The sequence below is a fragment of the Streptomyces sp. x-80 genome (genome assembly GCF_046549095.1).
Classification (GTDB): Bacteria; Actinomycetota; Actinomycetes; order Streptomycetales; family Streptomycetaceae; genus Streptomyces; species Streptomyces celluloflavus.
Map to the genome: position 1 here is coordinate 168,353 of NZ_JAJPWM010000005.1, position 55,976 is coordinate 224,328.

The 55,976-nt window shown below is 72.3% G+C and carries 51 protein-coding genes and 2 pseudogenes (1 of these 53 cut by a window edge); 25 read left to right on the forward strand and 28 right to left on the reverse strand.

Annotation, left to right across the window (positions count from 1 at the left end; genetic code table 11):
- The first annotated feature begins 188 nt into the window (after positions 1-188).
- From ACLJWH_RS11405 to ACLJWH_RS11420, 4 genes are all read left to right on the forward strand, one after another.
- The gene (locus tag ACLJWH_RS11405) at positions 189-3,125 is read left to right on the forward strand and encodes a BTAD domain-containing putative transcriptional regulator (protein ID WP_411141527.1); all 2,937 of its coding nucleotides are present in this window, start codon (positions 189-191) and stop codon (positions 3,123-3,125) included.
- Between the two features lie 235 nt (positions 3,126-3,360).
- Complete coding sequence (locus ACLJWH_RS11410; protein WP_381681231.1) at positions 3,361-3,549, forward strand: hypothetical protein; 189 nt, start codon at positions 3,361-3,363, stop codon at positions 3,547-3,549.
- A 277-nt stretch (positions 3,550-3,826) separates the two neighbouring features.
- Positions 3,827-5,527, forward strand: a complete 1,701-nt coding sequence (locus ACLJWH_RS11415; RefSeq protein WP_411141528.1) for a class I adenylate-forming enzyme family protein — start codon at positions 3,827-3,829, stop codon at positions 5,525-5,527.
- A 293-nt stretch (positions 5,528-5,820) separates the two neighbouring features.
- Positions 5,821-6,414, forward strand: a complete 594-nt coding sequence (locus ACLJWH_RS11420) for a TIGR03086 family metal-binding protein (protein WP_411141529.1) — start codon at positions 5,821-5,823, stop codon at positions 6,412-6,414.
- 212 nt (positions 6,415-6,626) lie between these two features.
- On the opposite strand, the gene ACLJWH_RS11425 is transcribed toward ACLJWH_RS11420, so the two are convergent.
- Positions 6,627-6,848: a DUF397 domain-containing protein gene (locus ACLJWH_RS11425; protein WP_411141530.1), complete on the reverse strand. Its 222-nt coding sequence runs from the start codon at positions 6,846-6,848 to the stop codon at positions 6,627-6,629.
- Positions 6,826-7,665, reverse strand: a complete 840-nt coding sequence (locus ACLJWH_RS11430; RefSeq protein WP_411141531.1) for a DUF5753 domain-containing protein — start codon at positions 7,663-7,665, stop codon at positions 6,826-6,828. Before ACLJWH_RS11430 ends, ACLJWH_RS11425 begins: the two co-directional genes overlap by 23 nt.
- Before the next feature lie 166 nt (positions 7,666-7,831).
- Between ACLJWH_RS11430 and ACLJWH_RS11435 the strand changes: the two genes are divergently transcribed.
- The 5 genes from ACLJWH_RS11435 (at position 7,832) to ACLJWH_RS11455 (ending at position 11,757) form a co-directional block, all read left to right on the forward strand.
- A complete protein-coding gene (locus tag ACLJWH_RS11435) occupies positions 7,832-8,065 on the forward strand; it encodes a hypothetical protein (RefSeq protein ID WP_411141532.1) in 234 nt (77 codons plus the stop codon).
- Positions 8,062-8,235 (forward strand): hypothetical protein, encoded by a 174-nt coding sequence (locus ACLJWH_RS11440; RefSeq protein WP_411141533.1) that lies wholly within the window; start codon positions 8,062-8,064, stop codon positions 8,233-8,235. Before ACLJWH_RS11435 ends, ACLJWH_RS11440 begins: the two co-directional genes overlap by 4 nt.
- A 79-nt stretch (positions 8,236-8,314) precedes the next feature.
- Complete coding sequence (locus ACLJWH_RS11445; protein ID WP_411141534.1) at positions 8,315-9,205, forward strand: radical SAM protein; 891 nt, start codon at positions 8,315-8,317, stop codon at positions 9,203-9,205.
- Between the two features lie 8 nt (positions 9,206-9,213).
- A complete protein-coding gene (locus ACLJWH_RS11450; RefSeq protein WP_411141535.1) occupies positions 9,214-10,350 on the forward strand; it encodes a methyltransferase domain-containing protein in 1,137 nt (378 codons plus the stop codon).
- 402 nt (positions 10,351-10,752) lie between these two features.
- A complete protein-coding gene (locus ACLJWH_RS11455) occupies positions 10,753-11,757 on the forward strand; it encodes a TIGR03619 family F420-dependent LLM class oxidoreductase (protein ID WP_411141536.1) in 1,005 nt (334 codons plus the stop codon).
- Between the two features lie 94 nt (positions 11,758-11,851).
- On the opposite strand, the gene ACLJWH_RS11460 is transcribed toward ACLJWH_RS11455, so the two are convergent.
- Positions 11,852-13,489 (reverse strand): FadD3 family acyl-CoA ligase, encoded by a 1,638-nt coding sequence (locus tag ACLJWH_RS11460; protein ID WP_411141537.1) that lies wholly within the window; start codon positions 13,487-13,489, stop codon positions 11,852-11,854.
- Between the two features lie 91 nt (positions 13,490-13,580).
- Here ACLJWH_RS11460 and ACLJWH_RS11465 point away from each other — a divergent pair, with 91 nt between their 5' ends.
- From ACLJWH_RS11465 to ACLJWH_RS11480, 4 genes are all read left to right on the forward strand, one after another.
- Positions 13,581-14,732: a lipid-transfer protein gene (locus ACLJWH_RS11465; protein WP_411141538.1), complete on the forward strand. Its 1,152-nt coding sequence runs from the start codon at positions 13,581-13,583 to the stop codon at positions 14,730-14,732.
- A gap of 144 nt (positions 14,733-14,876) precedes the next feature.
- Positions 14,877-15,413: a Zn-ribbon domain-containing OB-fold protein gene (locus tag ACLJWH_RS11470; protein WP_411141803.1), complete on the forward strand. Its 537-nt coding sequence runs from the start codon at positions 14,877-14,879 to the stop codon at positions 15,411-15,413.
- On the forward strand, positions 15,410-16,192 hold the full coding sequence (locus ACLJWH_RS11475) for an enoyl-CoA hydratase/isomerase family protein (protein ID WP_411141539.1): 783 nt from the start codon (positions 15,410-15,412) through the stop codon (positions 16,190-16,192). Before ACLJWH_RS11470 ends, ACLJWH_RS11475 begins: the two co-directional genes overlap by 4 nt.
- A 182-nt stretch (positions 16,193-16,374) precedes the next feature.
- Complete coding sequence (locus ACLJWH_RS11480; protein WP_411141540.1) at positions 16,375-17,253, forward strand: hypothetical protein; 879 nt, start codon at positions 16,375-16,377, stop codon at positions 17,251-17,253.
- Positions 17,254-17,307: 54 nt separating this feature from the next.
- Here the strand turns inward: ACLJWH_RS11480 and ACLJWH_RS11485 are convergent, their stop codons facing one another.
- Together ACLJWH_RS11485 and ACLJWH_RS11490 are read right to left on the reverse strand one after the other, a co-directional pair.
- A complete protein-coding gene (locus ACLJWH_RS11485) occupies positions 17,308-19,935 on the reverse strand; it encodes a PQQ-binding-like beta-propeller repeat protein (protein WP_411141541.1) in 2,628 nt (875 codons plus the stop codon).
- A gap of 419 nt (positions 19,936-20,354) precedes the next feature.
- A complete protein-coding gene (locus tag ACLJWH_RS11490; protein WP_411141542.1) occupies positions 20,355-21,119 on the reverse strand; it encodes a VOC family protein in 765 nt (254 codons plus the stop codon).
- A 378-nt stretch (positions 21,120-21,497) separates the two neighbouring features.
- On the opposite strand from ACLJWH_RS11490, the gene ACLJWH_RS11495 reads away from it, so the two are divergent.
- Positions 21,498-22,145: a TetR family transcriptional regulator gene (locus ACLJWH_RS11495; RefSeq protein WP_381681249.1), complete on the forward strand. Its 648-nt coding sequence runs from the start codon at positions 21,498-21,500 to the stop codon at positions 22,143-22,145.
- 410 nt (positions 22,146-22,555) lie between these two features.
- Here ACLJWH_RS11495 and ACLJWH_RS11500 read toward each other — a convergent pair whose 3' ends face one another.
- Together ACLJWH_RS11500 and ACLJWH_RS11505 are read right to left on the reverse strand one after the other, a co-directional pair.
- Entirely contained in the window at positions 22,556-23,008 is a 453-nt protein-coding gene (locus ACLJWH_RS11500) for a nitroreductase family deazaflavin-dependent oxidoreductase (protein ID WP_411141543.1), read from the reverse strand.
- 26 nt (positions 23,009-23,034) lie between these two features.
- A complete protein-coding gene (locus ACLJWH_RS11505) occupies positions 23,035-24,336 on the reverse strand; it encodes an acyl-CoA dehydrogenase family protein (RefSeq protein ID WP_411141544.1) in 1,302 nt (433 codons plus the stop codon).
- Positions 24,337-24,630: 294 nt separating this feature from the next.
- Here ACLJWH_RS11505 and ACLJWH_RS11510 point away from each other — a divergent pair, with 294 nt between their 5' ends.
- Positions 24,631-25,821: a thiolase C-terminal domain-containing protein gene (locus ACLJWH_RS11510; RefSeq protein WP_411141545.1), complete on the forward strand. Its 1,191-nt coding sequence runs from the start codon at positions 24,631-24,633 to the stop codon at positions 25,819-25,821.
- Positions 25,822-25,883: 62 nt separating this feature from the next.
- On the opposite strand, the gene ACLJWH_RS11515 is transcribed toward ACLJWH_RS11510, so the two are convergent.
- Entirely contained in the window at positions 25,884-27,131 is a 1,248-nt protein-coding gene (locus tag ACLJWH_RS11515) for a macrolide family glycosyltransferase (RefSeq protein WP_411141546.1), read from the reverse strand.
- 726 nt (positions 27,132-27,857) lie between these two features.
- On the opposite strand from ACLJWH_RS11515, the gene ACLJWH_RS11520 reads away from it, so the two are divergent.
- Positions 27,858-28,607 carry a pyridoxal 5'-phosphate synthase gene (locus ACLJWH_RS11520; protein ID WP_411141547.1) on the forward strand — a complete coding sequence of 250 codons (750 nt, stop codon included), beginning with the start codon at positions 27,858-27,860 and terminating at the stop codon, positions 28,605-28,607.
- Positions 28,608-28,675: 68 nt separating this feature from the next.
- Here ACLJWH_RS11520 and ACLJWH_RS11525 read toward each other — a convergent pair.
- The 3 genes and pseudogenes from ACLJWH_RS11525 to ACLJWH_RS11535 all read right to left on the reverse strand — a co-directional run.
- Positions 28,676-28,834: pseudogene (locus ACLJWH_RS11525) on the reverse strand (GNAT family N-acetyltransferase); the annotation flags it as partial.
- Between the two features lie 361 nt (positions 28,835-29,195).
- Positions 29,196-29,543 (reverse strand): annotated as a pseudogene (locus ACLJWH_RS11530) (Zn-ribbon domain-containing OB-fold protein); the annotation flags it as partial.
- A gap of 41 nt (positions 29,544-29,584) precedes the next feature.
- The gene (locus ACLJWH_RS11535; protein ID WP_411141548.1) at positions 29,585-30,037 is read right to left on the reverse strand and encodes a DoxX family membrane protein; all 453 of its coding nucleotides are present in this window, start codon (positions 30,035-30,037) and stop codon (positions 29,585-29,587) included.
- Between the two features lie 339 nt (positions 30,038-30,376).
- Here ACLJWH_RS11535 and ACLJWH_RS11540 point away from each other — a divergent pair, with 339 nt between their 5' ends.
- From ACLJWH_RS11540 to ACLJWH_RS11550, 3 genes are all read left to right on the forward strand, one after another.
- Positions 30,377-32,635: an acetate--CoA ligase family protein gene (locus ACLJWH_RS11540; protein WP_411141549.1), complete on the forward strand. Its 2,259-nt coding sequence runs from the start codon at positions 30,377-30,379 to the stop codon at positions 32,633-32,635.
- Between the two features lie 202 nt (positions 32,636-32,837).
- A complete protein-coding gene (locus ACLJWH_RS11545) occupies positions 32,838-33,758 on the forward strand; it encodes an enoyl-CoA hydratase/isomerase family protein (RefSeq protein ID WP_411141550.1) in 921 nt (306 codons plus the stop codon).
- Between the two features lie 68 nt (positions 33,759-33,826).
- The gene (locus ACLJWH_RS11550; protein WP_411141551.1) at positions 33,827-34,459 is read left to right on the forward strand and encodes a flavin reductase family protein; all 633 of its coding nucleotides are present in this window, start codon (positions 33,827-33,829) and stop codon (positions 34,457-34,459) included.
- 142 nt (positions 34,460-34,601) lie between these two features.
- Here ACLJWH_RS11550 and ACLJWH_RS11555 read toward each other — a convergent pair whose 3' ends face one another.
- On the reverse strand, positions 34,602-35,315 hold the full coding sequence (locus tag ACLJWH_RS11555; RefSeq protein WP_411141804.1) for a response regulator: 714 nt from the start codon (positions 35,313-35,315) through the stop codon (positions 34,602-34,604).
- 56 nt (positions 35,316-35,371) lie between these two features.
- Positions 35,372-36,655 carry a histidine kinase gene (locus ACLJWH_RS11560; RefSeq protein ID WP_411141552.1) on the reverse strand — a complete coding sequence of 428 codons (1,284 nt, stop codon included), beginning with the start codon at positions 36,653-36,655 and terminating at the stop codon, positions 35,372-35,374.
- Between the two features lie 357 nt (positions 36,656-37,012).
- On the opposite strand from ACLJWH_RS11560, the gene ACLJWH_RS11565 reads away from it, so the two are divergent.
- Together ACLJWH_RS11565 and ACLJWH_RS11570 are read left to right on the forward strand one after the other, a co-directional pair.
- A complete protein-coding gene (locus tag ACLJWH_RS11565) occupies positions 37,013-37,300 on the forward strand; it encodes a DUF4190 domain-containing protein (protein ID WP_411141805.1) in 288 nt (95 codons plus the stop codon).
- Positions 37,301-37,472: 172 nt separating this feature from the next.
- Positions 37,473-39,017 (forward strand): alpha/beta hydrolase, encoded by a 1,545-nt coding sequence (locus tag ACLJWH_RS11570; RefSeq protein ID WP_411141553.1) that lies wholly within the window; start codon positions 37,473-37,475, stop codon positions 39,015-39,017.
- Between the two features lie 126 nt (positions 39,018-39,143).
- Here the strand turns inward: ACLJWH_RS11570 and ACLJWH_RS11575 are convergent, their stop codons facing one another.
- A complete protein-coding gene (locus ACLJWH_RS11575) occupies positions 39,144-39,416 on the reverse strand; it encodes a helix-turn-helix domain-containing protein (RefSeq protein WP_411141554.1) in 273 nt (90 codons plus the stop codon).
- Between the two features lie 46 nt (positions 39,417-39,462).
- On the opposite strand from ACLJWH_RS11575, the gene ACLJWH_RS11580 reads away from it, so the two are divergent.
- On the forward strand, positions 39,463-39,855 hold the full coding sequence (locus ACLJWH_RS11580; RefSeq protein ID WP_411141555.1) for a hypothetical protein: 393 nt from the start codon (positions 39,463-39,465) through the stop codon (positions 39,853-39,855).
- Positions 39,856-39,914: 59 nt separating this feature from the next.
- Here ACLJWH_RS11580 and ACLJWH_RS11585 read toward each other — a convergent pair whose 3' ends face one another.
- The 3 genes from ACLJWH_RS11585 to ACLJWH_RS11595 form a co-directional block, all read right to left on the reverse strand.
- Entirely contained in the window at positions 39,915-40,097 is a 183-nt protein-coding gene (locus ACLJWH_RS11585) for a hypothetical protein (RefSeq protein ID WP_411141556.1), read from the reverse strand.
- Positions 40,094-41,017 (reverse strand): alpha/beta fold hydrolase, encoded by a 924-nt coding sequence (locus ACLJWH_RS11590; RefSeq protein ID WP_411141557.1) that lies wholly within the window; start codon positions 41,015-41,017, stop codon positions 40,094-40,096. Before ACLJWH_RS11590 ends, ACLJWH_RS11585 begins: the two co-directional genes overlap by 4 nt.
- 136 nt (positions 41,018-41,153) lie before the next feature.
- Positions 41,154-41,669: a cupin domain-containing protein gene (locus ACLJWH_RS11595; protein ID WP_411141558.1), complete on the reverse strand. Its 516-nt coding sequence runs from the start codon at positions 41,667-41,669 to the stop codon at positions 41,154-41,156.
- 160 nt (positions 41,670-41,829) lie between these two features.
- On the opposite strand from ACLJWH_RS11595, the gene ACLJWH_RS11600 reads away from it, so the two are divergent.
- Positions 41,830-42,426: a TetR/AcrR family transcriptional regulator gene (locus ACLJWH_RS11600; RefSeq protein WP_411141559.1), complete on the forward strand. Its 597-nt coding sequence runs from the start codon at positions 41,830-41,832 to the stop codon at positions 42,424-42,426.
- 661 nt (positions 42,427-43,087) lie between these two features.
- Here the strand turns inward: ACLJWH_RS11600 and ACLJWH_RS11605 are convergent.
- From ACLJWH_RS11605 to ACLJWH_RS11615, 3 genes are read right to left on the reverse strand one after another with little or no spacing between them, the layout of a single operon-like run.
- Complete coding sequence (locus ACLJWH_RS11605; RefSeq protein ID WP_411141560.1) at positions 43,088-43,942, reverse strand: helix-turn-helix domain-containing protein; 855 nt, start codon at positions 43,940-43,942, stop codon at positions 43,088-43,090.
- A gap of 25 nt (positions 43,943-43,967) precedes the next feature.
- Entirely contained in the window at positions 43,968-44,489 is a 522-nt protein-coding gene (locus ACLJWH_RS11610) for a DUF6879 family protein (RefSeq protein WP_411141561.1), read from the reverse strand.
- Positions 44,470-44,721, reverse strand: coding sequence for a hypothetical protein (locus tag ACLJWH_RS11615; RefSeq protein WP_411141562.1), 252 nt, complete (start codon positions 44,719-44,721; stop codon positions 44,470-44,472). The genes ACLJWH_RS11610 and ACLJWH_RS11615 overlap by 20 nt, the downstream gene beginning before the upstream one ends.
- Positions 44,722-45,270: 549 nt before the next feature.
- Between ACLJWH_RS11615 and ACLJWH_RS11620 the strand changes: the two genes are divergently transcribed.
- Positions 45,271-45,678 carry a hypothetical protein gene (locus ACLJWH_RS11620; protein ID WP_411141563.1) on the forward strand — a complete coding sequence of 136 codons (408 nt, stop codon included), beginning with the start codon at positions 45,271-45,273 and terminating at the stop codon, positions 45,676-45,678.
- Positions 45,679-45,772: 94 nt separating this feature from the next.
- On the opposite strand, the gene ACLJWH_RS11625 is transcribed toward ACLJWH_RS11620, so the two are convergent.
- From ACLJWH_RS11625 to ACLJWH_RS11640, 4 genes are all read right to left on the reverse strand, one after another.
- Positions 45,773-47,161 carry an MFS transporter gene (locus tag ACLJWH_RS11625; RefSeq protein ID WP_411141806.1) on the reverse strand — a complete coding sequence of 463 codons (1,389 nt, stop codon included), beginning with the start codon at positions 47,159-47,161 and terminating at the stop codon, positions 45,773-45,775.
- Positions 47,162-47,278: 117 nt separating this feature from the next.
- Positions 47,279-48,349 carry a Zn-dependent alcohol dehydrogenase gene (locus ACLJWH_RS11630; protein ID WP_411141564.1) on the reverse strand — a complete coding sequence of 357 codons (1,071 nt, stop codon included), beginning with the start codon at positions 48,347-48,349 and terminating at the stop codon, positions 47,279-47,281.
- The gene (locus tag ACLJWH_RS11635; protein WP_411141565.1) at positions 48,346-49,536 is read right to left on the reverse strand and encodes an acyl-CoA dehydrogenase family protein; all 1,191 of its coding nucleotides are present in this window, start codon (positions 49,534-49,536) and stop codon (positions 48,346-48,348) included. Before ACLJWH_RS11635 ends, ACLJWH_RS11630 begins: the two co-directional genes overlap by 4 nt.
- A 350-nt stretch (positions 49,537-49,886) precedes the next feature.
- Positions 49,887-50,834, reverse strand: a complete 948-nt coding sequence (locus ACLJWH_RS11640) for an SDR family oxidoreductase (RefSeq protein WP_411141566.1) — start codon at positions 50,832-50,834, stop codon at positions 49,887-49,889.
- A 103-nt stretch (positions 50,835-50,937) separates the two neighbouring features.
- Between ACLJWH_RS11640 and ACLJWH_RS11645 the strand changes: the two genes are divergently transcribed.
- Positions 50,938-51,864: a cyclase family protein gene (locus tag ACLJWH_RS11645; RefSeq protein WP_411141567.1), complete on the forward strand. Its 927-nt coding sequence runs from the start codon at positions 50,938-50,940 to the stop codon at positions 51,862-51,864.
- 230 nt (positions 51,865-52,094) lie between these two features.
- Here ACLJWH_RS11645 and ACLJWH_RS11650 read toward each other — a convergent pair whose 3' ends face one another.
- From ACLJWH_RS11650 to ACLJWH_RS11665, 4 genes are all read right to left on the reverse strand, one after another.
- A complete protein-coding gene (locus ACLJWH_RS11650) occupies positions 52,095-52,568 on the reverse strand; it encodes an ATP-binding protein (protein WP_411141568.1) in 474 nt (157 codons plus the stop codon).
- Positions 52,569-53,021: 453 nt separating this feature from the next.
- Positions 53,022-54,032, reverse strand: a complete 1,011-nt coding sequence (locus tag ACLJWH_RS11655; RefSeq protein WP_411141569.1) for an acyl-CoA dehydrogenase family protein — start codon at positions 54,030-54,032, stop codon at positions 53,022-53,024.
- 8 nt (positions 54,033-54,040) lie between these two features.
- A complete protein-coding gene (locus tag ACLJWH_RS11660; protein ID WP_411141570.1) occupies positions 54,041-55,195 on the reverse strand; it encodes an acyl-CoA dehydrogenase family protein in 1,155 nt (384 codons plus the stop codon).
- An 11-nt stretch (positions 55,196-55,206) separates the two neighbouring features.
- A protein-coding gene (locus ACLJWH_RS11665) for an amidohydrolase family protein (RefSeq protein WP_411141571.1) crosses the window boundary here: on the reverse strand, positions 55,207-55,976 show its 3' portion. It continues 448 nt past the right edge of the window; 770 of the gene's 1,218 nt are visible here — the last part of the coding sequence; the start codon falls outside the window, past its right edge; the stop codon is at positions 55,207-55,209.

Sequence of the window (55,976 nt, forward strand, 5' to 3'; positions counted from 1 at the left end):
GGCGTACGGAGACCCGGCGGCCACGCCACCCGCGCTCCGCCGCGCGCCACCCGGGCCGGGCCGTCACCGGCCGGGGAGGCTTTGTGCACGCTCCGGGCCCCTACTGACGTAAAAGCCGCTGACAAGGCAGACTGACCGATGCGAACGGCGCGAACAGTGCGAACGACCGGACAGGGCAGGAGGACACCATGGACGACGGTCCGGGACAGGGGCGGCTCCGCTTCACCGTGCTCGGTCCCGTGCGGGCCTGGCGCGGCGAGACGCCACTGGCGACGGGCTCCCCGCAGCAACGCGCCCTGCTCGCCGCCCTGCTGCTGCGCGGTGGACGCACCGCCACCGCACCCGAACTCGTCGACGCCCTCTGGGGCGACGCACCGCCGCACGCCGCCCTCGCCGCCCTGCGCACCTACGCCTCCCGGCTCCGCAAGGCGCTGGGGGACGACGCCCCGGCCCTGGTCAGCGAGTCCGGCGGCTATGCGGTCCGGTCGGCGGACGGCCGCCCGCTGGACCTCGACCTCGACCAGGCCGAGCAGTACGCCGCCGAGGCGGAGAAGGCCAAGGCCACGGGCGACCGCGGGCGCGCCCGCGCCCTCCTCGACGCCTCGCTGACCCTGTGGGACGGCGAACCGCTGGCCGGCCTCGCCGGTCCGTACGCCGACACCCAGCGCACCCGCCTCTGCGAGTGGCGGCTCTCCCTGGTGGAGACCCGCCTCGAACTCGATCTGGAGGTCGGCAGCCACGCCGAGGCCGTCTCCGAGCTGACCGCGCTGACCGCCGCCCACCCGCTGCGCGAGCGGCTGCGGGAACTCCTCATGCTGGCGCTGTACCGCAGCGGCCGGCAGGCCGAGGCGCTCGCCGTCTACGCCGACACCCGCCGGCTGCTCGCCGACGAACTGGGCGTCGACCCCTGCGCCTCGCTCTCCGATCTCCAGCACCGCATCCTGCGCGCCGACCCCGACCTGGACGCGCCGCCCGCCGTCAGCGACGGCCCGGACGCCGCCGACCACATCATCGTCCGCCCCCAGCAACTCCCCGCCACGGTCGCCGACTTCACCGGCCGGGCCACCTTCGTCGCGGAGCTCGGCGAGCAGCTCGCCACCGCCGAGGGCAGCGTGATGGCCGTCTCGGCGCTCACCGGCATCGGCGGCGTCGGCAAGACGACCCTCGCCGTCCATGTCGCGCACGCGGCCCGCGAGCACTTCCCCGACGGTCAGCTCTACGTCGACCTCCAGGGCGCCGGCCACACCCCGTCCGAACCGGAGGCCGTCCTCGGCGCCTTCCTGCGCGCCCTGGGCACCGCCGACTCGTCCATCCCCGACGGCCTGGAGGAGCGCTCCGCCCTCTACCGCTCCACCCTCGCCGGACGCCGCGTGCTGGCTTTACTGGACAACGCACGCGACGCCGCGCAGATCCGGCCGCTGCTCCCCGGCGCGGAAGGCTGCGCCGCGCTGATCACCAGCCGCGCCCGGCTGATCGACCTGGCCGGCGCACATCTCATCGACCTCGACGTGATGAGCCCCGAGGAGGCGCTGACCCTCTTCACCCGGATCGTCGGCAAGGAGCGCGTCACCTGCGAGCGGCAGGCCGCGATGGCCGTCGTCGGCGCCTGCGGCTTCCTCCCGCTGGCCATCCGCATCGCCGCCTCCCGGCTGGCCGCGCGCCGTACGTGGACGGTCTCCACCCTGGCCAGCAAGCTCGCCGACGAACGCCGCAGGCTGGACGAGCTGCGCGCCGGTGACCTCGCCGTCAAGGCCACCTTCGAGCTGGGCTACGGCCAGCTGGAACCCCACCAGGCCCGCGCCTTCCGGCTGCTGGGCCTCGCCGACGGCCCGGACCTCTCGCTCGCCGCCGCGGCCGCCCTCCTCGACATGGACATCGACTCCGCCGAGGACCTCGTCGAGTCCCTCGTCGACGCCAGCCTGCTGGAATCCGCCGCCCCCGGCCGCTACCGCTTCCACGACCTGGTCCGGCTCTACGCGCGTGCCTGCGCCGAGCGGGACGAACACCCGCCGACGGAACGGGACGCGGCGCTGTCGCGGCTGCTGGACTTCTATCTGGCCACGGCGGCGGCCGTGTACACGCTGGAGCGCCCCGGCGACCGTCTGGTCGACCACATGGAGACCGCGCAGCGCCCGGGGCTGGCGTTCGCCGACCGCACCACGGCACTGGAGTGGCTGTTCGCCGAGGCGCGCTGCCTGCTGGCCTGCGCGCAGCAGTCCACGGACGCCACGACCTTGCGCCGCGCCGCCGATCTGCTCCTGCTGGCCCAGGACCTGACGGAATCGGGCGCGGACTCCCGCCAGTACGAGCAGGTGAACGTGGCCCTGCTGATGTCCGCCGAGAAGTACGGCGACCAGCGCGCGGCGGCCCGTGTCCATGTCGCCCTCACCCACGTCCACATCCTGGCGGGCAGGTTCAAGGAGGCCGACGAGCACGCGACCTCGGCGATGCTGCTGGGGCTCGCCACCGAGGACCCCTTCTCGGCCTCCTACGCGCCGAACGACCGCGGGATCATCGCCTTCAGCCAGCACCGCACGGACGATGCCGAGGCGTATCTCAGCCAGGCCCTGACCGCCTTCCGGGAGGACCACAACCGCCCGTCGGAGGCGAGCGCACTGTGCAACCTCTCGCGCGTGCACCTGGACACCGGACGGGTGGACAGCGCGATAGAGCTGGCGGAGTCGGGCATCGCCATCTACCGGCAGTTGGGCGCCATGCGCCGGCTGGCCAACGGCATGTACGCCTTGAGCCTGGCCTTCACCCGGGCCGGCCGCTTCGATGACGCGGTCGAGCAACTCAGCGAGGCTCTCACGGTCTTCCAGCACAGCCGGCAGCGCTTCTGGGAGGGCATGACGTACTTCAGGCTGGCCGAGGTGGACCTCGCCGCGGACCGTCCGGCACGCGCCGCCAACTACGCCGAGCAGGCCCTGACCGCCCTGCGGGACATCGGCGGCGAATGGCGGCGCGCCAACGTCCTCACCGTCCTGGGACAGGCCCTGGCGAGTATCGGGCACCACGGCCGGGCGCAGGTGTGCTTGGCGGAGGCCCTTGCCGTCTATGACCGTCTGGGCTCGCCGGAAGGCGCTGACGTGCGTAAACTCCTGGCGTCCGTGGCCGCGGCGTAACGGATCGGGCGCACCGCATCAGCCGCTCGTCAAACGTTCGCCGTCGGCGTTTATCGATCGTTCATCGCCGGGGTCCACTCTCATCTCTACCGAACCGCCGCCTCGGGGGGCAAACGGCTCGGTGATCGGCCCCACCAGTATGGTGTTCGGCCCTCACACGCCCGTCCGGCGACCCACGGGGGAGTTGCCGGGCGGGTGCTGTGACCCAAGCGCCCACATGAAGGAGTTGGTCAATGTGACCACTGGTAACAAGACACCGAGCACTCAGGACCAGGATCTGGTCCAGCCGCTGGACCACCACATCCCCAGCCCGCCGGCGGACCTGGCGGAACTGGTGGATCTGGTGGGCCGCCCGGCCACCAAGAAGAAGCCCGGCGACATCACGCCGCAGGATCACCACATCCCGCTCGGCGAGACGAAGTAAGGCCACACAGGAAAGATCCGGGGGATCGCAGGGGCTGGTTTCGATGGCACGGAGGGGGGCCATCGAGACCGGCCCCTGCGGCGCGTTCGGGGCGGTTCGCCCCCGGGGCCGCGGGGGACCTCCGCACTCCTGACCCCGGGCCGCCGGCTCCCGCCCCCGGCCTCCTGACGCCCCATCAGATTCGCTGCTACAGTCGCGCCGTCCGGCCCCGCCGGAGCCGCACCGGGCCCGTCCCGTCCCGCCCGGCTCCGCTCCTTTCGCAGCCAGGAGGCGCGCCGTGTTTGAGTCCGCTCGCATACAGACGCTCTGGGAACTGGTCGACTACCGGGCACGGGCCTCGTACGGGGCGCCGATGTTCTTCGACGGGGACGGGCGGACCGTGACCTTCGACGAGGTCAGGGACGAGGCGCTGCGGGCCGCGGCCGGGTTCCGGGAGCTGGGGATCGGGGCCGGGACACGGGTGGCGTGGCAGCTGCCGACGCGGATCGAGACGGTGATCGCCTCGCTCGCGCTGGCCCGGCTCGGGGCCGTACAGATACCCGTCATCCCCCTCCACCGGGAGCGCGAGGTCGGCTTCATCCTCGCCGATTCGGCGGCGGAGTACCTGCTCGTTCCGGGTCGGTGGCGGGGCTTCGACTACACCGCGATGGCACACGAGGTGGCCGGGGACGGGGTGCGGGTCATCTCGTCGGCGGACGGGCTGCCGCCGGCCGGTCCGCGGGGTGGTCCGGCGGACGGCCGGGGTGCGGGCGGCCGGGGCACGCGCGGTGAAGGGACGGCGGCCGGGGCGGCGCCCGGCGGATCGGCGACCGCCGGGACGGGGGCGGCCGGGACGGGGGCCGGGAGACGGCACGGCGGTACGGGCGAGGGTCGCGACGGTACCGGCCGGGGCCGCGACGGCGACGCCACGGCCTGGATCTACTACACCTCCGGCACCACCGCCGTCCCCAAGGGCGTCGAGCACACCGACGCCGGTCTGCTCGCCGGCGGCGTCGGGCTCGCCACCGCGCTGGGCATGGGTGCGCACGACATCGGCTCGATCGCCTTCCCGTACGCGCACATCGCCGGTCCGGACTACGTCATCGCCATGCTGGTCAGCGGGTTTCCGGCGGTCGTCCTGGACACCTTCCGGCCGGCGGAGGCGGCCGCGGTCTACCGCCGCCACGGGGTGACGATGGCCGGCGGGAGCACCGCGTTCTACCAGGCGTTCCTGGACGAGTCACGCCGCCACCGGCGGGCGCGCCCGGCGGCCGGCCGGCTGATTCCGTCGCTGCGGCTGCTGTCCGGCGGCGGGGCGCCGATGCCGCCCGAGCTCTACGCGGCGGCCGGCCGGGAACTGGGGTGCGCGATCGTGCACGGGTACGGCATGACGGAGAGCCCCATGATCGCGATGGGCACGCCGTACGACACCGACGAGCAGTTGTCGCGGACCGTGGGCAGGCCCGTGACTGGCGCGCGGGTGCGGATCGCCCGGCCGGACGGGAGCGAGGCCGCGACCGGGGAGCCGGGCGAGGTGACGCTCCAGGGCACGATGCTCTTCCGGCGCTATACGGACCCGGCGCTGACCGCCGAGGCGTTCGACGCCGACGGCTACTTCCACACCGGCGACCTGGGCCGGCTCCGCCCCGACGGGCATCTCGTCCTCACCGGGCGCCTCAAGGACATCATCATCCGCAAGGGCGAGAACATCTCGGCGCAGGAGGTCGAGGAGCTGCTGCACACCCACCCGGCGGTGGCGGAGGCAGCGGTGATCGGACTGCCGGACCGGGAGCGCGGTGAGCGGGTCTGCGCGGTGGTCACGCTCACCGACCCGGCGGCCCCGGCACCGACCCTGGCCACGCTGACGGCCCATCTCCGGGCGGCCGGACTGATGACACAGAAGCTGCCGGAGCAACTGGAGGTCACCGACGCCCTGCCGCGCGGTGGCCCGCTGCACAAGGTCCTCAAGACGGCGCTGCGGGAGCGGTACGGGCGGTAGGCGGGCCGTACCCACGGCGAGTGGGGGCGTACGCGGGCCGTACGTACCGCGTAGAGCCGTACGTCGTACCGCGTAGGGGCCGTACGCGCGGCGGCCGGGCCGGGACCGGTCCGGCTCTGGGCGGTGTGGAGTGGTGGCGGTGTGGAGTGGTGGCGGTGTGGAGTGGTGGCGGTGTGGAGTGGTGGCGGTGTGGAGTGGTGGCGGTGTGGCGGTGAGTTCCGGGCGCCGTGGGGGGCTTCACTGGGGACAGGCCGGCAGGGACGGCCCCGGCGGGACGGAAGGAAGCACGGACCATGACCGAGACCATCGACTTCACGGCACAGACCCGGCTGGTGGCACGGCTCGCGGCGCACACCCGCGACGGGGAGCTGGACGCGCCCACGCCGTGCGAGGGGTATCGCGTGCGCCACCTGCTGGGGCATCTCATCCTTCTCGCCACCGCCTTCCGGGACGCGGCGCGGAAGAACCTCGGACCGACGACGGACTCCGACCCCGACGCGGCACTGCCGGACGTGCCCGCCGACTGGCGCGGCGTACTGGACCACAACCTCGCCGAACTGGCGGCAGCCTGGCACTCCCCCGCCGCCTGGCAGGGCGAGACCCGGGCGGGCGGTGTCGATCTGCCCGGCGCCATCGCGGGCCGGGTCGCGCTCAACGAACTCGTGCTGCACGGCTGGGACCTCGCCCGCGCCACGGGGCAGCCGTACGCGCCCGACGCGGCGAGCCTCGGCGTGTCGTACGCGCTGCTCGCGCCGTCGGCCGACGATCCGGGGCGCGGCCCCCTGTTCGGCCCGGCCGTCCCCGTACCGGACGACGCACCACTCCTCGACCGCGTGGTGGCCCTCAGCGGCCGCCATCCGTCCTGGACGCCCCCGCAACCGGGGTAGTCGGCAGCGGTCCCGTCCGCCCCGGTCGGACGCTCGCCCGTCACCGACGCCGCGGCACGGGAGCCACCGCAGGCGCAGGTCACCGGGTGCAGCGGTGGCCGGCTCCCGCTGTCAACGCCGTCGCTCCGGTGACGCCCGAGGCACCCCGGACCCCCGAGTGACCGGCCCTCGCTGCTCAGCGAGGGCCGGTCACTCGGGGGTCCGTTGCGGGCTCAGACGGTGAACTCCCCCGCCTTGACGGCGGTGACGAACGACGACCAGGCGTCCGCCTCGAAGACGACCGCAGGGCCGTGCGGGGCTTTGGAATCACGGACCGGAACGCCGGCGGGGTGTCCGTCCGACACCTCAATGCAGCCGCCTTCCCCGTTGTCGCTGTAACTGGACTTGCGCCACGCGAGGAGAGCCGATGCGTCACGAATCGTCGTCAACTTCATACTCCTTCAAGTAATTGCGGATCAGGTCGAGTGACTCATCATCCGTGAGGGCCAGAGAACGGGCCGTGTCAAACCGTTGGGTCAGGTCAAGGACCCTTCGTGGGGACTCGATCAGTTCGCCGGAGCCGAAGCTCTCGACCACGGCAATGCTCGTGCCGTCAGGCCGCGCGTGCAAGGTGAGGCTTCCGCCGAGCATGGGGTGTGCCCCTTTGCCGAAGGGAAGCACCTGCACTGTCACGTGCGGACGTGCGGAAAATTCCAGCAGATGCCTCAGCTGTTCGGCCATGCACGCCGGTTTCCCGATGAGACGCCTAAGAGCCGCCTCGTCGATAATTGCCCAGTAATAGGGCGGTTCCGCTCGTTCGAGGATTCGTTGTCGCTTCATGCGGATGACGACACGCTCACCGCGCCGCTCCTCCGTCTCACCTGGAAGCGATCTACGGAACAGTTCCAGTGTGTATTCCGGAATCTGGAGGAGACCGGGGATGACACTGCTGGTGTAGACCTGGAGGCGTTCCGCCTCGGGCTCCATGGCGAAGACCTTCCGGATGTAATCCGGAATCAGTGCGTCATGCGCCAGGTCCAGTAGTTCTGCCAGCACTCCGTCCGTATCAAAGAATTCGTCCAGCGAGTTGACCAGTGCTTCCGACGGGAGCTGTTCCCCGAGCTCCACCCGGCCCAAGTAGCTGTGCGAGTAGCCACTCACTCGTTCGGAGAGCTGGCGGAGTGACAGCCCCTTGCGCTCACGGAGCCGTCGCAGACGCCTGCCGAGCCTGACCCGTGGCGTGAGCTTGGCATTTTCACCGTTCAGCTCCACTCCCTTGCACTTCCTTTCGCATCAATTCGCTGTCCTTCCAGGACATTCGGTGACAGCTCCGGCGTGCGCCCGGCAGACCTGATCGGTCATGTTGGTGATGACTGGAATGCGGAGCGTAACTACCCGTCCGATGGGGGTGCGCACACCCGAGATGTACGGAGTGACCATGACGCAGCAGACCGAGGAACGGCCCCCGGAGCGCGGGGCGGTCGTGTACGACCCGGCAACGCGCAAAGTCGGGGAGTACCAAACCGCAGCGGGGCCGTATGCCCTGCTGCGCCCTGTCGGCGGTGGCTTGGAGTGGGAGGCCGACCCGGCACAGATCCGCCTGGCCACGGCGTCGGAACGGCTGAGCGCCGGAGTCCAGGCGGCGAACAACCGCGCCTGGCGGAAGCCGTGACCGTACCGAGCTCCGACGTGCCCCACCCGCGCGCACCCGTCCCCGCCTGCGCAACCTGCAAGGACCTCGCCGGGCAACGCGACTCCGCACGCGCCGAGTTCGACCGCAGCAAGGAGGCGGACGCCAACGTGTTGCTCCGTCGGCACCTGCGGCAGGAGCACCGCGGCTGATCCGCCAGGCGTCGCCAGGGAGCCGTATCCGTATCCCTATCCGTATCGAGCAGCACATCGACACCGCGGAGGAGCGGCAATGAGCACGGTGGCAGAGAGTCCGGCGGCGGCCACGCCGACCGCGCCGAGGGTCGTAGAACTGGAGATCACCGGGGCCTGTCAGCTCCGGTGCACGCAGTGCTTCGCCGACTCGGGACCGGGCGGCACGCATGGTGCCATGACGGCCGACGACTGGCGGCGCGTGATCAGCGACGCGGCGGCGCTGGGCGTGCGTGAGGTGCAGCTCATCGGCGGCGAGCCGACGACGCACCCGGCCTGGGCCGAGTTGGTCGGCCATGCCCTGGGCTCCGGCCTTCAGGTCGAGGTCTACAGCAACGTGTTTCACATCAGGACCGGTTGGTGGGATGTGCTCGCCCGCGAGGGGGTGAAGCTGGCCACCAGTTACTACAGCGACCGCGCCGAGGAACACGACGCGATCACGACCCGTCCGGGCAGTTACGAGCGCACCCGGGCGAATATCACCGAGGCCGTACGGCGCGGTATCCCGCTGCGCGTCGGCATCGTGTCCGTACTCCCGGGGCAGCGCGTGAACCAGGCGCGCCGGGAACTGGAAGCGCTCGGCGTGACGGAGATCCGCACGGACCGGACGCGGCGCCTCGGCCGTGCCGCCCTGCCCGGGGCCGGGGCGGACGCGGCGGAGCTGTGCGGGCGCTGCGGGCACGGACAGGCGGCCGTGCTGCCTACGGGCGAGGTGACGCCGTGCGTCATGTCGCGCTGGCTGACCACGGGCAACGTCCGTGATCGTGGCTTGGCCGCGGTTCTCGGCGGCGCGGCGTGGGCCGAAGCACTGCGCGCGATTCCGGCCCGCGCCGACGGGAGTGTGTGTGACCCTGACTGCAAGCCCGCGTCCGACAGCGGCGACTGCGCGCCTGCGGAACAGGAAGCCTGCGACCCCAAGTACAGCGAGTGAGGCCGCGCATGGACTGGAAGCCAACCGCCGAACGGCTCGCGGCCGAGGTGGCCCCGCCCGCCTCGCGGTGGCGTCGCGCGGTCGCCGCCACCCCCCGGCACCTCTTCGTGCCCCGGTGGTGGGAGCCGGCGGGCGACGGCACGTGGGCACTGCGCGAGGGGCCGGCGGACGAGCGGGCTTGGCTGCGCGCGGCCTACACGGACACGTCCCTGGTGACCCGGGTCGGCTCCCTGCACGCCGACGGCGCGAGCCCCGCCGCCCGGCCGGCCGGCGTGCCCACGTCGTCGAGCACCATGCCCGGTCTGGTGGTGCGGATGCTGCGCCACGGGCAGTTGTACGACGGCGCGGACCTCGGCCTGATCGGCACCGGCACCGGGGCCAGTACCGCCCTCGCGGCGCGGCGCCTCGGCGACAAGCACGTTACGGCGATGGATGTGGACCCGTATCTGACCGAGGCCGCTATCACGCGGCTCGCCGCACTCGGTATGTCCCCACGGGTGGTCACCTGTGACGCGACGGGACCGCTCCCCGGGGACTTCGACCGCATCGTGTCCATGGTGGCGCTGGGCAACCTCGCCGGCGCCGTGGCCGCGCTACGCCCCGGCGGCCGGCTCGTGACCACGCTCGCCCGTATGCACCTGATCGTCACGGCCGACAAGTCCGTCGAGGACGACGGCTGCGCGCGGGGAGTGGTCGAGTGGGACCGGGCCGGGTTCATGGCCACCCGGACCGGCGCCGACTACCCGCCAGGGGCCGGCGAGTTGTTGGCGGCCGTACGCGACCGCGAGGGCGACGAGGTGACCGAAGGCCGCTATCCGGTGCTCAATGTCGCGGAGGCATGGGAGGTGCGCGCCATGCTCGAACTCGCCGCGCCCGGCGTCGAGACCTGTTACGAGGAACGTGGCGGGCAGCGCACGGCGTGGCTGGTGCACGCCGACGGCTCATGGGCGCGCGCCTCGGCGAGGTGGCTCGACCCGCCCACGGTCCACCAGGGCGGCCCCCGCCGCCTGTGGGGCGAGCTGGAACGCATCCGCCACCGGCTCAACGCCGAAGGGGGGCTGCCGATCTACGGGAGCCGCGTGCACATCACGCCCGACGGTGTATGCCACTTCAAGCGTGGCAAGTGGTCGGCCTCCTACGGCTGACTCCGTGCCGCTGACTTGGTGCCGCTGGCTCCGTGCCGCACACCCGTCTGCCCGCCGTCCCCCGTGGCGGGCAGGCGGAATCACGACCGCGCAGACCGTAGTTCTCCACCACCGCCCGCCCGGTAACCGAGATTTCAGGTCCTTGCCGCTCTCGCGACGTGGCAGCCCGGTGACGAATTCGGCCTCCCTGCTCTCCCCCGCCTCCCCCGCCTCTCCGACCTCGCGTCCGCCCCCGTCGGACGCTTGACCTTCACACCGACGTGAAGGTGTACAAGGAAAGCGTCGCCGGGGGCTCGGAGGGGGCGGGGCGGCCCGAGACAGGAGACGGGACGGGCGGTGGCGACCGTCCATCCGTAAGCCGGGCGGCGGCAGTCGGGCGGCCGCCAGTGGGAGGAGATCGTCGTGGATATCGGGAACGGAAGCGGGAGTTCGGAGCGGGACGGGGCGGGGGCCGCGTCCGCCGCCGGCGCCCGGATGCGGCTGCATGTCGTGCTGCCGGACGAGTCGGCGGCGATGGACGTCGGCACGGTGGCCGGGCTGGCGCGGGAGGCCGAGGCGCTGGGGTACGCCGGGGTCTGGCTGCCGGATCATCTGCTGCCACCGGGGCCGTACGGGGTCTCGACCGGGTACGGCGGGGTGTACGAGGCGCTGACCACGCTCTCCTACCTCGCGGCGGTGACCGAGCGGGTCACGCTCGGCACGTCCGTACTCGTCGCCCCGCTGCGCGATCCGCTGATCCTCGCCCGGCAGACCGCGACGCTGGCCCGGCTGAGCGGTGGCCGGTTCGTGCTCGGCGCCGGGGTCGGCTGGGAGCGCTACGAGTTCGCGGCGGCCGGTGCCGACTTCGCCGCCCGGGGCGCGCGTACGGACAGCACACTGCGGGTGGTGCGGCAGCTGCACACGCGGGGCGGCGGGCCGTACGAGGACGCGTTCGTGTCGTTCGACGAGCGCGCCGTCTTCGAGCCGGTGCCGCGGACGCCGGTGCCGTTCCTGATCGGCGGGAACTCGGACGCGGCGCTGCGGCGCGCGGTGGAGTTCGGCGGGTACTGGCAGGCGGTGTTCCTGACGCCGGCGGAGTTCGCGGTGCGCCGGAAGCGGATCGAGGAGCTGGTGCGGGAGGCGGAGCCGGCCGGGGGCGGGCTTCGGGGCGTGGCAGGGGGCGGGGCCGCGCGCGGACCGCGGGTCTCCGCCGGGGCCCGTACGGACTGGGACGGGCCGGGGCGCTCGGCCGCGGACGTACGGGCCGAGGTGGTGCGGTGGGAGGCGGCCGGGGCGGCGGATCTCGCGGTGTGGTTCGGGGCGGCCGACGACGGTTTCGCGGCGCGGATGCGGGCGCTCGCGGCGGGGACGGGACTGAAGGGTGGGCGCATCACCCGCCCCCATCCCTCACCCGCCCCATCTCCGTGAACGAGACGTGAGGGCGGGATGTAGGAGCGAGACCCGGGGAGGCCGGTTCAAGGACGGACTTGGGAATCGGACTTGAGGACGCAGATCGTCGTGATCAGGCCGCGTCCGGCCCCCGCTTCCCCTCCCGCAACCGGGACTTGAGGACCTTCCCGCTCGCGTTGCGCGGCAGGGCGGTGACGAACTCGACCTCCCGCGGGACCTTGTAGTTGGCCATTTCGCGGCGGGACCAGGCGATCAGGTCCTCGGCGGTCAGGGATGAGCGGGCGCGCCGGACGGCGTACGCCTTGCCGACCTCGCCGAGGCGGGGGTCGGGTATGCCGACGACGGCGACCTCGGCGATGTCCGGGTGGCGGCCGAGGAGTTGCTCTATTTCGGCCGGGTAGGCGTTGAAGCCGCCGACGATGAACATGTCCTTGATGCGGTCGGTGATCCGGAGGTTGCCGGCCGGGTCGAGGACGCCGACGTCGCCGGTGCGCAGCCAGCCGTCGGCGGTACGGGCGCGGGCCGTGCCGGCCGGGTCCTCGAAGTAGCCGGACATCACGTGGTAGCCGCGGACCAGCACCTCACCGGGGGTGCCGGCCGGCAGGGCGCGGCCCCCGGCGTCGGCGACCCGGATCTCGGTGCCGGGGAGGGCCCGGCCCGAGGTCGCGGCGATCACCTCGGGGGGATCGCCGCGGCGGCACATCGTGACGACGCCTGAGCTCTCCGACAGGCCGTACGCCGTGAGGACGGTGGGGATCTTCAGCTCGCCGCGGAGCCGCTCGACCAGTTCCAGGGGGACGACGGAGGCGCCGGTGACCACCAGGCGCAGCGCCGAGAGGTCGTGCCGGTCGCGGGCGGGGTGGTCGAGGATCTGCTGGAGGAGGGCGGGCGGCCCGGGGAGGACGGAGATCCGCTCGGCGGCGAGGTTGGCGAGCGCCGTCGCCACACTGAAGACCGGCTGCGGGACCATCGTCGCACCGCGCAGCAGACAGGCGAGGATCCCGGCTTTGTAGCCGAAGGTGTGGAAGAACGGGTTGACGATGAGATAGCGGTCGCCCTCGCGGAGGCCGGCCAGCTCGCTCCACACGCCGTAGGCACGCAGCGTCTGGGCGTGGGTGATCACGGCGCCTTTGGGGTGGCCGGTGGTACCGGAGGTGAAGATGATGTCCGAGGGCGCGTCGGGGCGCAGCGCGTCAGCGCGGGCGCGGACCGTCTCGGCGGGCACCGCTTCTCCGGCGGCGAGGAAGTCCCGCCAGGTGGTGAAGTCGGCGGGGGCGTCGTCGGCGAGCACGACGACCCGCTCCAGCTGCGGCAGGCCGGGCAACGGGCCGCCGCCCGCGCCCTGCTGGGCGGCGCGGCGCAGCGAGGCGACGTAGGAGGTGCCGAGGAAGGTGCCGGTGACGAAGAGGACTCTGGCGCGGGTGCGGCGCAGGACGTAGGCGGCCTCGGCGCCCTTGAAACGGGTGTTGACGGGGACGAGGACGGCACCGGCCGTCACGGCGCCGAGGGCGCAGACGATCCAGTCGACGGTGTTGGGCGCCCACACGGCGACGCGGTCGCCGGGTGTCACGCCGGAGGCGATACAGGCGGCCGCCGCCCGCTCCACCCGCTCGCCGAGCCCCGCGTACGAGAGGCGGACGCGGCCGTCGGCCACCGCCTCCCGCGGGCCGTACCGCTCCGCGGCCGCGCGCACCAGCAGGGGGATGGAGCCGTACTCCAGGTCCGCCCGCGCTTCCGGTTCCTCGCGCATCGCACTACCTCCCGCGAAAGAGCTGACTGTCCGTCAGATTAACGGTAGCCTCCTGCGCTGTCAGCACTGGCGACCGAGCACGGAGGTGGCGATGGGGGCGACCCTCAAGGACGCTGCGGCGATAGTCGGCATCGGACAGACCCCCTTCGCCAAACACCTTCCGGAATCCGAGAAGGCGCTGGCCTGCCGGGCGGTCCTCGCGGCGCTGGACGACGCCGGTATCGCCCCCTCGGAAGTGGACGCCTTCGCCTCCTACACCATGGAGGAGACCGACGAGGTCGAGATCGCCAAGGCCATCGGCGCCGGCGAGGTCACCCACTTCTCCAAGGTCGGCTACGGCGGCGGCGGTTCCTGCGCGACGGTGGCGCATCTGGCCGCCGCCATCGCCACCGGGCAGGCGAGCGTCGGCGTCGCCTGGCGGTCGCGCAAACGCGGCTCGGGACCACGCCCCTGGAAGAACACCCAAGCCCAGCTGCCGACCCCGGGACAGTGGACCAGGCCCTTCGGACTGCTGCGCCCCGCCGATGAGATCGGCATGCTGGCCCGCCGCTATATGCACGAGTACGGCGCCACCCGCGACCATCTCTTCAACGTCGCGCTCGCCTGCCGCAACCGGGCCAACCAGAACCCGGACGCGATCATGTACGACCGCCCGCTGACCCGCGAGATGTACATGACCGCTCGCTGGATCAGTGAGCCCCTCTGCCTCTTCGACAACTGCCTGGAGACCGACGGCGCCCTGGCCTGCGTCGTCGTCTCCGCGGAGCGCGCCCGCGACTGCCGTCAGCGGCCCGTCTACATCCACTCCGCGGCCCAGGGCCTGCCCGCCCAGCACCACGGCATGGTCAACTACTGGAACGACGACCCGCTCACCGGGCCCGCCTGGACCGCCGCCCGGCACCTGTGGAAGGGCGCCGACCTGGGACCGCAGGACGTCGACGTGGCGCAGATCTATGACGCGTTCACCCCCCTGATTCCCCTCTCCCTGGAGGGCTACGGCTTCTGCGGGCGCGGCGAGGGCGCGGCCTTCACCGAGGGCGGCGCCCTGGAGATCGGCGGCCGGCTGCCTCTCAACACCGGTGGCGGCGGCCTCTCCGAGGCGTACGTCCACGGTTTCAACCTCATCACCGAAGGCGTCAAACAGCTGCGCGGCACCAGCACCGCGCAGGTCCCGGACGCCGCCACCTGCCTGGTCACCGCGGGCGAGGGCGTCCCCACCTCGGCCCTGCTGCTGAGGAGTTGAGACGCGATGAGCACTGGTGAACCCGCCCGGCGGAGCACCCACGGCACCACCCGGAAGACCGCCGACAGCACCACCCGGAAGGCCGTTGCCGCCCGGAAGACCGCTGACTCCCACCCGACCGCTGACGTATCCGCTCGTGAATCCATGGCACCCGACCCCCCTCGTGCGACCGTGACCACGATCGTGACAGCCACCACTGACAATCGGCCCGGGACCGACGGTGACCTGCCGCTTCCCGTCCCCGACGAGGACCTGCTGAGCCCCGTTCCCGACGAGGACGGCGCGCCGTTCTGGGAGTACACCGCGCGCGGCGAACTCCGCGTCCAGACCTGCACCGCCTGCGACGCCCCCCGCTTCCCGCCCCGCCCGTGCTGCCCGCACTGCCAGTCGTTCGACAGCCACTGGCGGCGGATGAGCGGCCGCGGCCGCATCTGGTCCTACGTCCGGCCGCACCCCCCGCTGCTGCCCGCCTACGCCGCCCAGGCGCCGTACAACGTGATCGTCGTGGAACTGGCCGACGCCCCGCGCATCCGGCTCGTCGGCAACCTCGTCACCGCCGCGGACGCCGCCCTGAACTCCGTCGATCCCGCGCGGCTGCGCATCGGCGCCCCGGTGAAGGTCGCGTTCCACACCCTGCCGGGCGGTATCACCGTGCCCCGCTGGCTCCTGGAGCGGCCATGACGGTCCGTACGGAGATCGCGGACGGGGTCGCGCTGGTCACCCTCGACCGGCCCGGCCGGCACAACGCCATCGACCTGGCCAGCGCCGACGAACTCGCCGCCACCTGGCGGGCGTTCCGCTCCGACGACGCGGTACGGGCCGCGGTGATCACCGGCGCCGGCGGCCGCGCCTTCAGCACCGGCATCGACCGCTCCGTCGATGTCCCCCAGCCGGCCTCGCCCTTCTCCCTGGACGACCCGCTGCTCCGCATCGGCCCGAAGTCGAACGACCTGTGGAAGCCGGTCGTCGCCGCGGTCGACGGGATGGCCTGCGGCGGGGCCTTCTACCTCCTGGGCGAGGCCGAGTTCATCGTCGCGGCCACCACCGCCACCTTCTTCGACCCGCACACCACCTACGGGATGGTCAGCGCCTACGAGGCCATCCATATGGCACAGCGGATGCCGTTCGGGGAGGTCGCCAGGATGTCCCTGATGGGGACGGCGGAACGGCTGGGCGCCGCGCGCGCGTACGAGATCGGGCTGGTCTCCGAGCTGGCCGAGCCCGGCGCCGTGGCCGCGGCGGCGCTGCGCTGCGCGGCCGTCCTCGCCGCGCAGCCGACCGAGGCGGTCCAGGGCACCGTACGCGCCCTGTGGGCCGCCAAGGAGGCGGTCCGCGCGCAGGCGCTGGCACACGCCCCGCAGCTGATCGCGCTCGGCAATCTGCCGCCGGACCGCCAGGCCGAGCTGTTCCGTGCCCGGTGGCGGACCGGCACGGCGACGCCGGACTTCCGGGTGCGCTGAGTGACGGGTGGTGCTGCCGGTGGTCGTCCCGGTGGTGCCGCCGGACCGGCCTCCCGCGTACCCGAACCGCCCGCCAGATCCGCCTGACCTGGGGTGACACCGCCGTCTAGCGAGCGCGGGCGGTCAGGCGTAGCGTCGTTCGCGGAGGACGTCCGGCCGACTCGAAGCGAGGCACGCCAGTGGTGCGCAACGTACTCGGATCCGTCATCGCCCTCATCGGAGCGGCGGCCGCCGTCTGGAGCCCCTTCCGTCCCTGGTACGACGGCCGTCACGGGCGCGATGTCCGGATCGAGGACCTCTTCAACGGCCTCACGGGTCACTCCGCCCCGCTCCTCGGCTCCCTCTTTCTTCCCATGGCCTTCGCCGCCCTGCTGACCCTGCTCGGCGTGGCGCTGCGCTCGCGGCTGCTCGTCGGCTTCGCCGCCCTGGTGGTGCTCGGCTTCACGATCTTGTGGATGGTCCGCCAGGGGCAGGCCGCGGGCGAGCTCACCGCCGGTACGGGCGGCCTGGGCATCGGCGCGGCCAACGCCCTCGGCGGCGGCGCGGTCCTGCTGCTCGGCGCGCTGATCATGCGCGGCGGGGGCCGCCGGTCCCGCGAGCAACCCGACGGACGGCCCGCCGACGAGCGGCACGGCGACGGACGGTACGACGACGGACGCTACGGCGAGGGCCCGTACGGCGACGGACGCTACGACGACGGGCAGCTCCGCAGCGAACAGTACGGCGGTGGACAGTACGGCAGCGGGCAGTACGGCAATGGTCAGTACGGGAGTGGACAGTACGGAGACGGCGGCGGGCAGTACGGAGGCGGGCAGTACGGCGCCGGACAGGCCGGACACCCCGGAGGCCACGGCGAGCGCGGGCCCTATCCGCCGGCGTCCGGCTCGGGCGGTCCCGTAGGGGGCTCCCATGCCGCGCCGGAGGCGCCCTCCGGACCCTGGCGGCCGCCGCCCCCCACGCCCCCGGTGCAGTGGGGCATGGGCCGGCACGGGCAGCAGCACGGACAGCAGGCGCCCGGGGCCGGCTCCCCGGAGCCGCGGGACAACCACGACAGGGAGTAGCGGCCACGGCGAGGAGCCACGCGAGGAACGTTCGCCGCCCGCCGGCGACACGCCCTACGCCCGCCGCGTCATCCCCGTCCCCTTCGCCGCGTCCAGCGCGTACACACAGCGGTCCTTGCTGCACGCGTAGACCACGCCACCGACCGCCACCGGCGAGCCGGTGATCTCACCCCCGGTCGCCAGCTTCCAGCGCAGCTGCCCGCCCATCGCGTCGAGCGTGTAGAGACAGTGGTCGGCCGAGCCGAAGTGCAACCGGCCCTCCGCGACGACCGGTGCGCCGATCACCTCGGCACCCGCCTGGAACCGCCAGCGGGGCGTACCGGTCACCGCGTCCAGCGTGTAGAGGGCATGGCCGCTGCCCAGGTGGACGGCGCCGTGCGCGACCAGCACCGGCTCGGTCGACTGCCGCGGCTCGGTGGCGATCCGCCAGCGCTCGCGGCCGTCCGCCGCGTCCAGCGCGTAGACCGTGCCCAGATAGTCGGCCAGGTAGACCCCGCCGCCGGCGACGGCCGGGCCCGGCGCGAAGGCCGGCGGGCTCACGAACGCCGCGGGCGCCTCGAAATGCCAGCGCAGCTCACCGCGCGCGATATCGATGGCCAGCACCCGGGTGCCGGCCACGACGTAGACCACACCGTCCGGCGCGGGCAGCAGCCGCACCGGCACCCCGCCGCAGGACGCCGCGTCGCCCACCGGATACGACCAGCGTTCGACACCGGTCCGCGCCTCCAGCGCCCTGAGCCGCGCGTCGACCCGGACGAACACCGTGCCGTCGTGCACCACGGGCCCGGCCTCGGCCGTCTCGAAGTCGGTCTGGGCGCCGCCGATCTCCCACAGCAGCTCGCCGTTGGCGGCCTCCCACGCCTGGACGCCGCCACCGCGCATACCGGTGACGACCGTGCCGCGGTCCACCTGGAGCGCGTAGACCCAGCCCTCGGTGTTCAGCCGCCAGCGGTCGGCGCCGTCCGCGGCGTCCAGGGCGTACAGGCTCGGGCCGTCCGACGCGTGGATGCGGCCGTCGGCGACGGCCATCGTCCAGGCCACGTCACGGGTCTTGAACTGCCGCCGCCCGCTGGCCACATCGAGGACGTGTACCTCGAAGGAGGTGACGTAGAGCCGGTCGCCCGCGACGGCGGGGGTGCCCCACACCTCGTTCGACATCCGGAACCGCCAGGGGCGCCAGCGGCCCGGCTCGGCGGCGGGCGGCTCGGCCGGTGCGCCGTGCTGCGGCGCGGCGCCGGGGCCCCCGCCCGCCGGGACGCCGTTGGCGGCGCCTTGTTGCGGCACCCCGGGCTGCGGCATCCCGGCCGCCGGTCCGCCGCCGGGCGGCCGTACCCAGTTCGTCGCGGCCCCGGCCTGCCCGCGCGGCTGCGGGTCGCGGCCGTCCGCGGCGCGCGGCCCCGGCCCTATCGGCGCGGGCGAGCCGCCGAGCCGGACCGGGCCGCCGGGCCCCTCCGCCGGAGCTGCGGGCGCGACGGACGGCGGCGGTACGGGGGGCGGGGCGAGCGGTGGCGCGGCGGCCGGGGACGGCGCGCCGACGGGCGGGGCGGCGGAGACCGGGGTGGCGCGCGCCGGCGACATGTCCGGGCCGAACGACGCGGCCGGCGCCATCGCCGGGCCACGGGGGTCGCTGCCCCGGTGCGCACCGGGGCCCGCGCCGACGTGACCGGGCCAGCCGGACCGGTCGGCGGCGCCCGCCGGGGCGTGCGCGGGCGGCGGCGGCACCGGCGGTGCCTGGCCGCCTCCCGAGCCGCGCCGGTCGTCCTTGGGGAGGGAGGTACGGCCGCCGCGCCGCCCCTCTATCAGGGCGACCGCACCGGCCGGCAGCCAGGCCGAGGCCGTACCGCTGTCGTCGCTGCCGGAGCCGAAGAGATGCGGCGCGAGCTGGGACTGGAGATCGGCGGGCGACGGCCGGTGGGCCGCCTCCCTCTGCATACAGGACTCCAGCAGCGGACGCAGTTCGTCCGGCAGCCCGGCCAGGTCGGGGCCCTCCCGGAGCAGCATGAAGACGGTTTCGACGGGGTTGGCGCCGTGGAAGGGGGCGTGGCCGGTGGCGGCGAAGACGAGCGTCGAGCCGAGGGAGAAGACATCGCTCGCGCCCGTCACGCTGCGCGAGTCGCGGGCCTGTTCGGGCGACATGTAGGCCGGGGTGCCCACGGCCACATTGGTCATCGTCAGCCGGGTGTTGGAGACCCCGGAGGCGATCCCGAAGTCGATCACCCGGGGGCCGTCCTCGACGACCAGGACGTTCGACGGTTTGAGGTCCCGGTGCACCAGCCCCGCGCCGTGGATGGACTGGAGCGCCTCGGCGATACCGGCCGCCAGCCACCGCACCGCCTGGGCCGGCAGCGGCCCGCAGTCGTTGACGATCTCCTCCAGCGAGGGGGCGGGGACGTAGGCCGTCGCGAGCCACGGCACCGCCGCGCGCGGGTCGGCGTCCACCACCGCGGCGGTGTAGAAGCCGCTGACCGCGCGGGCCGCCTCGACCTCGCGGGTGAAGCGGACCCGGAACAGCTGGTCCTCGGCCAGCTCCGTACGCACCGTCTTGATCGCCACGCGCCGGCCGGACGCCGAACGCGCCAGATAGACCAGCCCCATGCCGCCGGCCCCGAGACGGCCGAGCACCTCGAACGGGCCGATCCGCCGGGGATCGTGCTGCGTCAGCTGCGTCAGCTGCTCCACCATTTGCCTGCCACCTCCCCGTGGGGCGAAAACGACTCTCAAAGCCACAAGCCACCGAGAGCCCCTGCCCCGTGCAGCGTCTCACCGCTCGGCCGAAACGGCCGTACGGGTGCTGATTCTTCCTGGCCGGGCCAACGGTTGCGAACCCGGGGGCCGCCCGCCGTGTCACGGATCACTCCCGCGCCGCCCGCGACCCGCCCGTCACTCCGGGCGCCCGGTCCCCGTCCGACGTGCTCCGATACATCCGACGGGAGCGGACGCGAGGGGATACCGGCCGGTTCCGGCCCGTATGCCACCCCTGTGCCACCCGTATGCCACCCGTATGCCGCCCGCTCCGCCGGTCCGGCCGGTCCCGCCGGCGCACCGCCGTGCCCGCCCGCGGTGCCGGTGCTGTCACCGACGCAATTACGCGCCGCCGGGGGTCATTTCGGGGCCATGACCCCAAAAGTGGCGCCCTGGTCGTCCCGGAGGACCGTGTACGGGCCGCCCGGCGTCTCCGTGGGCTCGACGACGACGCTGCCACCCAGGCCGGTCGCGGTGCGTACCGCGGCCGCCATCTCAGCGACGAGGAAGGAGACGGTGAAATGCGCCGGCACATGTGCCGGGAACTCCTCGCCCATGGTGATGCGGCAGCCGATCTCACCCGGCCGCCCGGCCAGCCGCCAGGGGAGGAAACCGGGGTGCGCCATCGGACTGTCGCGGACGCCCTCGAAGCCGAAGACCTTCCCGTAGAAGGCGTCGGACGCGTCGGGGTGGCGGGTGTGGAGCGCCATCCAGAGATATCCGCCGGGCTCCTTCGCCGTCTCGAAGCCCTGGTGCGTACCGGCCTGCCAGGCGCCGAAGACCGCACCGGCCGGGTCCACGGCGATCAGCATCGAGCCGAGATCGCCGACCCGCATCGGCTCGGCGAAGATCCGTCCGCCCGCCTCGCAGATCGCGGCGTCGGTCCGCCGGATGTCATCGGTCGCGAAGTACAGCCCCCAGGCGGTCGGCATCGACGCGTTTTTCCGGGGCATCAGCCCGGCGGCCCTTTTGCCGTTACGGAATGCCTGGGTGTATCCGCCGAACTCGGGGGCGCCTTCGGAGAAGGTCCAGCCGAAGAGTTCGCCGTAGAAGCTCTTGCCCTTGCCGAGATCGGGCAGCATGACATCCGCCCAGCAAGGGGCACCCTCCGCGTATGCAGCCATATGCCCAAGCTAGCGCCGGTTCGCGGACCCCGCCCGACGGGAATCCGAACGCGTGATCTATATCTCAGAATGAGATCACCGAAACGGCGTGTCGTACATCGACACCCAACACATCGCCTTCCGCGCGGACTTGCCGGCACACCGCGCACACGCCGCACGCACACACCGCACACTTATCCACCACGGCTGTCCACAGCCTGTTGATAAGACCATTCACCGGTTCGGACCAAAGGGTTCCACCGAGAGCCGGTACCGTACGCGAGGGCGCCGCCCGGACCGCCACCAGGGCGGTAAGCCGGGTTCCGTATCCCGAACTCCCCGCTCCCCATTTGCAGGCAGTCAAATCGCGCTCCGATCACCCCTCGGTAAGCTGACGGCATGACAGGACAAGTTCGAACCGTCGACGGCAGAGTTGCCGGCCGCCGTGGACAGGCGACGCGGCAGAAGCTGCTCGACTGCCTCAGCGAAATGCTCAGTTCATCCCCGTACCGGGACGTCAAGGTCATCGACGTGGCCCGAAAAGCGGGCACTTCACCCGCTACGTTCTATCAGTACTTCCCCGACGTAGAAGGCGCCGTCCTCGAAATCGCCGAGGAGATGGCCAAAGAGGGCGCCGAGCTGACCGGCCTTGTCGCGGGGCGTTCCTGGGTGGGAAAGTCCGGCTGGCAGGCGGCGGAGGAGCTGGTCGACGGCTTCCTCTCCTTCTGGCGCAGCAACGACGCCATTCTGCGCGTCGTCGACCTGGGAGCGGCCGAGGGCGACAAGCGGTTCTACAAGATCCGCATGAAGATCCTCAATGCCGTCACCAACTCCCTTACGGACTCCATCAAGGAGCTCCAGAGCAAGAACAAGGTCGACAAGGACGTCAGCGCGGCGGCCATGGCCGGATCGATCGTCGCGATGCTGGCGGCGGTCGCCGGGCACCAGAAGGGTTTCCAGAGCTGGGGCGTCAAACAGACCGAACTCAAGCCCAATCTGGCGCTGCTGGTGCATTTCGGTGTCACCGGCAAGAAGCCGACGAAATAATCGGCGGCAGCGTCGGCGCGGCCGTCACAGGTGACACCCCCGGAATCGGCGGAGCCGGCCGAGCGGCCGGAATCGGCGAAGCCGACGGGGCCGGCCGAGCCACCATAATTCCTCAGGAAATCGCTCACGTAATCGCCAACGGAAACGCTGCCGGAATCACCGGCGGAATCGCCACGCGGGGCAGTTTCGCCGTCCGCCCCGCATACCGCCCCGCACGCACCCCGCATCCGTCCTGGCATGGCTTCACAACTGCACACACGGCGGGTGCCCCCCGGCCCCGCCGGGGTGCGCACGGCACCCGCTGCGCACCCTCGGCCGACGCCGCGGCCCACCGGAACCCGCCACCGGCGAGCACGGCACCGCCGAGGGCGAACGTGGCACCGGAGTGACGGCCCGGCACCGTCGGCCGGTCAGCGCCGCTCCAGCCGGAACAGCCGGATCTCCCGCGCCACCCGCGCCTGATACGCGGCGTACGGGGGCCAGCGCGTGGTCGCCGCCCGCCAGGCCCGCGCCCGTTCCGCACCGGTGAGCAGCCGGGCCCGGACGGGAATGTCGCGGCCCCGCCAACTCATCTCCGCCTCCGGATGCTTGAGGAGATTGCCGGTCCAGGCCGGATGCCCCGGCCGCCCGAAGTTGCTGCCGATCAGCAGCCAGCCGCCGTCCCCGTCCGGCAGACACGCCAACGGCGTACGCCGCGGCAGGCCGCTCCTGGCGCCGGTCGCGGTCAGGATCGCACCGGGCAGCAGCCGCGCGCTGAGCAGCACCTTGCCCCGGGTCAGCCGGTGCACCGTACGGTCCAGCGCGGGGATGACATACGGCGCGAGCCGTGCGAACGCCCGGGTCGAGGAGACCCGCTGCACCATCCGCGCCGGCCACCCCTCTGCTGACCTCATGCACCGGCCGCCGCTCGCGTCCCGGCCGTGAACAGCCCGGCCTCCTCCGCGGCCCGCGCCCGCAGCCGGTGCACGGGCCCCAGCAGCAGTTCGTCGCAGGTCGCCCGTTTGAAGTAGAGGTGCGCGTCGTGCTCCCAGGTGAAGCCGATGCCGCCGTGCAGCTGCACGGCCTCGGCCGCCACCGCGCGCAGCGCCTCCAGCGCCTGCGCGAGCGCCAGGGCGCCCACCCCCGGCTCAGCCGCCCGCCGCTCCGGGGCCCCGCCCCGTTCCGCCGCCCGCGGCGGTGCGGCCCCCGCCGACCAGGCCGCGTAGTACGCCGCCGAGCGCGCCGCCTGCACCCGTACGTACAGGTCGGCGAGCCGGTGCTGCACGGCCTGGAAGGACCCGATCGCCCGGCCGAACTGCTCGCGCTCCCGGACGTACGCGACGGTACGGGTCAGCGCCGTATCGGCCGTACCGACCGCCTCGGCCGCCAGCGCCGCGGCCGCCGCCGCCCCGGTCGCCGCGAGCGCGGTCGCCACCGCCGCCCCGTCCCCCGCCCCCTCGCCCAGCAACTCGGCTGGTACGTCCCGCAGTTCGATCCGCGCCTGCGGCCGGGTCTCGTCCAGCGCGGTCTGCCGGGTCCGCACCAGTCCGGGCACCACCTCGCCCCGCCCGGCCGCCCGGGGCCGCACGCTGCTCTTCCCCCGCCCGGCCCGTACGAGGAAGAGCAGCGTGCGGCCCCGGGCGAAGCCACCGGTGTGCGCCGCCACCAGCAGCACCTCCGCGGTGTGCCCGTCGAGCACCTGTCCGGCCTCCCCGTACAGCCGCCAGCCCCCCTCGTGCGCCCGCGCCTGGATTCCCCCGGCCCGGCCGCCGCCCGCCCAGTCACCGTCGTTCGGCCCGGTCAGCGCCAGTGCGGTGGCCAGCCGACCGCCCGGTACGGCCAGCGTCGCGGTCAGTTCCCCGGCGGCGATACCGGGCAGCAGTGCGGTGCGCTGCCGCTCGCTGCCCAGCGCCAGGACCAGCGGCGCGGCGAGCGCGGCGGTGGCGATCAGCGGCGACGGCAGCACCGCGCGGCCGGTCTCCTCGCAGACCAGGGCGAGTTCGGTGGGCCCGCAGCCGACCCCGCCGTACGCGGCGGGCAGCGCGAGCCCCGGCAGCCCGAGCTGCCGGGCCAGCCTGCGCCAGAGCGCCTCGTCGTAGCCCGCCGGGGTCCGCGCCGCCGCCTTGACCTCGTCCCCGCCACAGTGTTTGTGCAGCAGTTCGCGCAGCGTGCGGCGGATCTCGTCCTGCTCCTCGGTGAACGCGGCGTCCATCGGCGGGCTCCTCCCGGCCGTACCACCACGCCCGTCCGGTCCGACGGGCGCGCCGACATCACACATCCCACATCGCGCATCAGCACATACGATTCTGACGGCCCGTCATATTAGGCACGGACGGCCGACTTTCCTAGGCACGCGCAGGCACGCGCAGGCACGCGCAGGCACTCGCAGGCGCGCGCAGGTACATGCGGACACCTGGCAGACAGGCACGTGCGGACATGCGCGAGTACGCAGCGGGATCCCGCGAGACCCGGCCCGACCCCTCATATCTGATGTACCGTCAGATTCATGACTTCAGGGAGCCGCATCCCCTCCGGGAACCGCAAGGTCGCCGTCGCCGGAGTCGCCCTGTCCGACGGCGGACGCGTGGACGGCGCCACCCCCTACACCCTGCACGCCCAGGCCGCCCGCCGGGCGCTCGCCGACTCGGGTCTGGACCGCTCGGTGATCGACGGCTTCGCGTCGGCCGGCCTCGGCACCCTCGCGCCCGTCGAGGTCGCCGAATACCTGGGCCTGCGCCCCACCTGGGTCGATTCGACCTCGGTCGGCGGCGCCACCTGGGAAGTGCTGGCCGCGCACGCCGTCGACGCGATCGCCGCCGGCCACGCCAACGCCGTACTCCTCGTCTACGGTTCCACCGCCCGCGCCGACCTCAAGGCCGGGCGCCGCACCGCCAACCTCTCCTTCGGCACCCGGGGCCCGCTCCAGTTCGAGGCCCCCTACGGGCACACCCTGATCGCCAAATACGCCATGGCCGCCCGCCGCCATATGCACCAGTACGGCACCACACTGGAGCAGTTGGCCGAGGTGGCCGTCCAGGCGCGCGCCAACGCGGCGGCCAACCCGGACGCCATGTACCGCGACCCGATCACCGTCGACGAGGTCCTCGACGGCCCGATGATCGCCGATCCGTTCACCAAACTGCACTGCTGCATCCGCTCCGACGGCGGCTGCGCGGTCCTGCTCGTCGCCGAGGACTACGTCCCCGACCTCGCCAAACCCCCGGTCTGGGTGCTCGGTTCCGGCACCGCCGTCTCCCACACCACCATGTCGGAGTGGGACGACTTCACCGTCTCACCGGCAGCGGTCTCCGGCCGGCTGGCCTTCGCCCGCGCCGGCGTCCGCCCGTCGGAGATCGACCTCGCCGAGATCTACGACGCCTTCACCTATATGACCCTGGTGACGCTGGAGGACCTGGGGTTCTGTGCGAAGGGCGAGGGCGGCGCGTTCGTCGAGGGGGGCCGCCTGCTGCGGGACGGCGCCCTGCCGGTCAACACCGACGGGGGCGGGCTGGCCGCCTGCCACCCCGGTATGCGCGGGCTGTTCCTGCTGGTCGAGGCGGTACGCCAGCTCCGCGGGGAGGCCGGCCGGGACCGCCAGGTCCACCGCCGCGACGGCCGCCTCCCGCAACTCGCCGTCGCCTCCGGCACGGGCGGCTGGTTCTGCTCGTCGGGGACGGTGGTGCTGGGGAGGGAGTAGGAGTCCCAGCAGGAGTCCCTCTCCCGCTCCCTCCCCCGGTCAGGCGCTCGGGGCGCCCGGCGTCAGCTCAGCCGTTCCTCGATGAGGTCGGCGGCCCGGCGGGCGCCGCCCTCGGACCGGGCCTCCGCGCGCAGCCGTGCCGAGCGCTCGGCGACCCGCGGATCCGTGGTCAGCTCGGTCAGCGCCGTACGCAACGCGTCCGCCGTGGCGTCCGCGGTGTCGAGACGGCGGGCCACCCCCAGCTCGACCAGCCGGTCGGCGTTCGCGAACTGATCGGCGCCCTGCGGTACGGCGATCATCGGTACGCCGGTGAACAGCCCCTCATTGCTGCCGCCCATCCCCGCATGCGTGACGAACGCGTCCGCCTGCTCCAGGATCGCCAACTGCGGTACCCACGACCGCACTTCGATGTTGGCCGGGATCTCGCCCAGCTCCGCCGGATCGAGGTACTTGCCGATCTGGAGGACCACGTGCCACCCCGGCAGACCGCCGAACGCCGCCAGGCAACGCCGGTAGAACTCCGGCTGCCGCGTGACCACCGAGCCCAGCGAGACCAGCAGCACCTTCTCGGACCCGGCCGGCCGGTCCCAGCCGCCCTGCTCCGCACGGTCGCCGAGGCACGGTCCGACGAACGTCACCGCGTCGGAGTCGACCCGGTCCGCGTGCGGCTGCATGGCCCGGGGGATCAACGCCAGCGCCCGTCCCGGCCGGCCGGTGAACTCGTCCACATCCGTGGTGCGCGCACCGCATCCGGCCAGCCAGTCCGCGAACCGCGCCCGGTAGACATCGCCCCCCGGCATCGCCGCGAGGGCCGCGCCGAACTCCTCCTGTGCCCCCTTCCAGTTCACAAAGGTCGGCGACAGCTGGACGAGGTCCCGCCCCTGCGCCTCGGCCAGCGGGCGGGCGGCGTAGGCGAGGACGTCGTGGAGGTAGACATCGGCGGGGTCGTCGTCGTAAGCGGCCCGCAGCTGCGGCAGCACCTCGATGGCGTCGTCCAGGACGAGCGAACACGCGGCGACGAGATCCTGCGGCCAGTCGTTGTCGACGACCGGGAGGGTGGAGGTGTAGCGGACGAACTCGGCGCCGGTGGCGGCGATCAGGTCGACGACATGCTCGGTATTGGCGTACGTCACCCGATGGCCACGGTCCACCAGCTCCCGCACGATCGCCAGGCTGGGCAGTACATGACTGACGATGGGCGTGCCGATCACGGCGATATGCGCGGGCCGCCGGGGACCAGGGGCCGAGGTTCCCGCCCGGGGGGCACGGCTGGGTTGGGTGGGTTGGATGGGATGGGTGTTGCTGGTCATGGGAATTCCTTCTGTGCAGAGCTACGGCGAATGACACGGCAGCCCGACGACCCGGGCGGCACCGCGCTGCGACGGCGGCGGAGCCGGTCGCGCGCCGGGCGCACTTGGGCACGGGCGGGGCACACCAGGGTGCGGGCGGGGCGGTGGAACCGCCCTCGGGGCTGTCAGCCGTAGATCTGGAAGAGATGCATGCCGCCGAGCGTAACGGGGGCCCGGAGGCCGGGCCAGCGGTTTTTCCCGCACCTGCCACCGGGTGGCCGGTCCGCGCCGCCAGGCCGTCGGTGCCCGCCGCCCGCGACCTCGAAGACGGTCTGCCGGTGGGGCTTCTGTCGTGGTGACGCGCTCCGGGAAGCCTTCCGACGGCGCGCTTCCATGCCGCATCGCCTCGTGCGCCACTCGTGTGCGAACGCCTCACCGGCCCCTGGGGCATCGTCCGCGTGCCGCGCGAAGCGCGGGGTTCGAACGCCCACCGGTCCGCGGGGCATCGTCCGCTCCAAGCGCAAGGTGCGAACGCCCCACCGCCCCCGGCGGCATCCTCCGCGTGCCGCGCGAAGCGCAAGGTGCGAACACCCACCGGTCCCCGGGGCATCGCCCGCATGCCGCGCGAAGCGCAGGGTCGGAAGCCTGCGACCGCTCCCCACGGATGCCATACCGATTCCACGGATGACATACCGGCCCGCACCGGCCCATACCGGCCCGGACACGTCGAGTCGTACGCTGCCTGGCATGGCCGAGCACCCCACGCACCACGACGCAGCCCGCCCCGCGGGCGGTGGCACCCGTCCCACCGACAGTGACACCCGCCCCGATGCCGATGACGACGCCCGCGCGTTCCGCGATCTGCTGCGCGGGCTGCGGGTCTGGGAGGCCGAGCTGCCCGCGTTCGATCCGGCGCGGGCCCCGGCCGAGCCGCTGCCGCTCTTCCGGCGGTGGCTGCGAGAGGCCGCCGAGGCCGGTGTCCCCGAGCCGCACACCATGACGCTCGCGACGGCGGACGCGGCCGGCGACCCCTCCGTACGGACCCTGATGCTGCACGACGCCGACGAGCGCGGCTGGCACTTCGCCTCGCACCGCGGCAGCCGCAAGGGCCGCGAACTGGCCGCCCGCCCCCGGGCGGCGCTCGGTTTCTACTGGGCGGCGGTGGGCCGCCAGGTCCGTATCCGCGGGACGGTGACCGCGGCGGGCCCCGAGGAGAGCGCGGCCGATCTGCACCGCCGCTCCCCGGGGGCGCTGGCCGCGGCGCTGGTCGGACGGCAGAGCGAAGTCCTCGGCTCCACCGAGGAACTGGCCCGCGCCTCGGACGCCGCGTGGGAGCGGGCCCGGCGTGAACCGGACGCCCCCGTACCGAGCTGGACGCTCTATGTGCTGCGCGCCGAGGAGGTCGAGTTCTTCCAGGGCGATGCACGACGGCGCCATGTGCGCCTCAACTACCGCTACAAGGACGGCAGTTGGCACCACGAGCTGCTCTGGCCGTAACGCCTCGCGAGGGCCGGTACGCCGCGAGGGCGGGGACGCCGCGGCGGCCGGGGCGCCGGACGGACCGGCACCGGACGGGCCGGCGTTGCGCGGCGCCAGGAGCCCGCGACGGCCGCCGCCTCACCGAGGTCGCGCGGGTAACCGTAGGTCTCACCGGCCGCGACGATCTCGCGGAAGAACGGCCAGATGGCGGGCCAATCGGCCGCGTTCGCCTCTCGGATCAGCATCGCCACAGCCTGCCGCAGAGCGCATCCCGTCCCGTCAACGCACCACGTCCCTCCGGCCCATGCCCCGCCCCGCGCCTCCGTACGCGCCACCAGACCCAGGCCCACCACCGACACCAGCCGGCCTCAGGCCCACCACGAAGTTCAGCCGGACCCAGACCCATCACGAAGATCAGCCGGGCCAGAATCAGGCGAGCCGGAATCAGGCCGGCCGGAAGACGGGAACCGCGACCACGGCCCCGTCACCCCCCGGCGCCCCGCCTCGCGCACCGTCCCCGGCCCCGCCCCGCACCGCTCCCACGCCCGCCGCAATCACAGCACTTGCTGCACTCGCAGCACTTGCCGCACTTGCTGCACTCGCCGTACCCACCGCGCGGAAGTGCACCACGAGCGGCATGCCGATACGCAGCTCGGTCTCGGCGCAGTCGGTGATCTCGGTCATCATCCGGGGACCCTCGGCGAGGTCCACCACCGCCGCGATGTACGGAACCCGGCCGCCGAAGGGCGGGAGATCATTCCGGTGCACGACGGACCAGGTGTAGAGCGTGGCCCGGCCGGTGGCCCGCTCCCATCCGACGTCCTCGCTCCAGCAGTACGGACAGAACTCGCGCGGGTAGTGGTGAGCCGCACCGCACCCCTCGGCCCGGCAGCGACGCAGCAGCAATCGCCCTTCGGCGGCCGCGTCCCAGTAGGGGCGGGTGAAGTCGTCCATCTCGGGCAGATCGAACCGGACCGCCCCACCGGCCCCGGCGGTCACTGGAACACCCCCACCACACCGTCGAGTGACCACGTCTGCCAGCTCATCGCGAACAGGGCGACCAGGGAGATCAGCGCCATCATCCCGTTCTGCCCCTGCTCGGCCCAGTCGTGCATCATCAGGACGAGGTAGAGCAGATTGAGCAGCAGGCCGCCGACCAGTGCGACCGGCGTGAGAAAGCCGAGGACGAGGCCGAGCCCCAGGGCCAGTTCGGCGTAGACCACGACATACGCCATCACCTTGGGCCGGGGCCGGACGACCTTGTCGAAGCCGACGCGCACCGCGCCCCAACGGTGATGGGCGGCCACATCCGCCGCCCAGGCGATGCCCGTACCGCGCTCGAACCAGCTCTTCTTGTCCTTGTGCCGCCAGCTCTCCAGCCACCACAGGCCGAGACCGATACGGAGCACGGCCAGCCATTCGGCCCCGCTGAGCCAGATCGTCTGCATCCCGCACGCCTCCTGCTGCCTCGCCGTGCCCACCGGCCCCGGACCCACCGCATGCATCACATTTCTGACGCTGCGTCAGTTCCTGGGGGCCACCAGTTCAGCGGATACGGGCGGGACCGCGCAAGGGGTGGACGTAATCACCCCGCACGCCCGGAAGCCACGCCACCGTCCGTACCCACCCGCACCCGCCCACAGCCGGGCACCGCACACCCTCCCCCCAGGTCGTACACAGCACCTCACCGGAAGCTTTACCGTGCAGGGCCATTCCTGGCGTGCTGACATTTCAGTAACCTGACTGGGCGTCAGGTTTTAGCGCCGTCACACAGGAGCGGGTCTGCGATGCTTGGATCGACTCACGGCACCCTCACCACGCACTCCCGGCCGGCCCGCGTCGTGGCCTGCGGGGAGCAGCGACCGCACACCGTCCACGGCGTGACCGATCCGCAGGGCGGCAGCGGCGGACAGCGGGCCGACGGCACGGTCGACCGGGATGTCAGCGGTCGCCCGCTGCACGCCCCGGTGCCCGACCTGGACCGCTTCTTCCGGCCCGAATCGGTGGCCGTCATCGGCGCCTCCGACAGCGAGGGCCGCCCCAACACCGGTATCACCCGCCAGCTGATCGCCTGGGCGGAGCGGGTCGGCGCCCGGCTGCATCCCGTCAACCCCGGGCGCGCCCACGTCTTCGGCCGCCCCTGCCACGCCACCGTCTCCGACCTGCCGGAACCGGTCGATCTCGCCGTCCTCCTCGTCGGCGACCCACTTCCTGTCGTCGAGCAACTCGCCGCCGCCAAGGTGAAGTTCGCGGTCGCCTTCGCCTCCGGCTTCGCCGAGACCGGTGCGGCCGGCGCCGCCGCCCAGGCCCGGCTGGCCGAGGCCGTCCAACGCTCCGGCCTGCGGCTGCTCGGCCCGAACACCAACCTCAACGCCTTCGAGCGGTTCCGCGAGGACCTGACCGGACCGGCCATCGCCCTGATCACCCAGTCCGGCCACCAGGGCCGCCCGGTCTTCACCCTTCAGGAACTGGGCATCCGCCTCTCCCACTGGGCCCCGACCGGCAACGAGGCCGATCTGGAGACCGCCGACTTCATCTCGTACTTCGCCTCCCGCCCCGAGGTCGGCGCCATCGCCGCGTACGTGGAGGGGCTCAAGGACGGGCGCAGCTTTCTGCTCGCCGCCGACCGCGCGGCCCGTAACAAGGTCCCGGTCGTCGCGGTCAAGGTCGGCCGCACCGAGACCGGCGCCCGGACGGCCGCCTCACACACCGGCAAGCTCACCGGCGCGGACGGCGTCGTGGACGCCGCGATGCGGCAGTTCGGCGTGATCCGGGTGGACGGGCTGGACGAGTTGCAGGACACCGCGGCGCTGCTGGCCCGCGCCAGGAAGCCGGTCGCCGAGGGCGTCGCCGTCTATTCGATCTCCGGCGGGACCGGCGCCCACTTCGCCGACCTGGCGACCGCGGCCGGGCTGCGGCTGCCCGTCCTCACGGACGCCAGACAGCGCGAACTGCACCAGTGGATACCGGACTATCTCAGCGTCGCCAACCCCATCGACAACGGTGGCCACCCCGTCGGCGACTGGCGCGGCCGCAAGATCATCGACGCGATCCTCGCCGATCCCGCGATCGGCGTACTGATCTGCCCGATCACCGGCCCCTTCCCGCCCATGAGCGACAAGCTCGCCCAGGATCTGGTGGACGCGGCGGAGCAGACGGACAAGCTGGTGTGTGTGGTGTGGGGATCGCCGGTCGGCACCGAGGACGCCTACCGCGGCACGCTGCTCGGCTCCTCCCGCGTAGCGACCTTCCGCACCTTCGCCAACTGCATCACCGCCGTCCGCGCCTACTTCGACCACCACCGCTTCACGGCCGGCTACCGCTCCCCCTTCGACGAGGCGCCGCGTCTGCCGTCCCCCTCCGCCCGCAAGGCGCAGGCTCTGCTGCGCCCGGGACAGCAGCTCAGCGAGCACGCGGCGAAGCAACTGCTGCGCGCCTACGGCATCCGCGTACCGCGCGAACAGCTGGTGACCAGCGCGGCGGCGGCCGTACGGGCGGCGAGCCAGGTCGGCTATCCGGTGGTGCTGAAGGCATCCGGACCGCAGCTCGCCCACAAGACCGAACTCGGCCTCGTCAAGGTCGGCCTGACCTCCGCCAGCCAGGTCCGGGACGCCTATCGCGAACTCACCGACATCGCCCGCTACGAGGACCTCCCGCTGGACGGCGTACTGGTCTGCCAGATGATCGAGCGGGGGGTGGAGATGGTCGTGGGCGTCACGCACGACAGCCTCTTCGGGCCGACGGTGACCGTAGGTCTCGGCGGTGTGCTGGTGGAGGTGTTGCGGGACGTCGCGGTGGGCGTACCGCCCTTCGGCGAGGACCAGGCGCGCGCGATGCTCGGCGAACTGCGCGGCCACGCCCTGCTGACGGGCGTCCGGGGCGCCCCGCCCGCGGACCTCGACGCGCTGGTCGAGGTCGTGCTGCGGGTGCAGCGGATGTCGCTCGAACTGGACGCCGATCTCGCGGAGTTGGACATCAACCCGCTGGTCGTCCTGGCCCGTGGCCAGGGCGCCGTCGCCCTCGACGCGCTCGCCGTCTGTCACTGACCGCCCATGCCGACCGCGCCACTCACGCGGGTCACACCGGCCGTACCAGCCGCACCACCCACGTCGGTCACACCGGTCGCACCCGTCACACCGGCCGTACCCGTTACAACGGCCGTGCCGCCCGTGCCACGCGCGCCGTAACCACAGCCGTAACAGCCACAGCTGTAACAGCCACCGCCACAGCTTCTGGAGCCGCCCTCCCATGACACCCTCCCCCGCATCCCCCGGACGGCCCGACGCCCGGGAACACCACACCACTTCCGCCGGCCCTGCCGACCCTGCCGACCCGGCCGACCACTCCGATCCCGCCGCCCCGGCCGGTCCGGTCACTTCCGCTGATTCATTGGTACTCCATGCCACTGACAACGGCGTCTCGTGGATCACGCTCAACCGGCCGGCGGCACTGAACGCCGTCACCTGGGACCAGCGCGAACGCATCATCGGCCTGCTCGCGGACGCGTCGGCCGACCCGGAGGTACGGGCCGTGGTGATCACCGCGTCCGGCAAGGGCTTCTGCGCCGGTGCCGATCTGCGCGGCTCGCCACCGGCCGGCGACCGGGTCGCGGGCGATGTGGCCCGGCTGATCCGGCGCGGCGCCCAGCGGTTCATCGCCGCGGTACTGGACTGCGAGAAGCCGGTGCTCGCCGCCGTCAACGGCACCGCGGCCGGTATCGGCGCCCATCTCGCGTTCGCCTGCGACCTGGTGCTGGCCGCCGAATCGGCGCGGTTCATCGAGGTGTTCGCGCGCCGCGGCCTGGTCCCGGACGGCGGCGGCGCCTACCTCCTGCCGCGACTGGTCGGCCCGCAGCGCGCCAAGGAGCTGATGTTCTTCGGTGACGCGGTACCGGCCGCCGAGGCCGAGCGGCTGGGGCTGGTCAACCGGGTCGTCCCGGACGGTGAGCTGGCGGCAACCGCCCGGGAGTGGGCCGAGCGGCTGGCGACCGGCCCGACGCGGGCCCTCGCCCTCACCAAACAGCTGGTCAACGCCTCCCTCGACGCCGACCGGGCGACCGCCTTCGCCGCCGAGGCCGCCGCCCAGGAGATCAACATGACCACGGCGGACGCCCAGGAGGGGATCAGCGCCTTCGCGACCCGCCGCCGCCCGGCGTACCGGGGACGGTGAGCGGACGGAGCACAGCGCAGCCCCACCCCGCCCTTCCCATCTGACGATCCATCAGATTCAATGAGGGCATGATGGGACACGCTGGAATGGCGGCCACCGCCGTGCGGTACCTGCGCTCGGTCGGCGCGCCGACCACGTCCGCCACACCGGCCACCTCCCCCTCGCCCGTACCGCCCCGCCCGGCCCTGCGCGCCGTACGCGAGGACGAACGCGCCCCCGTGGACCCGGCCACGTTCCGCGCCGTCCTGGGGCACTTCGCCAGCGGCGTCACCGTCATCACCGCCCCCGGGGAGCCGGGCCCGGCCGGTTTCGCCTGCCAGTCGTTCGCCTCGCTCTCCCTCGACCCGCCGCTGGTCACCTTCCTGGTGGCCCGTACGTCCACCACCTGGCCGCGGATCGCCCGCGCCGGCGTCTTCTGCGTCAACATCCTCGGCACCGGGCAGGACGAGCTGTGCCGCGGCTTCGCGGTCCGCGGCGGCGACAAGTTCGCCGGCGTCCCCTACGTGGCGGCCCCCGCGACCGGTTCGCCGCGGCTGGTGGACGTACCCGCCTGGGTCGACTGCACGATCGAGGCCGTCCACACCGGCGGCGACCACCTGATCGTGGTCGGCCGCGTCGAAGCCCTCGGCACGGACACCACCGCCGCGGCCCGCGGCCCGCTCCTCTTCCACCGGGGCGCCTTCGGCCGCTTCGACGGGTGACGGCAAGGGGCCGGGCGGCGGCGCCGCTCTCGTCCGCTGCCGGCGTCCGGGCGCGTAAGCCGGTTCAGGCGGCTCCGGGGAACCCGGGCCGGCACCGTCGGACGGGAGGCACGAGTCGCGGCTCGGCCCGCGTCAGCCCACCTCAGCCGGCGAACCCCGGCACCACCAGACCGGACTCGTACGCGATCACCACCGCGTGGGTCCGGTTCTGCGCGCCGAGCTTGGTCAGCACGTTCCCGACGTGTGTCTTCACCGTCTCCAGGCTCACCGTGAGCGAGTCCGCGATCTCCGGGTTGGACAGGCCGGTGGCCATCGACCGCAGCACCTCCTCCTCCCGTCCCGTCAGCGCCGCCTTCGGCAACGCCTCGGCGGAGCCCAGCGGGCGGGCGGCGACCATCCGGCGCAGTGCCGCCGGGAAGAGGATCGCCTCGCCCGCCGCCACCACCCGCACCGCCTCCGCGATCTGCCGGACCGGAAGCCGCTTGAGTACGAACCCGCTGGCCCCCGCGCTGAGCGCGGCGGTCACGTAGCCGTCGTTCTCGAAGGTGGTGATCACCACGACCTTCGGCGGTTCGGCCGACTCGGCCAGCAGCTGCCGGGTGGCCTCGATCCCGTTGCGGCGCGGCATCCGCACATCCATCAGGACCACGTCCGGCCGCAGCCGCCGCCCCTGCTCCACCGCCTCGACGCCGTCGGCGGCCTCCCCGACCACCGCGATCCCCGGCTGCGCCGCGAGCAACGTGCGCAGACCGCTGCGGGTCACCTCGTCGTCGTCCGCGATCAGGAGCGTGACGGGGGTGCTGGTGGGGGTGCTGGTGGGGCCGGTGGTGGCGGGGCCGGTGGTGGCGCCGGTCATGACGGCCGGGCTCGCGTCAGAGCTGGTCGTGACGGCATCGCTCGTGTCAGAGCCGATCATGCCGACAACCGTACCGGCAGCCGGACCGCCAACCGCCAGCGCTGCGGCCCGTCCGGACCGACCTCGATCTCACCGTGCAGCAGCCGCACGCGCTCGGCCAGACCGGGCAGGCCGTGCCCGGACGTCGGGAAGGCACCCGCCCCCGTACCGGCCCCGGTCCGGTTGACCACCGCGAGCTCCAGTCCGTCCGGCGCGGCCGCCACCCGGACCTGGATCGGACCGCCCGCCCCGTGCCGCAGCGCGTTCGTCAGCCCCTCCTGCAAGATCCGGTACGCCGCCCGGGAGAGCGTCCCCTGCACCTGCGTCAGCTCGCCCGACACCTCCGGCGCCACCACCGCGCCCGCGTGCCGCAACCGGTCCAGCAGCTCGGGCAGATCGGCCAGGGTCCGGACCGGCGCCGCCTCCGCCGCCTCCTCGCGCAGCACGCCCAGCACATAGTCCAGGTCCTCCAGCGCCGCCCGGGTCGACTCCTCGATGCTGCGCAGGGCGGCCCGCGCCGCCGCCGGGTCGGCGGAGAGCACCTCGCCCGCCACCGCAGCCTGGATCGTGGTCGCCGTCAGCGTGTGCCCGATCGAGTCGTGCAGTTCGTGGGCCAGCCGGTTACGTTCGGCCAGCAGCAGCTCCCGCTCGGCCGCCAGCGCGAGCCGCTCGGCCGACGACGGCCCCAGCAGCCTCGGCGCCAGCCACCGCAGCGCGCTCGCCACCACCGCGCACACAGCCACCGCCAGCAGCACACAGCCGAGCGCTACCGCCCAGCTGCCCCAGCCACCCGTCAACCGCACCGACCAGCCGAACAGACTCAGCCCCGCCTCGGCGCCGAACCAGCCCCCCGGCAGGGTCAGGCCCGCGAGTATCAGCACCCCGCTGACCAGCGCCCCCGTCCACCCCAGCGCCACGTGCAGCAGCAGCCAGAGAGGAGTCCGCCAACGGTCGGCGCCGGACGGGACGGCGGAGGCCGGCGCCACAGGGGCCGGCCCGGTGCCGAGCAAGCTCGCGGACCGGCGTACGGCCACCGGATCCGGCAACGGCACCCTCAGCAGGCGACGGGCGCACACGATCAGCACCCGCCGCGTGGTGCGGGCCAGCCCGACCACGCCGATCAGTGCCGCCCAGACCAGCAGGATCAGAACGATCCGCACTCCCTCCGGAGCGGAGCGCCACACCAGCACCGGCAGCTGTGCGAAAGGCAGCAGTGGAATGCTCGCCAACGCCCCGCAATAGGCGAACAGCACACCCGAATACGTGGAGCCGCGCAGCAGCGGCCGGATTCCCCTGATCACAATGGGCCAGTATGGCCGGAAAGCTCATCGGCGACCTCCCTCGATCGGGGGAGCGATGTTTCCCGCCTTCCCGCGATGCGCACCCGAGCCCCCGGAAACCATGATCGTGTCCTGCCCAGTTTCACGGGAGGACGGCAGATGGATACGCAAGGGACAGAGACACCGCCGATTCACCCGGCGCCGGCCGAGGCCGCGCCGACCCGGACAGCGCCGAGTCGGACGGCATCGACTCGGACGGCAACGGCTCGGACGGCATCGGCTCGGGCCGCCGGACCGGACCCGTATGCCCCCCGGCCCCAGGGCCCCGGCTGCGGTGTACGGCCTCCGGTCGGCAGGAACGGCCTGGCCGTGGCCGCCATGGTGCTGGGCATCGTCAGCCTGATGACCTCGATCGTCTTCGTCGGCGGCGCGCTCGGCGTCATCGGCCTGATCCTGGGCGTCGTCGCCCTGAGGACGGCCAGGCGGACCGGCGTCGGCCGGGGCATTTCCCTCACCGGCGTGGTGATGTCGTTCCTCGCGATCGTGGTGTCCGTCCTGGTCGCCTTCTTCATGGTCTGGTACGCCAACAAGACGCAGGACTGCTACCGGCCCGACAGCCTCCAGCAATACACGCACTGCGTCCGTCAGCACCTCACCGGAAACTGACCGGCGGCCGGCAGAACAACCGGTAACGACCCCGGCCGCGGAGCACCGTCCGTGCCACCGGCCCAACGGCTTCTCAGCGGCGGGCGAATTCCCTTCCTCGACGGCCTCACCAACCTCCCGCCACAAAAGGGCGGAAGGCCCCGTCGTCTCCCCGACAAGGACGAGCACATTCATGCGAAACGGACGAACAGCGTCTCTCCTGGCCGTCGGCGCCGCGGCGACTTTCCTTTCGGCGCTTACCCCCGCGACGACCTCTGCCGCAGCTCGGTCCGCTGCGGACGAGGCCCCGCTGCGGCAGTACACACAGCAGAATCCCCGATGGCAGCGCTGCGACGCGAAGAGCCCCGCCACCTTTCAGTGCGCGACGCTCAAGGTGCCGCTGGACTACAGCAACCCTGGTGGCAAGAAGATTGACATCGCGATATCCCGGCTGAAGGCGAGCAGCGCAAAGGAACGTCGCGGCGTTCTGCTGCTCAACCCCGGCGGCCCCGGCGGACCGGGCCTGGATTTGCCGGTCACCCCGGTATTGGCCTTGCCCGAGGAGGTGAAGAGACAGTACGACCTCATCGGCTTCGACCCGAGGGGCATCGGCCAGAGCTCTCCGGTCAGCTGCGGTCTGACCGACGACGAAAAGAACGACGAGCGTCCGTACAAGGCCGAGACATTCGCAAAGGATGTGGAGTGGGCACGTACGGTGGCCGGCAAATGCCAGGCAAAGGCGGGTGACACGCTGCGGCACCTCACCACCCGCAACACCGCTCGCGATATGGACGTCATCCGTGCCGTGCTGGGCGAGAAGAAGATCTCCTACCTGGGGTACTCCTACGGCACCTACCTCGGCGCCGTCTACACACAGCTGTTCCCCCAACGGGCCGACCGGTTCGTACTGGACAGTGCCGCCGACCCCACGCGGGTCTGGCAGGGCATGTTCCAGGCGATGGCGGAGGGGGCCGAGCCCGCCTTCACGAGATGGAGCGAATGGACCGCCGAGCGGCACACGACGTACCACCTGGGCACTACCCCGGCCGAGGTCCGCAAGACCTTCTGGAAACTGATCGCCCAGGCCGACCGCACGCCCGTCGACTCCGGCGGGAGCCCCCTCACCGGTGACGACATCCGCTCCGAACTGCGCCCCGAGTTCTTCCACGTGCAGCGAGCCGCCGAAAGGGTCGCCGCACTGAAGAAGGCGGCCGAGGGCACGAAGCCGGCCCCGTCCGGCACCCCCGAGCGGGCCCCGGCCCCCGTCCCCTCGGCGTCCGCCCGTGCCGTCCCCTCGGACAATGACGCCGCGAGCACCTGGGCTGTCCTGTGCGCCGACACCCGCCCGTGGCCGCACGACCCCGAGCAGTACCGCCGCGACGCGATCCGCGACAAGGCCCGGTATCCGCTGTACGGCGATTTCGCGGCCAACATCAAGCCGTGTGCCTTCTGGAAGCCGGGCAGCGAACCCGCGACAACGGTGCACAACCAGGTCAGCGCACTGATCCTCCAGAACCAGTGGGACCCCCAAACCCCCCTGCCCAGCGCCCAGCGCATGCACCGCGCCCTGCACGGCTCCCGGATGGTCACCGTCGCCGGCGGCGAGGGCCACACCATCTACGGCGTCGCCGATTCCTGCGCGAACAAGAGCGCCACGGCCTACCTGACCACGGGCAGGCTCCCGGCCAAGGACCTGACCTGTCACACGCCGGCCGGGCAGCAGGAGAAGTCCCGCTAGTGCCGCTCCGCGGACGTTCGTGGAGGGGTGAGGATCAGGCGGCCTTGAGTGGGGTGCCTTCGTAGGTCCGGCGATAGGGCCTGGCGTTTTCGTTGTGTCGGATGACGTATGCCTCCAGCTTTTCGATCAGGTCGTCGCGGCCGGCGAAGTCGCCCGCCGCACGACGCGGAGGCCAAGAGGGGCGAATCGGCGGCGCCACTTGCGCACCGTGTTCACGCTGACGTCCAACTCCCGGGCGATCGCGCCGTTGGTGAGCCCGTCCGCCGCCGCGAGCACGATCCGGGCCCGCAACACCGCCCGTACCTCGGACTTCACCGAGGCCATGGTCCTCATCAGCCGGTCACGGACCTGCGAATCGATCGCCACCGCCGCTGTCCCCGCCCGTCGCTCACCCTCCACGACCAAGATCATGGCGGGCCGTGGCCGCACCCGGCAGGACGGGCCCGTGCCGAAGAACCCACCGGAAGCGATGCAGCACCACCTGCGCCAGCGTCTGAACCGTCACGTCCGCGAGCACCGGCCACACCTGAACGCCATCACGGTTCGCTTCCGCGCCGGATTCGCCTATGCGGCAGCCGAGCAGACCGTCCCGCTGCGCCGCCTGCGGTTCACCGACGTGCTGCGCACCTGGGGCTTCGCCCTCTACCTGGCGAGCAACGACAGCGACCGGGACAGCATCCTCCCCAGCGGACTGCCCGCCGGATCCCCGGAAGAAGCCCCCGACTGCGCAGGCGACCTCTACCTCAACGGATCGGCCATCTGGTCAACACCCCTCCACGAACTTCCGCAGAGGGGCGTCAGCCTGCGCGTTCTGTCTGGGGTTGCGTCCGGATCGTGATCCAAGCGTCCTGGGCCGGGCTGCTGTTCGCGCTGTTCGGCGCGGAGCGTGTGGCGGTGTCAGGCCACCACCTCGCTCTGCGCCCGTCCGAAGGGCTCCGGCGTGCCGTCGCCGAAGGGGTGCGGGGCGTCGTTCCCGTTGTCCGCCTGGTGTTCAAGATCTTGCTGACCGGCCCGGACGTAACAACCCCACGGGGCGCGGGCGCCCGCTGTCAGTGCACCGAGGGAGGGGCCATCACTCATGCGCCTCCGTGGCGCTCCGGGCTGGTGGGGGACGGTGGACTGGTGGGCGCCGCGTCTGCGCGGGCCTTGAAGAAGCTGATCAGTTCGCGGCTCAGCAGCTCTGGCTGTTCCTCCGAGAGGAAGTGGCCGGCGTCGGGGATCTCGACGAACCGGATGTCGGTCGACAGGTCTTCGTTCGAGGCGCGGGACAGTGCGAGGTAGCGGCCACCGGGCACCAGGACCGGCATGGTCAGCTTGGGGAAGTCGGCCGCGACTCGCAGGTCTTCGCGGAGTGTCCGGTACCAGCCGGCCACCGCGCGGATCGCGTCGACGGAGTCGTAGGCGCGGGCGTAGATCTCCCGGCTCTTCTCGTCAATGGCCTCGGGGGCGACGGTGAGCTGATCGGCGGACCAGTCGACGAGGGTCCGGTAGCGGCCCGCGAGCAGCCGCTCGGGAAGCTCGTCGAGCTGGTTGAAGCCCAGGTGCCACGCGTTCAGCCCATTCGGCACGGGCAGGGCGGGAAGGTCCCCCAGTTCACTCGTCGGTGCCCCCGGCTCCCACATCGCCAGTCTGGCGGTGCTCTCGGGGAACTGGGCGGCGAAGAAGTAGGCGATCCAGGATCCGACGTCCTCGCCCGCGAGGTTGACCCGTTCATGGCCCAGGTGCCGGACGAGCTCGTGGACGTCGCGTGCCATGGTGGCCTTGTCGTACCCCGATCCGGGCTTTTGGGACTCGCCCATTCCCCGGTATTCGCAGACGATCACCCGAAAGTGCTGCGCGAGCAGGGGAATCATCGTGCGGTACTGCCACCAGGTGCGGGGCCAGCCTGGGAGCAGTACGAGCGGTTCGCCCGAACCACTGCTCACATAGTGCAGACGGACTCCGTTGACCTGGGCGAAGCCGTGCTCGAAAGATTCGGATGGTTCGGGTTCGGTGGGCATGTGCGCTCTCCTGCGGGAAAGTACCGGCCGTCGGATGTGCAAGGGAGGGGTGTCCGCCTGGGCGGCCCCGACGGAGCCCGGCCGCCCAGGCCGTGCGGGATCGCGTCGCGCGGGCGGCTGAGTCACCGCGGAGGTTCTAGCTCGGGTCGGGGAGCATCTCCGTGGCATAACGCTCCATCAGCTCCGTCGGGGGCTCCCCGATGCTGAGCTCCCGAATGGGCGGTGCCGCCCCCGGCTCGGCCGGTGTGGCGCCGGCGAGGAGCAGTTCCTCCATGCCGCCCGGAGTAAAGAAGAAGATCATCTTGGCCGCGTGGTAACCGCGGTTACGGAAGCGGTGCCGAGTGCCGCGCGGGACGAAGAAGAATCCGCCCGCTCCGGCGGTCACGGTTTCGTCGCCGTTGAGGAACTCCAACTCCCCGGAGATCACGTAGAACGCCTCGTCGTGATCGTTGTGGACGTGCGGTTCGGGTCCCCCTTCGGGCGGCACCGTCGCCTCCAGGAACGTCAGCGCCCCGTTGGTCTCCTGTCCGCCGACCTTGAGGGTGTAGGTGTCGGCGAACACCCAGGCGGTCTCCCCCAGCCCGGAGGGCACGTAGATCGCGCTTCTCTTCGCGTACCGGGGGTCCGTCGAGTAGGGATCGATCAGGCTCATGGCTCTCCTCGCTGCCGAGCAGCAGTATCCTAACGATCGTTAATAAACTATTCCGCGCTCATGACGGCATGTCAACACCGGCCTCGATAGGCTGCGGGAGGGCCCCGCTCCGAGCGGGCGGCCGAGGCTCCAGCGGGCGAGAGAAGGGCAGGAGAGGTTCATGCCGGGTGGTCGGCCTCGCAGTTACGATCCCGAGCTGGCGCTGAACTCGGCCATGCTGACCTTCTGGACCCAGGGCTACGAGGGCACCTCCATGTCCCACCTCACGACGGCCATGGGGATGAGCGCCCCCAGCATCTACGCGGCGTTCGGGGACAAGGAGACCCTCTTCTACAAGGTCGTCGAACGCTATATGGCCGGTCCCGGGGCCTACCTGCACGCCGCCCTCGACCAGCCGACGGCCGAGGCACTGGCGCGCACTTTCCTGCACTCCGCCGTGGAGGCGGTCACCGGCGACCGCACCCCGCACGGCTGCCTGATCGTGCAGGGCGCGCTCGCCGTGGGCCCTCGCTCGGCCTCGGTGCGGGAATACCTGACCAGGCTTCGGGAGGACGGGGTGAAGTCCCTGGCCGACCGGCTCCAGTCCTTCTCCGGCGCCGACGGGCTGCCTCCCGGCTCCGACCCCTCGGCCCTCGCACGGCTCCTGGTCACGGTCGTCCAAGGACTCGCCGTTCAGGCCGCTTCGGGTGTGCCGCGCGAAACGCTTCACACCGTCGCCGACCAGATGGTCACGTGCTGGCCGCGTCGAGCGGATTGAACCTGGCGGCAGTCGGCAGCGGCCCATGGCCACCCGCGGTGGGGCCTTGCAACGACAGCGACCGGGACAACACCCTCCCCAGCGGACTGCCCGCCGGATCCCCGGAAGAAGCCCCCGACTGCGCAGGCGACCTCCACCTCAACGGATCGGCCATCTGATCCTCACCCCTCCACGAACTTGCGTGGAGCAGCGCTAAGTTCCCTTGTCCCGACACCTCCAGGAACCCAGGGAACCCCGGGAGCCCCGGGAGCCCCGGGAGCCCCGGGAGCGCACGACGGCTTCTGAAGCTCAGCTGCCCAGGGTGTTGATGTGGGGCCTTCCACCGCTGGAAGGCCCCACTTCACGTTCGTCACACTTCCTGCCCTGTAGGGAAGTTACCCAGGTGAAACCCACGGAGCTCGGCGATCCGTGACGGTTCTTGATCGCAGCGGTAGAACGTCGTCGTGCGGTACACACATGGGGGGCGAGCTGACGCCCAAGGAGCAGGAGAAGCGGGAACCGGTGCGCCTGGACGCCGCCGGCCCCCCACTCGTCTTCGGCCCCGGCGCCTGGGCCTCGTTCACGGAAACGCTGAAGTCCGGTGGCTTCACCACCTCCGGAGTTCGTACGGCGGCACGATGGGGCACCGGGCAAGGCCGGGGGCCCCATCGCTGCGTGCGGTTCAGCTCAGTGCCTCAAGTGCCTTCAGAATGAGCGCCCGCGCTTCCGCACCGTAGACGGCCATGCTCCGCAGTTGCTCGAACGCCTTGAGGTACAGGGCGATCTCGGTGGGCTGGGTGATGTTCACCTCCGCCGAGATCAGTTCCACCGACACGAGGGAGTCGTCATAGACGTGGAACGTCTCGCGCGGCCACTGCACCCGCTCGCGGGTCGCCATCGGGACGATGCCGAGCGATACGGACGGCAGGGCACCGGCCGTCAGCAGGTAACCCAGCTGGGCGGCCATCGCATCCGCGTCGCCGATCTGGTAGTACAGCGCCGCTTCTTCGACAAGTAGCACGAACCGGTGCCCCGGCTCGTGAATCACACGGGAGCGTTCGACTCGCGCCCGTGCGGCCTCCGCACTGTCGTCGAAGGGGAGTTCGCGGAAATCGGCGATCGTAGCCAGCACCGCGGCGGCGTAGCCCTCGGTCTGTAGCAGGCCGGGTACGAGGGTGCAGGAGTAGACCCGGAACAGCCGGGTCTCGTGGAAGAACTGAAGCAAGCTGTCCTGGAGTTGCTTCAACCCGCTGCGTACCTGGTGGCGCCACTCGGTGTACATCGACTCGGCGTTCAGGGACTGCGCAACAAGGTCGGCGGTCTGGTCGTCCGCCCGGCAGGCGCGGCACCACGCGTCAATGTCCTTGGCTGACGGTGCGGTACGGGCGTTCTCGATGCGGGATGTCTTCGCGTGGTGCCAGCCACACCGGTCGGCCAGCTCTGTGACCGTCAGCCCGGCCCCCTTACGCAGCGACCGCAACCGTAGTGCAACGGCTTCGCGGGCGGCCTGAGCGGACGAGGACGGAGATATGGGCATGAGCTGGCTGAACCGGTGCTTTCTGCTAGCGGATCTCGTACTGATCGTGCGGGGTGGCCCGCGACCACGCCGTTTCGAAGGCGTTGGCGCACAGCTTCGCGGCAGCCGGGTCGTCGGTGACCTCCTCGCCCATCGACGACCCGTCGCCGGCGAAGTGGTTCCAGTGGATCCACTGTTCGTCGAAGATCCAGAAGTCATTACCGGGGAGAGCGATGTCGGATGCCCGACGGCGGGGAAGCCATCGCACCTCTTCCCCTGCGGCGACATTGGTGAACGTGCCGTCGTGCAGGAACCGGGTGTATTCGCTAACCGGCTCGGACACGATGCGAACCCGCCGCACAACGATGCCGCGGGACACCGTCTCCTGCATCAGGTCGAGCCACGGCCGCCACCATGACTCCCGGTCTGCCGGGTCATGGCGGAAGCCGCCCTTCCAGTCGGCGAACGGCCCTTTCTCGTAGTCGACGGCGTAGGTATCACGCATCTCCAAGTGCACGGCGGATCGCGTGCAGTTGGCGATCAGGTCGTCAAACGCGCTCGATGGCATCGCAAGCCTCCCGAATCATGTGCACCATCCTGGCCGGTACCCGGATCACTGCTTCGTGGTCTGGGATCCCTTGCGCGTGCCCGGGAATCTCCGTGGCAGCGCACTCCGCTTCAAGCTCGACACTCGGCTTCCAGCCTTGGAATACGAATTCCTGGTTCTTCCGGTCGACCCACACAGTGGGGCTCTGTTTGTCACCGGTGTTCGGGTCGATCCCGATGAAGAGTAACGGCACGTCAGCCTCCGTTGAGTCGCTGTGCAGCTGTGTGCATCACTGTCATCGGTAGGATCCGCCGGGTCAAGGACATGAATGAGCCATGACCAGCCCAGACAGCACGTCATGCACAAATCTGCACACCGCTAACACCCACCCACGCCACATCCCTAGCCTTCTGCCCTGAACAGCGAGGTAGCGGGACGGCGTGGTGGCGGGACGGCGATCCATCAAACCGCCACCAGCTCTTCAGACTCCCGCCCGGCCGCCATTCCCTGGCAGGACTCGGCCGGAGCGGGCGGGCCCACAAGGGGGCCCTCGCACGTGCACGACGGCGCGCGGACAGTCCGTGCACCCTTCGGCACCGAGGAGATCACCATGCGATACCGCCTCGACCCGGTCAAGTACGGCGGCGACGAGGACGACGACGAGGGCGGCAGCCCCAACGGAGGCTGCGGCGACGGTGACGGTTGCGGCCGCCAGTAGCTCTCAGCGCGGCAGCGAGAGTCCTTGAACCAGGCGGCCCCGACGCCCCGGTGGCGGGGTCGCCCCTTCCCAGCAGGGAGAACGATGGCCAGTCCGCACCACCACGCCTACCTCTGGCTCGGTCACGGCGACATCCTCGTGCGGCCGGGCGACGCTCATCGGCGCCCGGCCCACCCGGAGTTCCGCGCCGCACAGGTGATGCCGCTGGAGTGCGCGGACTGGCTGCTGAAGCCGGCCTCGCGGATCGAGGCGACGTTCCACGAACCGAAGGAGGGAGCCGACTGGTACGCCGAACAGCTCGCGCTCCACGCCGGCCTCTTCGCCGGCTCGTACGCGCCGGCCCCGGCGTCCGAGGAGACCGTACGGGCCCTGGCCGCCGGTGCGGACCGGGTCGGCGGGTGGTGGGTGACCGGTGGCCGCTTCCTCTCGCTCAGCCTCATCGCCTGTAGCCCGCACCGCGCGCGTCCCGACTACGCATGCCCGCTGCGGTAGCGGCACCGGGCCGTACGTACCGAGCGCACCCCGCGCCGGGCCGCGCAGGAAGGGCCACGAGGGCGGCGCCCACGCCGGACAGGACGCCGCCCCCTCACGCCACGCCCGCCCCGTCCGCCCCCTTCCCCTGCCGGATGACCAGCGCCATCAGGGCCGCGAGTGCGCAGAGCGCGCCGGAGGCGTACCAGACGGGGTCGTAGGTGCCGAAGGCGTCCCGCGCGAGGCCGCCCAGGAAGGCGATGACGGCGGCGCCCACCTGGTGGGCGGCGAGTACCCAGCCGAAGACGATCGCGCTGTCCTCGCCGTAGTAGGCACGGCACAGGGCGATGGTCGGCGGTACGGTCGCGACCCAGTCCAGCCCGTAGAAGATGATGAAGAAGACCATCGGCGGGTGGACGGAGTCCGCGAGCAGCAGCGGCAGGAACATCAGCGACAGGCCGCGCAGGCCGTAGTAGACGGCGAGCAGGCGGCGGGTGTCGAAGCGGTCGGTGAACCAGCCCGAGGCGACCGTCCCGACGATGTCGAAGACGCCGATCACCGCGAGCAGCGAGGCGGCGGCCGTCATCGGCATGCCATGGTCGTGTGCCGCGGGGACGAAGTGTGTCTTGACCAGGCCGTTCGTCGTGGCGCCGCAGATCGCGAAGGTACCGGCCAGCAGCCAGAACGGACCCGAGCGGGCCGCCGAGGCCAGTGCCCGCAGGGCCCGCCGGGCCGCGCCCCGCTGCGGCGGCGGCTTGGGCACGAACTCGGTCGCCCCGTACGGCGCGACGCCCACGTCCGCGGGGTGGTCCCGCAGCAGCAGCCACACCAGGGGGACGACGGCCAGTGCGGCGAGCGCGACCGTCACCGCGGCGGGCCGCCAGCCGTGCCCGTCGACGATCCAGGACAGCAGCGGGAGGAAGACGAGCTGGCCGGAGGCGCCGGCCGCGGTGAGGATGCCGGTGACCAGCCCGCGCCGCTCGGTGAACCAGCGGCCGGTGACCGTCGCCGCGAACGCCAGCGCCATCGAACCGCTGCCCAGCCCGACCAGCACGCCCCAGTACAGGACGAGTTGCCAGCTGCTGGTCATGAAGACGGTCAGCCCGGAGCCGACCGCGATCACGGTCAGCGCGGCGGCGACCACCCGCCGGATGCCGAAGCGGTCCATCAGGGCCGCGGCGAACGGCGCCGTCAGCCCGTACAGCGCGAGGTTCACCGACACCGCGAAGCCGATGGTCCCCCGCGACCAGTGGAATTCACCGTGCAGCGGGTCGATGAGCAGACCGGGCAACGAGGCGAAACCGGCCGCGCCGATGAGGGTGAGGAAGGTGACGGCGGCCACCGACCAGGCCCGGTGCGGGCGCCGCCGACGCGGGGCGGGAGCGGCGCCCGCACCGGTCGCCGTACCGGTCGTCGCCCCGGCCTCCGTACCGGTCGTCGCCCCGGCCTCCGTACCGGCCGTCGCCCCGGCCTCCGTACCGGCCGTCGGCTCCGCTGTGGGCAGTTCGGGTATCTGTGTCACCAGAGCAGCTTCGGCCGACGCACCGGCCGGAACGAGTGGCCGGAAGGTCAGGCTTCGCAAGGATCGGGCCAGCGGATCGGGCCGGCGGGCGGTTCGTCCCTACGCGAACGTCAGTACGCCCCGCGCCACCCGCCCCTGCCGCGCGTCCTCCGCCGCCTTCGCGAAGTCCTCCACCGGATAGGTCCTGGTCACCAGCTCGTCCAGGAGCAGCCGCCCCTCGCGGTACAGCCGGGCGTACAGCGCGATGTCCCGCTGCGGCCGGGAGGATCCGTAACGGCAGCCCAGGATCGACTTGTCCAGATACATCGACGACACCAGGAACGACGCCTCCGCGGTGGCCGGCGGCACGCCCAGCAGCACCGCCTGGCCGTGCCGGTCCAGCAGCTCGACCGCCTGCCGGATCAGCCGGGTGCTGCCCACACACTCGAAGGCATGGTCGGCGCCGGTCGGCAGGACCTCCTTCACGGCCTTGACGGCGTCCGGCACCGCCGACGCGTCGACGAAGTGCGTCGCCCCGAACCGCCGCGCCACCGCCTCCTTCGCGGGATTGGCGTCCACCGCGACGATCACCGACGCGCCCGCGATCCGGGCCCCCTGAAGGACATTGAGCCCGATCCCGCCGGCCCCGATCACCACGACCGAGTCCCCGTGCGCCACCTTCGCCCGGTTGAGCACCGCCCCGACACCGGTCAGCACCCCGCACCCGATCAGCGCGGCCGAGGCCGGCGGAATGTCCTCGGCGATCTTCACCGCCTGTACCGCCTTGACGACCGTACGCTCCGCGAACGCCGAGTTCGACGCGAACTGGAACAGCTCCGTCGTCCCCCGCCGGAACGGCCGGCCCGGCATCCCGATCGCCTTCCGGCACATCGTCGGCCGCCCCCGGTCGCACTCCGCGCACGCCCCGCAGCTGGCCAGCGTGGACAGCGCCACATGGTCCCCGGGCGCCACATGCCCGACACCCGCCCCGACGGCCTCGACCACCCCCGCCCCCTCGTGTCCCAGCACCACCGGCACCGGGAACGGAATGGTCCCGTCGATCACCGACAGATCGCTGTGGCACAGCCCGGCCGCCCGGATCGCGACCAGCACCTCCCCGGGGCCCGGATCCCGTACCGCCAGGTCGTCCACGACCCGGGGCTGTTCGCCGTCGAATATGACGCCTCTCATGACCGCTCCTGTCGGGGGAGGCCGAGCACCCGCTCGGCGATGATGTTGCGCTGGATCTCGTCCGAGCCGCCGTAGATGGTGTCGGCCCGGGTGAACAGAAACAGCCGCTGCCACACGTCCAGTTCGTACGGCGTCCGCGCGCTCCAGTCGGCGGGCCCCACCGCGGCCGCGGCCCCGCGCACCCGCATCGCCAGCTCCCCGAGGCGCTGATGCCAGCCGCCCCAGAGCAGCTTCGCCACGCTCGGCGCGCCCGCGTCGCCCGCCGCGCCCAGGGTCCGCAGCGCGTTCCACCGCATGACCTTCAACTCGGCCCACTGGCGTACGAGTTGCTCGCGCAGTACCGGATCACGCACCGCCCCGCCCCGCACCGCCGCCTCGACCACCTCGCCCAGCTCCGCCGCGAACCCGATCTGCTGGACGAGCGTGGACACCCCGCGTTCCTGCGCCAGCAGCCCCATCGCCACCCGCCAGCCGGCGCCCTCCCCGCCGACCAGGTGTCCGGCCCGCGCCACCGCCCCGTCGAAGAACACCTCGTTGAACTCCGCCGTCCCCGACAGCTGCCGGATCGGCCGCACCTCGATCCGTCCCGGCTGGTCCATCGCCAGCAGCAGGAACGACAGCCCCCGGTGCCGCCGCGCGCCCGGATCCGTCCGCGCCAGCACGAAGCACCAGTCAGCCTCCACCGCCAGCGAGGTCCAGATCTTCTGCCCGCTGACCCGGTAGTCCGCACCGTCGCGCACCGCGACCGTCCGCAGCCCGGCCAGGTCCGACCCCGCTTCCGGCTCGCTGTAGCCCTGGCACCACAGCTCTTCGCCGCGCGCGACGGCCGGCAGGAACCGCCGCTTCTGCGCCTCGTCCCCGTACGCGATCAACGTCGGCGCCAGCAGATTCTCCCCGATGTGCCCCACCCGCCCCGGAGCCCTGGCCCGCGCGTACTCCTCGGCCCACACCACCTGCTGTGTCAAGGTCGCCGAACGGTTCCCGTACGCCTCTCCCCACCCCAGCCCGACCCACCCGCCAAGGCCCAACTCCCGCTCCCACGCCCGCCGTTCAGCCATCCCGAGATGCTCACTCCCCGGCCCGCCGACCCCCCGCACCCCCGCGAACCGCCCCCCGAGACGCTCCCCCAGCCACGCCCGCGCCTCCCCCCGGAACCTCTCCTCCGCAACCCCGAACCCGAACTCCATCCCGCCGCCCCCTCACCACCGAAGAAACCCACGACCGACCCCGCCTCCCGCCCCCGGCGCCCCACCACTGCACTCGAAAGCCCCGCGCAGCGGAAAAGAAACCCCGCCCGCCCCAGCGCGCCGCACCCGGCCGCGCAGGCAAGCCCGAATCCCCACCAGCCCGCGCAGCGGAAGGGCCCCGGCGCCCCACCACCGCACCCGAAAGCCCCGCGCAGCGGAAAAAGAATCCCCGGCCGACACTGCGCCGCACCCGACCGTGCAGGCAAGCCCAGATCCCCAAAAGCCCCGCGCAGCGGAAAAGAAACCCCGGCCGCCACGGCCCCGCACCCAACAACGTGGGGCAAAAACCCTCACGCATTGGGCCGCCGCCCCTCCCCCGCGGCCGCCGCCATCTCCTCCAGCCGGGCCAGCATCGGCATGGGGTCCACCCCCACCGACGCCGGCAGCACCTCGGCGACCCGCTCGGGCGTCCACTGCCCGTCGGTGTACACGGAGCGCAGCTCCCTCGGCTGGGCCCACACGGCGATCTTCGGCCCCGCCACCGTGTACACCTGACCGGTGATCCGCTGCTCGCGGGCCCGCTCGCTCAGCAGGTAGACGACGAGCGCCGCCACGTCCTCCGGCTCACCGATCTCCGTCAGCTCCATCGGCACGTTCGCCGACATCCGCGTCCGTGCGACCGGCGCCACCGCGTTGGCGGTCACCCCGTACTTGTGCAGGCCCAGCGCCGCGCTCCGCACCAGCGAGATGATGCCGCCCTTCGCCGCGGAGTAGTTGGCCTGCGCGACGCTGCCCTGGTGGTTACCGCTGGTGAAGCCGATCAGCGTGCCCGATCCCTGTTTGCGCATCACCGCGGCGGCCGCCCGGAAGACGGTGAAGGTCCCCTTCAGATGGGTGGCGACGACCGGATCCCACTCCTCCTCGGACATGTTGAAGAGCATCCGCTCGCGCAGGATCCCGGCCACGCACACGACCCCGTCGAGCCGCCCGTACTCCGCGAGCGCGGTGTCCACGATCCGCTGCCCGCCCGCCATCGTCGAGACGTCGTCGGCGACCGCCAGCGCCGCGCTTCGCCCGCCTTCCCCCGGGCCCGCGCCCGCGGCACCGGTCAGGGCCTCGATCTCCTGCACCACCGCCGCGGCGACCGCACTGCTCGGTTCGCCGCCGCCGATGGCGACCCCGTAGTCGTTGACGATCACCTTCGCGCCCTGCTCCGCGCAGGCGAGGGCGACCGCCCGGCCGATACCGCGCCCCGCCCCGGTCACGGCGATCACCTTGCCGGCCAAGAAGTTCCCCATACCGCACCCCTTTCCGCACTTTCTGACGGACCGTTAGATTTTTGAGCAGACGCGATACGAACACAAGACCCCGAGCCGGACCGAACCGCCCCCAGGAGGGCCCATGCCCCTGCCGCAGGAGTTCCACGACATCGCCGCACGCGTGAACAACTGGGGCCGCTGGGGCGCGGCGGACGAGACCGGCACCCTGAACCTGATCACCGACCAGGTCGTACGGGAGGCCGTCCGTACCGTCCGCACCGGCCGCCGGATACCCCTCGCACTGCCGCTGCGCCAGGACGGTGTGCAGACCGGCGCGATCCCCGGCCGGGTCAACCCCCTGCACACCATGACCGCCGTCAACCAGCAGCTCTTCGGCCCCGGCACGGTCGCCACCTCGGACGACACGGTCACCATGGGCCTCCAGGCCGCCACCCACTGGGACGGCCTCGCCCATGTCTCGCACTCCGGCCGGCTCTACAACAACCGCCCCGCCGGCTCGGTCACCGCGCACGAGGGCGCCGGCGCCCTCGGCATCGAGAAGGCCGCCCCGATCGCCTCCCGCGGCATCCTCCTCGACGTGGCCCGCGCACACGGTGCCGAGCAGCTGCCCGGCGGGTACGCCGTCACCCCGGAAGACCTCGACACCGCCGTGGAGTTGGCCGGTACGGCGGTCCGGGCCGGCGACATCGTCCTCGTACGGACCGGGCAGCTGCGGCACTACCTGGCCGGCGACCGGCAGGCGTACGCGTTCCCCTCACCGGGCCTCTCGCTGCGCACCCCCGAGTGGTTCCACGCGCGCGATGTCGCGGCCGTCGCCAACGACACCCTGACCTTCGAGATCTTCCCGCCGGAGATCGAGGACCTGTGGCTGCCGGTGCACGCCCTGCATCTGGTCGAAATGGGCATGCCACAGGGCCAGAACTGGAACCTGGAACAGCTCTCGGAGGTCTGTGCGGCGGAGCGCCGCTGGACGTTCTTCCTGGCCGCGATGGCCGAACCCTTCGTCGGCGCCACCGGCACACCGGTCGCCCCGGTGGCGATCCTCTGAGGGATCCGCCGGCCGGACGACCCCGTCGGGTGGCGGTGCACGCCCATGCGCGCCCCGAGCGCGGCACCGCGGACCGCCACCCGACTCCAGGTCGCGACCCGCACGCGCCAAGGCCCCGGACCGGAATCCCGGCTCCCCCCACGACCTCGGCGTCCCCTCCCAGCGGGCCGCCTCACCCAAGGTTGATCAACAAGTCACGCCACGTCAACACCTGGTCTGGACTAATCCCGTTACGCCCGATTTGTAATGGCCCATTGGGGTTCGTGCGCACACAGCTCGGCCCGCGCCGCCATCAGCAGCGACTGGCGGCGGTCCACCTCGCACCAGATGCGCTTGCCGCCACCCTCCCGCTGCCAGCCCCAGCGGTCCGCCAGGCCGTCCACCAGTTCCAGACCGCGGCCGTTGGTGTCGTCCCCGTCGGCGTGCCGCTGGCGCGGCGGGCGGGCGCTGGTGTCCACCACCTCGACCCGTACGGTCCCCACCACCGCGCCCGACCCGGAGAAGCACATCCGCAGCTCGGCGGCCGAGCCGGTATGGACCACGGCGTTCGTGACGAGTTCGGAGATCAGCAGAATCAGCGTCTCCGCGAGCGGTTCGTCCGCCCCTATGCCGGATCCCGCGAGCCGCGACCGGGCCCACCGGCGGGCCCGCCCCACCTCCGCGGGGTCCGGCCGTACCTCCAACTGAACCTGAAGCACCTGCACCGCTCACACCATCCGAACCGGCGGAAACATCGCCTCGCGCCTCCACGGGGTCACGGTGCGTGATCCCGGTGAAGCACAGCATGATTGACGTTCAGTCACCCCAACAAGCGCTTCGGGCATATTCCAGCGCAAGGGAGTAGGCATGCTGCATACTGTGCGACGCACATTGCGGGGAGTCGAACAAGGGGGGGTCTCGCACCCCCGTCCGAGGCGAGCGGCACGCAGTCCGTACCCCGGAGTCGCCGTACCGACGACACCGTGAGCGCTGCGCCACAGAACCACTCGCACCCAACGGAGCGTACCTGAGCGGAACGCAGACTTCCGCGTGTGACGAGTCACACAGAGGACACAACCTGATATCGACGCTCTGTGACCGCTTATGCCTGCGGAGCCCGACATTTAGCGCGCAAGTTGGCGGAGTCTGATATCGGCGGGCGCCGGACGGCGATGTCATCACTCCACCGCCCCGGCCGCGGGCCCCGCCTCCGCGCCCGTCACCAGCCCCTCCGCCAGCAGCTCCTCGGCCTCGCGCGCCGGCCCCCATCGCTCGGCCCGCAACCAGGCCCGCTTGAGATGCAGATGAACATCGGCCTCCCAGGTGAACCCCATACCGCCCTGGACCTGGAGACAGTCCCGGGCATTGCGCACCGCGGCCTCGTCGGCGAGCAGCTTCGCCCCGGCCACCTCAAGGGCATCACCAGTCACAGATGCCGCATATACCGCACTTCTGGCGATTTCGGTACGTACCAACATCTGCGCGCACAGGTGCTTCACCGCCTGGAAGGAGCCGATGGGCACGCCGAACTGCTCCCGCCGGCGCGCGTGGGCGACCGCCATCTCGACCGTACGGGCCGCGCCGCCCAGTTGCTGGGCGGCCGTGAGCAGCGCGGCCTCGCGGCGCAGCCGGGGCGCGTCCAGGGCCAGTGGGGCGGTGCGCGGGAAGTCCGTGAGGCGGGCGAGCGGGGTCAGCGGATCGACGGACGCCAACGGGGCGGCGGCCACCTCGGACGCCGCGGCCCGGAACGCCCCGCCGGGAGCGGGCCCACCGCCCTCGCCTTCCCCCGCCGCCCCCTCCAGCAAGATCAACTCGTCACAGTCGGCCGGGTGTTCCCACAGCACCGGACCGGCCGCCGCCTCGCAGAGCCCGGCGATCCGCTCACCGGTCGCGACGCCGTCCACCACCCCGGCCAGCACCTGGCAGGCCACCAGCGGACCCGGCAGCAGCGCCCGCCCGGCCTCCTCGAAGACCAGCACCGCTTCCGGCAGGCCCAGCCCGACCCCGCCGGCCGCCGCCGGCAGCCGCAGCGCGAAGAACCCCGCCTCGCCCAGCTCCCGCCAGAGCGCGCGGTCCAGCGCGGGCGCCCCGACCGCCGCGCGCAGCCGGTCCCGGCCGAAGCGCCCGGCCAGCAGCTCCCGCGTACCGTCCCGCAACGCCCGTTGGTCAGCGGTGAGTCGGAAGTCCACGGCGGCGGTCACCGGCCCTTCGGCAGGCCGAGGATCCGCTCGGCGACGATGTTCTGCTGGATCTGCGAGGTACCGGCCGCGATCGTGTACGAGAGGGCGGCGAGCCGGTCCGCGACCCAGGCGTGGCCGGCGTCCAGCGCACCGGCCCCCAGTACCTCGGCCGCCGCGTCGTACAGCTCCTGGCGGGCGTGCGAATAGCGCAGCTTGAAGACCGAGCCGCCGGCCCCCGGCACGCCCCCGGAGCGCTGCGCCTCGCTCACGTTCCACTGGGTGAGCCGCCACAGCGCCGTGAACTCCGCGGCCAGCCTGCCGAGCCTGCGGCGCAGTACGGCGTCGTCCCAGCGGCCGTTGGCGCGGGCCGTACGGGCCAGCTCGCCGAGCACCCGGCGGCAGGCGACGACCTCGCCGACGAAGGCGGTGCCGCGTTCGAAGGAGAGGGTCACCATCGTCACCCGCCAGCCGTCGTGCTCCGCGCCGACGCGGTTGCCGACCGGCACCCGGACCTCGTCGAGGAACATCTCGGCGAACTCCGCCGACCCGGCGAGCGTGCGCAGCGGCCGGACGGTCACACCGGGCGCGTCCATCGGCATCGCCAGCCAGCTGATGCCGCGGTGCCGGGGCGCCGTGGGGTCCGTACGGACCAGCAGCTCGCACCAGTCGGCGACCTCGGCGTGCGAGGTCCAGAGTTTGGACCCGCTGACGACATAGGTGTCGCCGTCGCGCACCGCCCGGGTACGCAGCGACGCCAGGTCGGAGCCGGCGTCCGGTTCGCTGAAGCCCTGGCACCAGATCTCGTCGCCGCGCAGGATCGGCGGCAGCCAGCGGGCGCGCTGGGCGGCGGTGCCCTCGGCGGCGATGGTCGGTCCGGCGTGCAGCAGTCCGACGAAGTTCGCGCCGACGTACGGCGCCCCGGCCCGTTCGGTCTCCTCCAGGAAGATCAGGTGCTGGGTCGGCGTGGCGCCCTGCCCGCCGGCCTCCCGCGGCCAGTGCAGACCCGCGTACCCGGCGTCGGACAGCATCCGCTGCCAGGCCGCGTCGTACGCCCGGCGGCCCGGCCAGTCGGCCGCGGCGGGCTTGGCCGGGAGGCGGGGCAGCACCTCGCCGAGCCACCGCCGCAGCCGCGCCCGGAAGTCCTCCTCTTCCGCCGTGTACGCGAGATCCACCCGGGCCCCCGCTACGCGCCGGACCGGACGGGGCCGGGGCGGGGGTCCGGATCGAGGCCGAGCATCCGGATCGCGTTGCCCCGCATCAGCTTGTGGACCGTCTCCTCGTCCAGGCCCCGGACGTGCTCCAGGGCGACGTCCTTGGTGTGCGGGAAGGTCGAGTCGACGTGCGGGTAGTCGGTCTCGAAGGTGGCGTTGTCGCGGCCGACGACGTCCAGCGAGGCGACGCCGTGCTTGTCGCGGAAGAAGCAGCAGTAGATCTGCCGGTAGTAGTACGTGGACGGCGGTTCGGGGATCAGATCGCGCACCCCGCCCCAGGCGCGGTGCTCCTCCCAGACGTCGTCGGCGCGCTCCAGGGCGTACGGGATCCAGCCCATCTGGCCTTCGCTGTAGGCGAGTTTGAGGCGCGGGAACTTCACCAGCACACCGCTGAAGAGGAAGTCCATCATCGAGGCCATCGCGTTGTTGAAGCTGAGCGACGCCTGCACCGCGGGCGGCGCGTCGGGCGAGGCGGCGGGCATCTGCGAGCTGGACCCGATGTGCATGCACACGACCGTGCCGGTGGCCTCGCACTCCGCGAAGAACGGATCCCAGTAGCCGCTGTGGATGGACGGCAGGCCGAGGTGGGTGGGGATCTCGGAGAAGGTGACCGCCCGGACGCCGCGCGCCGCGTTCCGCCGGATCTCGGCGACCGCGAGATCGATGTCCCAGAGGGGGATGAGGCAGAGCGGGATGAGACGCCCCGCGCTGTCCCCGCACCACTCCTCCACCATCCAGTCGT

Coding starts and splice junctions, on each gene's coding strand:
- ACLJWH_RS11405 (WP_411141527.1), top strand. CDS start 189: ATGGACGACGGTCCGGGACAGGGGCGGCTCCGCTTCACCGTGCTCGGT.
- ACLJWH_RS11420 (WP_411141529.1), top strand. CDS start 5,821: ATGACCGAGACCATCGACTTCACGGCACAGACCCGGCTGGTGGCACGG.
- ACLJWH_RS11425 (WP_411141530.1), bottom strand. CDS start 6,848: ATGAAGTTGACGACGATTCGTGACGCATCGGCTCTCCTCGCGTGGCGC.
- ACLJWH_RS11435 (WP_411141532.1), top strand. CDS start 7,832: ATGACGCAGCAGACCGAGGAACGGCCCCCGGAGCGCGGGGCGGTCGTG.
- ACLJWH_RS11445 (WP_411141534.1), top strand. CDS start 8,315: ATGAGCACGGTGGCAGAGAGTCCGGCGGCGGCCACGCCGACCGCGCCG.
- ACLJWH_RS11450 (WP_411141535.1), top strand. CDS start 9,214: ATGGACTGGAAGCCAACCGCCGAACGGCTCGCGGCCGAGGTGGCCCCG.
- ACLJWH_RS11460 (WP_411141537.1), bottom strand. CDS start 13,489: ATGCGCGAGGAACCGGAAGCGCGGGCGGACCTGGAGTACGGCTCCATC.
- ACLJWH_RS11465 (WP_411141538.1), top strand. CDS start 13,581: ATGGGGGCGACCCTCAAGGACGCTGCGGCGATAGTCGGCATCGGACAG.
- ACLJWH_RS11470 (WP_411141803.1), top strand. CDS start 14,877: ATGGCACCCGACCCCCCTCGTGCGACCGTGACCACGATCGTGACAGCC.
- ACLJWH_RS11475 (WP_411141539.1), top strand. CDS start 15,410: ATGACGGTCCGTACGGAGATCGCGGACGGGGTCGCGCTGGTCACCCTC.
- ACLJWH_RS11485 (WP_411141541.1), bottom strand. CDS start 19,935: ATGGTGGAGCAGCTGACGCAGCTGACGCAGCACGATCCCCGGCGGATC.
- ACLJWH_RS11490 (WP_411141542.1), bottom strand. CDS start 21,119: ATGGCTGCATACGCGGAGGGTGCCCCTTGCTGGGCGGATGTCATGCTG.
- ACLJWH_RS11495 (WP_381681249.1), top strand. CDS start 21,498: ATGACAGGACAAGTTCGAACCGTCGACGGCAGAGTTGCCGGCCGCCGT.
- ACLJWH_RS11500 (WP_411141543.1), bottom strand. CDS start 23,008: ATGGTGCAGCGGGTCTCCTCGACCCGGGCGTTCGCACGGCTCGCGCCG.
- ACLJWH_RS11505 (WP_411141544.1), bottom strand. CDS start 24,336: ATGGACGCCGCGTTCACCGAGGAGCAGGACGAGATCCGCCGCACGCTG.
- ACLJWH_RS11510 (WP_411141545.1), top strand. CDS start 24,631: ATGACTTCAGGGAGCCGCATCCCCTCCGGGAACCGCAAGGTCGCCGTC.
- ACLJWH_RS11515 (WP_411141546.1), bottom strand. CDS start 27,131: ATGACCAGCAACACCCATCCCATCCAACCCACCCAACCCAGCCGTGCC.
- ACLJWH_RS11520 (WP_411141547.1), top strand. CDS start 27,858: ATGGCCGAGCACCCCACGCACCACGACGCAGCCCGCCCCGCGGGCGGT.
- ACLJWH_RS11535 (WP_411141548.1), bottom strand. CDS start 30,037: ATGCAGACGATCTGGCTCAGCGGGGCCGAATGGCTGGCCGTGCTCCGT.
- ACLJWH_RS11540 (WP_411141549.1), top strand. CDS start 30,377: ATGCTTGGATCGACTCACGGCACCCTCACCACGCACTCCCGGCCGGCC.
- ACLJWH_RS11545 (WP_411141550.1), top strand. CDS start 32,838: ATGACACCCTCCCCCGCATCCCCCGGACGGCCCGACGCCCGGGAACAC.
- ACLJWH_RS11550 (WP_411141551.1), top strand. CDS start 33,827: ATGATGGGACACGCTGGAATGGCGGCCACCGCCGTGCGGTACCTGCGC.
- ACLJWH_RS11555 (WP_411141804.1), bottom strand. CDS start 35,315: ATGACCGGCGCCACCACCGGCCCCGCCACCACCGGCCCCACCAGCACC.
- ACLJWH_RS11565 (WP_411141805.1), top strand. CDS start 37,013: ATGGTGCTGGGCATCGTCAGCCTGATGACCTCGATCGTCTTCGTCGGC.
- ACLJWH_RS11570 (WP_411141553.1), top strand. CDS start 37,473: ATGCGAAACGGACGAACAGCGTCTCTCCTGGCCGTCGGCGCCGCGGCG.
- ACLJWH_RS11585 (WP_411141556.1), bottom strand. CDS start 40,097: ATGAGTGATGGCCCCTCCCTCGGTGCACTGACAGCGGGCGCCCGCGCC.
- ACLJWH_RS11590 (WP_411141557.1), bottom strand. CDS start 41,017: ATGCCCACCGAACCCGAACCATCCGAATCTTTCGAGCACGGCTTCGCC.
- ACLJWH_RS11595 (WP_411141558.1), bottom strand. CDS start 41,669: ATGAGCCTGATCGATCCCTACTCGACGGACCCCCGGTACGCGAAGAGA.
- ACLJWH_RS11600 (WP_411141559.1), top strand. CDS start 41,830: ATGCCGGGTGGTCGGCCTCGCAGTTACGATCCCGAGCTGGCGCTGAAC.
- ACLJWH_RS11605 (WP_411141560.1), bottom strand. CDS start 43,942: ATGCCCATATCTCCGTCCTCGTCCGCTCAGGCCGCCCGCGAAGCCGTT.
- ACLJWH_RS11610 (WP_411141561.1), bottom strand. CDS start 44,489: ATGCCATCGAGCGCGTTTGACGACCTGATCGCCAACTGCACGCGATCC.
- ACLJWH_RS11620 (WP_411141563.1), top strand. CDS start 45,271: ATGGCCAGTCCGCACCACCACGCCTACCTCTGGCTCGGTCACGGCGAC.
- ACLJWH_RS11630 (WP_411141564.1), bottom strand. CDS start 48,349: ATGAGAGGCGTCATATTCGACGGCGAACAGCCCCGGGTCGTGGACGAC.
- ACLJWH_RS11635 (WP_411141565.1), bottom strand. CDS start 49,536: ATGGAGTTCGGGTTCGGGGTTGCGGAGGAGAGGTTCCGGGGGGAGGCG.
- ACLJWH_RS11640 (WP_411141566.1), bottom strand. CDS start 50,834: ATGGGGAACTTCTTGGCCGGCAAGGTGATCGCCGTGACCGGGGCGGGG.
- ACLJWH_RS11645 (WP_411141567.1), top strand. CDS start 50,938: ATGCCCCTGCCGCAGGAGTTCCACGACATCGCCGCACGCGTGAACAAC.